General features: G+C 43.0%; 61 protein-coding genes (1 of these 61 running past the window's edge). 49 read left to right on the top strand and 12 right to left on the bottom strand.

Annotation, left to right across the window (positions count from 1 at the left end; all coding sequences use genetic code 11):
- From rpsM to H0Z23_RS02880, 17 genes are all read left to right on the top strand, one after another.
- A protein-coding gene (rpsM, locus tag H0Z23_RS02960; protein WP_296867469.1) for a 30S ribosomal protein S13 crosses the window boundary here: on the top strand, positions 1-277 show its 3' portion. The gene continues 107 nt to the left of window position 1, outside the view; the window shows 277 of its 384 coding nt (coding positions 108-384); its start codon lies beyond the left edge, outside the window; its stop codon occupies positions 275-277.
- Positions 278-331: 54 nt separating this feature from the next.
- Positions 332-724 carry a 30S ribosomal protein S11 gene (gene rpsK, locus H0Z23_RS02955; RefSeq protein WP_014162827.1) on the top strand — a complete coding sequence of 131 codons (393 nt, stop codon included), beginning with the start codon at positions 332-334 and terminating at the stop codon, positions 722-724.
- Positions 725-753: 29 nt separating this feature from the next.
- A complete protein-coding gene (gene rpsD, locus H0Z23_RS02950) occupies positions 754-1,380 on the top strand; it encodes a 30S ribosomal protein S4 (protein ID WP_296867468.1) in 627 nt (208 codons plus the stop codon).
- A 22-nt stretch (positions 1,381-1,402) separates the two neighbouring features.
- A complete protein-coding gene (locus H0Z23_RS02945; RefSeq protein ID WP_296867467.1) occupies positions 1,403-2,422 on the top strand; it encodes a DNA-directed RNA polymerase subunit alpha in 1,020 nt (339 codons plus the stop codon).
- Between the two features lie 5 nt (positions 2,423-2,427).
- Positions 2,428-2,787, top strand: coding sequence for a 50S ribosomal protein L17 (rplQ, locus tag H0Z23_RS02940; protein ID WP_296867466.1), 360 nt, complete (start codon positions 2,428-2,430; stop codon positions 2,785-2,787).
- Positions 2,784-3,617, top strand: coding sequence for an energy-coupling factor transporter ATPase (locus H0Z23_RS02935; protein ID WP_296867465.1), 834 nt, complete (start codon positions 2,784-2,786; stop codon positions 3,615-3,617). Before rplQ ends, H0Z23_RS02935 begins: the two co-directional genes overlap by 4 nt.
- Positions 3,608-4,450 (top strand): ATP-binding cassette domain-containing protein, encoded by an 843-nt coding sequence (locus H0Z23_RS02930; RefSeq protein WP_296867464.1) that lies wholly within the window; start codon positions 3,608-3,610, stop codon positions 4,448-4,450. Before H0Z23_RS02935 ends, H0Z23_RS02930 begins: the two co-directional genes overlap by 10 nt.
- Positions 4,447-5,259 (top strand): energy-coupling factor transporter transmembrane protein EcfT, encoded by an 813-nt coding sequence (locus H0Z23_RS02925; RefSeq protein WP_296867463.1) that lies wholly within the window; start codon positions 4,447-4,449, stop codon positions 5,257-5,259. The genes H0Z23_RS02930 and H0Z23_RS02925 overlap by 4 nt, the downstream gene beginning before the upstream one ends.
- Positions 5,250-6,011 (top strand): tRNA pseudouridine(38-40) synthase TruA, encoded by a 762-nt coding sequence (gene truA / locus H0Z23_RS02920; protein ID WP_296867462.1) that lies wholly within the window; start codon positions 5,250-5,252, stop codon positions 6,009-6,011. Before H0Z23_RS02925 ends, truA begins: the two co-directional genes overlap by 10 nt.
- A gap of 96 nt (positions 6,012-6,107) precedes the next feature.
- Positions 6,108-7,151 carry a rod shape-determining protein gene (locus H0Z23_RS02915; protein ID WP_296867461.1) on the top strand — a complete coding sequence of 348 codons (1,044 nt, stop codon included), beginning with the start codon at positions 6,108-6,110 and terminating at the stop codon, positions 7,149-7,151.
- Between the two features lie 14 nt (positions 7,152-7,165).
- Positions 7,166-7,603 carry a YkgJ family cysteine cluster protein gene (locus H0Z23_RS02910; protein WP_296867460.1) on the top strand — a complete coding sequence of 146 codons (438 nt, stop codon included), beginning with the start codon at positions 7,166-7,168 and terminating at the stop codon, positions 7,601-7,603.
- Between the two features lie 240 nt (positions 7,604-7,843).
- A complete protein-coding gene (gene lat / locus H0Z23_RS02905) occupies positions 7,844-9,214 on the top strand; it encodes an L-lysine 6-transaminase (protein ID WP_296867459.1) in 1,371 nt (456 codons plus the stop codon).
- Between the two features lie 158 nt (positions 9,215-9,372).
- Positions 9,373-10,551, top strand: a complete 1,179-nt coding sequence (locus H0Z23_RS02900) for a DUF3084 domain-containing protein (protein ID WP_296867458.1) — start codon at positions 9,373-9,375, stop codon at positions 10,549-10,551.
- Between the two features lie 20 nt (positions 10,552-10,571).
- Positions 10,572-10,766 carry an alcohol dehydrogenase gene (locus H0Z23_RS02895; protein WP_296867457.1) on the top strand — a complete coding sequence of 65 codons (195 nt, stop codon included), beginning with the start codon at positions 10,572-10,574 and terminating at the stop codon, positions 10,764-10,766.
- Between the two features lie 26 nt (positions 10,767-10,792).
- The gene (locus H0Z23_RS02890) at positions 10,793-11,221 is read left to right on the top strand and encodes a GNAT family N-acetyltransferase (RefSeq protein WP_296867456.1); all 429 of its coding nucleotides are present in this window, start codon (positions 10,793-10,795) and stop codon (positions 11,219-11,221) included.
- A gap of 69 nt (positions 11,222-11,290) precedes the next feature.
- Entirely contained in the window at positions 11,291-12,493 is a 1,203-nt protein-coding gene (gene metK, locus H0Z23_RS02885) for a methionine adenosyltransferase (RefSeq protein ID WP_296867455.1), read from the top strand.
- A 28-nt stretch (positions 12,494-12,521) separates the two neighbouring features.
- On the top strand, positions 12,522-13,202 hold the full coding sequence (locus tag H0Z23_RS02880) for a ComF family protein (RefSeq protein ID WP_296867454.1): 681 nt from the start codon (positions 12,522-12,524) through the stop codon (positions 13,200-13,202).
- Positions 13,203-13,207: 5 nt separating this feature from the next.
- Here the strand turns inward: H0Z23_RS02880 and H0Z23_RS02875 are convergent, their stop codons facing one another.
- Entirely contained in the window at positions 13,208-13,426 is a 219-nt protein-coding gene (locus H0Z23_RS02875; RefSeq protein WP_296867499.1) for a DUF3343 domain-containing protein, read from the bottom strand.
- A 117-nt stretch (positions 13,427-13,543) separates the two neighbouring features.
- Between H0Z23_RS02875 and H0Z23_RS02870 the strand changes: the two genes are divergently transcribed.
- On the top strand, positions 13,544-13,990 hold the full coding sequence (locus H0Z23_RS02870; RefSeq protein ID WP_296867453.1) for an OmpH family outer membrane protein: 447 nt from the start codon (positions 13,544-13,546) through the stop codon (positions 13,988-13,990).
- Between the two features lie 77 nt (positions 13,991-14,067).
- Here H0Z23_RS02870 and H0Z23_RS02865 read toward each other — a convergent pair whose 3' ends face one another.
- The 5 genes from H0Z23_RS02865 to H0Z23_RS02845 all read right to left on the bottom strand — a co-directional run bounded on the left by H0Z23_RS02865 (position 14,068) and on the right by H0Z23_RS02845 (position 18,603).
- A complete protein-coding gene (locus tag H0Z23_RS02865; RefSeq protein WP_296867452.1) occupies positions 14,068-14,796 on the bottom strand; it encodes an ABC transporter ATP-binding protein in 729 nt (242 codons plus the stop codon).
- Positions 14,797-14,798: 2 nt separating this feature from the next.
- Positions 14,799-15,572, bottom strand: coding sequence for an ABC transporter ATP-binding protein (locus tag H0Z23_RS02860; protein WP_296867451.1), 774 nt, complete (start codon positions 15,570-15,572; stop codon positions 14,799-14,801).
- Positions 15,572-16,456 carry a branched-chain amino acid ABC transporter permease gene (locus H0Z23_RS02855; protein WP_296867450.1) on the bottom strand — a complete coding sequence of 295 codons (885 nt, stop codon included), beginning with the start codon at positions 16,454-16,456 and terminating at the stop codon, positions 15,572-15,574. The genes H0Z23_RS02860 and H0Z23_RS02855 overlap by 1 nt, the downstream gene beginning before the upstream one ends.
- A gap of 15 nt (positions 16,457-16,471) precedes the next feature.
- Positions 16,472-17,353: a branched-chain amino acid ABC transporter permease gene (locus H0Z23_RS02850; RefSeq protein WP_296867449.1), complete on the bottom strand. Its 882-nt coding sequence runs from the start codon at positions 17,351-17,353 to the stop codon at positions 16,472-16,474.
- Positions 17,354-17,448: 95 nt separating this feature from the next.
- On the bottom strand, positions 17,449-18,603 hold the full coding sequence (locus H0Z23_RS02845) for an ABC transporter substrate-binding protein (protein WP_296867498.1): 1,155 nt from the start codon (positions 18,601-18,603) through the stop codon (positions 17,449-17,451).
- 176 nt (positions 18,604-18,779) lie between these two features.
- On the opposite strand from H0Z23_RS02845, the gene H0Z23_RS02840 reads away from it, so the two are divergent.
- Positions 18,780-19,634, top strand: coding sequence for an HAD hydrolase family protein (locus H0Z23_RS02840; protein ID WP_296867448.1), 855 nt, complete (start codon positions 18,780-18,782; stop codon positions 19,632-19,634).
- Between the two features lie 21 nt (positions 19,635-19,655).
- Positions 19,656-20,153, top strand: coding sequence for an adenosine-specific kinase (locus tag H0Z23_RS02835; RefSeq protein WP_296867447.1), 498 nt, complete (start codon positions 19,656-19,658; stop codon positions 20,151-20,153).
- A 28-nt stretch (positions 20,154-20,181) separates the two neighbouring features.
- On the opposite strand, the gene H0Z23_RS02830 is transcribed toward H0Z23_RS02835, so the two are convergent.
- Complete coding sequence (locus tag H0Z23_RS02830; protein WP_296867497.1) at positions 20,182-21,516, bottom strand: sodium:solute symporter; 1,335 nt, start codon at positions 21,514-21,516, stop codon at positions 20,182-20,184.
- A gap of 210 nt (positions 21,517-21,726) precedes the next feature.
- Between H0Z23_RS02830 and radA the strand changes: the two genes are divergently transcribed.
- From radA to holA, 5 genes are all read left to right on the top strand, one after another.
- A complete protein-coding gene (gene radA / locus H0Z23_RS02825) occupies positions 21,727-23,064 on the top strand; it encodes a DNA repair protein RadA (protein ID WP_296867446.1) in 1,338 nt (445 codons plus the stop codon).
- A complete protein-coding gene (locus H0Z23_RS02820; RefSeq protein ID WP_296867445.1) occupies positions 23,061-24,413 on the top strand; it encodes a nodulation protein NfeD in 1,353 nt (450 codons plus the stop codon). Before radA ends, H0Z23_RS02820 begins: the two co-directional genes overlap by 4 nt.
- Positions 24,403-25,200 carry a slipin family protein gene (locus H0Z23_RS02815; protein WP_296867444.1) on the top strand — a complete coding sequence of 266 codons (798 nt, stop codon included), beginning with the start codon at positions 24,403-24,405 and terminating at the stop codon, positions 25,198-25,200. Before H0Z23_RS02820 ends, H0Z23_RS02815 begins: the two co-directional genes overlap by 11 nt.
- 85 nt (positions 25,201-25,285) lie before the next feature.
- On the top strand, positions 25,286-27,766 hold the full coding sequence (leuS, locus tag H0Z23_RS02810; RefSeq protein ID WP_296867443.1) for a leucine--tRNA ligase: 2,481 nt from the start codon (positions 25,286-25,288) through the stop codon (positions 27,764-27,766).
- Position 27,767: 1 nt separating this feature from the next.
- Positions 27,768-28,721, top strand: coding sequence for a DNA polymerase III subunit delta (gene holA, locus H0Z23_RS02805; RefSeq protein WP_296867442.1), 954 nt, complete (start codon positions 27,768-27,770; stop codon positions 28,719-28,721).
- Positions 28,722-28,755: 34 nt separating this feature from the next.
- Here the strand turns inward: holA and rpsT are convergent, their stop codons facing one another.
- Positions 28,756-29,037: a 30S ribosomal protein S20 gene (rpsT, locus tag H0Z23_RS02800; protein WP_296867441.1), complete on the bottom strand. Its 282-nt coding sequence runs from the start codon at positions 29,035-29,037 to the stop codon at positions 28,756-28,758.
- A gap of 123 nt (positions 29,038-29,160) precedes the next feature.
- Here rpsT and H0Z23_RS02795 point away from each other — a divergent pair, with 123 nt between their 5' ends.
- From H0Z23_RS02795 to jag, 7 genes are all read left to right on the top strand, one after another.
- Positions 29,161-29,817, top strand: a complete 657-nt coding sequence (locus H0Z23_RS02795) for a PrsW family glutamic-type intramembrane protease (protein ID WP_296867440.1) — start codon at positions 29,161-29,163, stop codon at positions 29,815-29,817.
- Complete coding sequence (locus tag H0Z23_RS02790) at positions 29,817-31,727, top strand: ATP-dependent DNA helicase (protein ID WP_296867496.1); 1,911 nt, start codon at positions 29,817-29,819, stop codon at positions 31,725-31,727. The genes H0Z23_RS02795 and H0Z23_RS02790 overlap by 1 nt, the downstream gene beginning before the upstream one ends.
- 105 nt (positions 31,728-31,832) lie before the next feature.
- The gene (rpmH, locus tag H0Z23_RS02785) at positions 31,833-31,967 is read left to right on the top strand and encodes a 50S ribosomal protein L34 (RefSeq protein WP_296867439.1); all 135 of its coding nucleotides are present in this window, start codon (positions 31,833-31,835) and stop codon (positions 31,965-31,967) included.
- A gap of 4 nt (positions 31,968-31,971) precedes the next feature.
- Positions 31,972-32,358 (top strand): ribonuclease P protein component, encoded by a 387-nt coding sequence (rnpA, locus tag H0Z23_RS02780; RefSeq protein ID WP_296867438.1) that lies wholly within the window; start codon positions 31,972-31,974, stop codon positions 32,356-32,358.
- 19 nt (positions 32,359-32,377) lie between these two features.
- Complete coding sequence (yidD, locus tag H0Z23_RS02775) at positions 32,378-32,650, top strand: membrane protein insertion efficiency factor YidD (RefSeq protein ID WP_296867495.1); 273 nt, start codon at positions 32,378-32,380, stop codon at positions 32,648-32,650.
- 1 nt (position 32,651) lies between these two features.
- Entirely contained in the window at positions 32,652-33,434 is a 783-nt protein-coding gene (locus H0Z23_RS02770) for a YidC/Oxa1 family membrane protein insertase (RefSeq protein ID WP_296867437.1), read from the top strand.
- 29 nt (positions 33,435-33,463) lie between these two features.
- Positions 33,464-34,105: an RNA-binding cell elongation regulator Jag/EloR gene (gene jag / locus H0Z23_RS02765; protein ID WP_296867436.1), complete on the top strand. Its 642-nt coding sequence runs from the start codon at positions 33,464-33,466 to the stop codon at positions 34,103-34,105.
- Here jag and H0Z23_RS02760 read toward each other — a convergent pair.
- Positions 34,102-34,761: a hypothetical protein gene (locus H0Z23_RS02760; protein ID WP_296867435.1), complete on the bottom strand. Its 660-nt coding sequence runs from the start codon at positions 34,759-34,761 to the stop codon at positions 34,102-34,104. The genes jag and H0Z23_RS02760 overlap by 4 nt on opposite strands.
- Positions 34,762-34,876: 115 nt before the next feature.
- Here H0Z23_RS02760 and H0Z23_RS02755 point away from each other — a divergent pair, with 115 nt between their 5' ends.
- A complete protein-coding gene (locus H0Z23_RS02755; protein WP_296867434.1) occupies positions 34,877-35,680 on the top strand; it encodes an SAM-dependent chlorinase/fluorinase in 804 nt (267 codons plus the stop codon).
- Positions 35,681-35,740: 60 nt separating this feature from the next.
- On the top strand, positions 35,741-37,150 hold the full coding sequence (locus H0Z23_RS02750) for a DegQ family serine endoprotease (protein ID WP_296867433.1): 1,410 nt from the start codon (positions 35,741-35,743) through the stop codon (positions 37,148-37,150).
- Between the two features lie 75 nt (positions 37,151-37,225).
- Here the strand turns inward: H0Z23_RS02750 and H0Z23_RS02745 are convergent, their stop codons facing one another.
- Positions 37,226-38,023 carry a HAMP domain-containing sensor histidine kinase gene (locus tag H0Z23_RS02745; RefSeq protein ID WP_296867432.1) on the bottom strand — a complete coding sequence of 266 codons (798 nt, stop codon included), beginning with the start codon at positions 38,021-38,023 and terminating at the stop codon, positions 37,226-37,228.
- Between the two features lie 723 nt (positions 38,024-38,746).
- Positions 38,747-39,427 carry a response regulator transcription factor gene (locus H0Z23_RS02740; protein WP_296867431.1) on the bottom strand — a complete coding sequence of 227 codons (681 nt, stop codon included), beginning with the start codon at positions 39,425-39,427 and terminating at the stop codon, positions 38,747-38,749.
- A gap of 243 nt (positions 39,428-39,670) precedes the next feature.
- On the opposite strand from H0Z23_RS02740, the gene rpsO reads away from it, so the two are divergent.
- The 3 genes from rpsO (at position 39,671) to dut (ending at position 42,752) form a co-directional block, all read left to right on the top strand.
- Positions 39,671-39,937 (top strand): 30S ribosomal protein S15, encoded by a 267-nt coding sequence (rpsO, locus tag H0Z23_RS02735; RefSeq protein WP_296867430.1) that lies wholly within the window; start codon positions 39,671-39,673, stop codon positions 39,935-39,937.
- Positions 39,938-40,062: 125 nt separating this feature from the next.
- Positions 40,063-42,300: a polyribonucleotide nucleotidyltransferase gene (gene pnp / locus H0Z23_RS02730; protein WP_296867429.1), complete on the top strand. Its 2,238-nt coding sequence runs from the start codon at positions 40,063-40,065 to the stop codon at positions 42,298-42,300.
- A gap of 2 nt (positions 42,301-42,302) precedes the next feature.
- Positions 42,303-42,752 (top strand): dUTP diphosphatase, encoded by a 450-nt coding sequence (gene dut / locus H0Z23_RS02725; protein ID WP_296867428.1) that lies wholly within the window; start codon positions 42,303-42,305, stop codon positions 42,750-42,752.
- 218 nt (positions 42,753-42,970) lie between these two features.
- Here the strand turns inward: dut and H0Z23_RS02720 are convergent, their stop codons facing one another.
- Positions 42,971-44,443 carry a sodium-dependent transporter gene (locus H0Z23_RS02720; RefSeq protein ID WP_296867427.1) on the bottom strand — a complete coding sequence of 491 codons (1,473 nt, stop codon included), beginning with the start codon at positions 44,441-44,443 and terminating at the stop codon, positions 42,971-42,973.
- 372 nt (positions 44,444-44,815) lie between these two features.
- Here H0Z23_RS02720 and thrS point away from each other — a divergent pair, with 372 nt between their 5' ends.
- The 12 genes from thrS (at position 44,816) to H0Z23_RS02660 (ending at position 57,299) form a co-directional block, all read left to right on the top strand.
- Positions 44,816-46,714, top strand: coding sequence for a threonine--tRNA ligase (gene thrS / locus H0Z23_RS02715; protein WP_296867426.1), 1,899 nt, complete (start codon positions 44,816-44,818; stop codon positions 46,712-46,714).
- Positions 46,715-46,969: 255 nt separating this feature from the next.
- Positions 46,970-47,584, top strand: coding sequence for a translation initiation factor IF-3 (infC, locus tag H0Z23_RS02710; protein WP_296867494.1), 615 nt, complete (start codon positions 46,970-46,972; stop codon positions 47,582-47,584).
- 51 nt (positions 47,585-47,635) lie between these two features.
- On the top strand, positions 47,636-47,833 hold the full coding sequence (gene rpmI, locus H0Z23_RS02705; RefSeq protein WP_296867425.1) for a 50S ribosomal protein L35: 198 nt from the start codon (positions 47,636-47,638) through the stop codon (positions 47,831-47,833).
- Between the two features lie 62 nt (positions 47,834-47,895).
- Positions 47,896-48,255, top strand: coding sequence for a 50S ribosomal protein L20 (gene rplT, locus H0Z23_RS02700; protein WP_296867424.1), 360 nt, complete (start codon positions 47,896-47,898; stop codon positions 48,253-48,255).
- Positions 48,256-48,314: 59 nt separating this feature from the next.
- Complete coding sequence (locus tag H0Z23_RS02695; protein ID WP_296867423.1) at positions 48,315-49,577, top strand: TrkH family potassium uptake protein; 1,263 nt, start codon at positions 48,315-48,317, stop codon at positions 49,575-49,577.
- Between the two features lie 12 nt (positions 49,578-49,589).
- Complete coding sequence (locus H0Z23_RS02690) at positions 49,590-50,255, top strand: TrkA family potassium uptake protein (protein WP_296867422.1); 666 nt, start codon at positions 49,590-49,592, stop codon at positions 50,253-50,255.
- Between the two features lie 4 nt (positions 50,256-50,259).
- The gene (gene pheS, locus H0Z23_RS02685; protein ID WP_296867421.1) at positions 50,260-51,345 is read left to right on the top strand and encodes a phenylalanine--tRNA ligase subunit alpha; all 1,086 of its coding nucleotides are present in this window, start codon (positions 50,260-50,262) and stop codon (positions 51,343-51,345) included.
- Positions 51,342-53,753, top strand: a complete 2,412-nt coding sequence (pheT, locus tag H0Z23_RS02680; RefSeq protein WP_296867420.1) for a phenylalanine--tRNA ligase subunit beta — start codon at positions 51,342-51,344, stop codon at positions 53,751-53,753. Before pheS ends, pheT begins: the two co-directional genes overlap by 4 nt.
- An 18-nt stretch (positions 53,754-53,771) precedes the next feature.
- The gene (locus tag H0Z23_RS02675; RefSeq protein WP_296867419.1) at positions 53,772-54,047 is read left to right on the top strand and encodes a hypothetical protein; all 276 of its coding nucleotides are present in this window, start codon (positions 53,772-53,774) and stop codon (positions 54,045-54,047) included.
- Between the two features lie 62 nt (positions 54,048-54,109).
- A complete protein-coding gene (locus tag H0Z23_RS02670) occupies positions 54,110-54,346 on the top strand; it encodes a hypothetical protein (protein ID WP_296867418.1) in 237 nt (78 codons plus the stop codon).
- Positions 54,347-54,354: 8 nt separating this feature from the next.
- The gene (locus H0Z23_RS02665; protein WP_296867417.1) at positions 54,355-54,960 is read left to right on the top strand and encodes a CvpA family protein; all 606 of its coding nucleotides are present in this window, start codon (positions 54,355-54,357) and stop codon (positions 54,958-54,960) included.
- Positions 54,957-57,299: an endonuclease MutS2 gene (locus tag H0Z23_RS02660; protein WP_296867416.1), complete on the top strand. Its 2,343-nt coding sequence runs from the start codon at positions 54,957-54,959 to the stop codon at positions 57,297-57,299. Before H0Z23_RS02665 ends, H0Z23_RS02660 begins: the two co-directional genes overlap by 4 nt.
- Positions 57,300-57,671: the final 372 nt, after the last annotated feature.

Raw genomic sequence — 57,671 nt, 5'->3', positions numbered from 1 at the left:
TACAGGAATAAACCCAGATACCAGGGTGAAGGACCTCACGGAGGATGAGGAGCAGAAGTTGCGTGCGGAGATCGAAAATAACTATAAAGTTGAGGGTGATCTGCGCAGGGAAATCACTATGAACATAAAACGCCTTATGGAGATTGGGTGTTACAGAGGGCTGAGGCATAAGTTTGGGCTTCCAGTGAGAGGCCAGAAAACGAAGACCAACGCTCGCACCCGTAAAGGCCCAAGGCGTGCGGTTGCTGGAAAGAAAAAGCCAACAGGTAAAAAATAGCATTTAGGGCCTTAGTTTTACTGGTTCTGAAGTAAAAAAGGAGGGAAACCAGACGTGGCAAAGAGAACGCAGCGTCGAGGCAAAAGAAAAGAGAGGAAAAATATAAGTTATGGTGTTGCCCATATATACTCTACATTCAACAATACCATCATTAGTGTGACTGACAAAGAGGGGAATTTGCTCTCTTGGTCTTCTGGCGGGACAGTGGGTTTCAAGGGTACAAGAAAATCCACCCCTTATGCAGCTCAGATGGCTGCACAGCAGGTTGCCAAGCAAGCACAGGACCATGGAGTACAGGAAATTGACGTAGTAGTTAAAGGGCCAGGTCCAGGTAGAGAATCGGCTATCAGGTCTCTACAGGCTGCTGGACTGCAGGTTAATGTTATAAGGGATGAAACTCCTATACCACACAATGGCTGCCGTCCTCCAAAGAGGCGCCGAGTGTAAACAACAATTGAGGGGAGAGTAATGGAAATATGAGTAGATATACAGGACCCGTATGTCGCTTATGTAGGGCTGAGGGCACAAAACTTTTTCTGAAGGGTGATCGTTGCTACACTGAGAAGTGTGCAATTGGCAGAAGGAATCATAAGCCTGGACAGCACGGAGCCAGGCGCAGGAAAGAAAGTGAGTATGGCTTGCGTTTGAGGGAGAAGCAGAAACTTCGTAGGTTTTATGGCATGAATGAGTCTCAGTTTAGAAGATTCTACACCATGGCCACAAAAATGCCTGGGCAAACTGGCCATAATTTCCTGCAGCTTTTAGAGCGTAGGCTGGACAACGTTATTTACAGGATGGGGCTAGGGGTGAGCCGGCGTCAGGCAAGGCAGATAGTGAGACACGGCCACATTTGGGTAAATGGTAGAAAAGTAGATATACCTAGCTACATGGTTAAGGCGGGGGATAAGATTTCTGTAAGTGAGAAAAGTAGGGATCTCATGGTAATAAAAGAGAACGCCGAAGCGGCTGGAGTGAGAACCCTGCCAGCATGGCTTGAGTTTGACGCTGAACGTATGGAAGGGAAAGTGATATCGCTTCCGACAAGAGACCAGATAGAAGTTCCGGTCAAAGAACAGCTGGTAGTCGAGTTCTATGCCAGATAATGAAAAAGAGGGGGGATTAAAATTGGAACATATTAGACCTGAGATAAGAGTGGAAGAAAGTACCCCCCAGTATGGCAAAATCGTTGTAGAACCCTTGGAGAGGGGATATGGGGTCACGTTGGGGAACGCCTTGAGGAGAGTTCTTTTGTCTTCGATAAAGGGAGCTTCTATCACGGCCGTTAGAATTGAAGGTGTTGTTCATGAGTTTAGCACCATTGAAGGTGTACGGGAAGATGTCATAGAGTTAATTCTTAATTTGAAACATATTCCTGTTAAGTCTCATGCTTCAGAAGTAAAAATTTTAAGGTTGGAGGCAGTAGGGCCAAAAGTCGTAACTGTAAAGGATATACAGCCAGATAGCCAGGTGGAGTTCGTGGACCCTGATGCAGTTATATGCCATCTTGCTGATGGTGCTAAAGTTGAAATGGATATATATGTTGAAAATGGCACTGGATACGCCTCTCCAGCTAGGCCTAGGCCTACTTATCTGCCAGTTGATGCTTTAATGGTAGATGGTATATTCTCCCCGGTTAAGAGGGTTAAATATGAAGTCCAAGATGCCAGAGTGGGACAGAGAACTGACTATGAGAGGCTAATATTGGATGTTTGGACTAATGGGGTTGTCCAACCTGATGAGGCAGTAGCCGAGGCAGCGGGGATACTAGAGGGCTATTTTGCGAGGGTGAAAACAGCTCTTGGTAGGGCAGATTTAGTGATTCCTCAAGAGCCTGAAGAACCGGAAGAAAGCGAAGATCTTGATGAGAGTAGTGCTATGAGCGAAGAAGAAAAAATGCTTTTAGCCAAGCCCATAAAGGAACTTGAACTTTCTATAAGAAGTGAGAATTGCCTTTTAAGGGGAGGAGTTCACACAGTAGGTGATCTTATCTCCAAAGGCAGAAATGAACTGCTTAAAATAAGAAATCTTGGGAAAATATCTCTCAGAGAAATAGAGGAAAAACTCAAGAAATATGGTCTTGAACTTCAAGATGGAGCTTCAGAAGATAAGAGTGAAGCTACCTCTATAGAGACGAAGGAGGATTGAGTCCAATGAGGCATCGAGTAGACAGAAGAACTCTTGGACGCTTTGGCAGTCATAGAAGAGCTATGCTTTCCAACATGGCAGCAGAGCTCTTCTTGAAGGAAAAAATAGAGACTACTCTTCCAAGGGCTAAAGAGCTTAGGAGGGTAGCCGAGAGGCTGATAACCAAAGCGAAGCTTGGAGGATTGCATAACAGAAGGTTAGTGATATCAAGAATGCCCAACAAGAAGGCAGTGCAAAAACTTTTTGATGATATCGCCAAAAGGTATGCTAATAGGAATGGTGGATATACGAGGATAGTCAGAACCACGTACAGATTTGGGGACGGTGCCCAGAAAGCGATAATTGAGCTAGTTGAGGAGTCATGAATTTTCAGAAAGAACTCATAATAGAGTTAAAGAACCTTAGCTTCTTCTATCCCGGGACGAAAAGACCTGTGTTAAGGGATCTGGATTTTAAACTGCGTAGTGGAGAGTGGATAGCAGTACTAGGGGCTAATGGTTCTGGAAAATCTACGTTGGCTAAACATTTTAACGCCCTGCTAGTACCTACGCAGGGCGCTTGTTTTGTTTATGGTCACGATACAAAAACCAACGAGGGGCAGTTTTTGGCTAGAAAAAACGTTACCCTTGTTTTCCAGAATCCGGATAACCAGATAGTTGCAGCAATAGTTGAGGAAGATGTGGCCTTTGGGCCAGAGAACTTGGGTATTCCTTCTGTAGAAATAGAGGAAAGAGTGAAGAAGGCTTTAAAGGTTACGGGATTATACGATGTTAGGAAAAGGCCAACGTATACTTTATCAGGTGGGCAGAAACAGCGTCTGGCAGTTGCTGGGGCTATTGCAATGGAACCAGCTTGTATGGTTCTTGATGAGGCAACGTCCATGCTTGATCCTAAAGGAAGAAAAGAAATTAACGATGTCCTCTGCAAGCTGCATAAGGGTGGCATGACTTTGATTTCCATAACCCACCGCTTGGAGGAAATTGTATATTGTGATAGATGTGTGGTCCTCTCTAGAGGCGCTAAAGTTTGGGAAGGCACGCCTAGGGATTTATTAATTATGGGTGATGGCCTTCTAGAGTGGGGGCTTCGAGTTCCGCCGTTGGTTGAAGTTTGGGGCCGTTTAAGGGATGCTGGCTTGCTATCAGATGAAGTGTTACCAAAAATCGACGAGATGGTGGATGCTTTATGCCTATAGTTGTAGAAAATTTGGTCCATATTTATCATGAAGGGACCCCCCTTGAGATAGAGGCGCTGAAAGGAGTGAGCATGAATGCGACTCCAGGCGAATGGGTTTCTATTGTGGGACATACTGGTAGTGGCAAATCCACCTTAGCACAGCACTTGAATGCCCTGTTGGTGCCGACTAGAGGGAAAGTGATAATTGATGGTATTGAAGTAGGAACTGACAGCAAAGAACATAGGAAAATAAGACAGTTGGTGGGGCTTATATTTCAATATCCTGAGCAACAATTATTTGAAGAGACGGTTTTCGCAGAAATTGCTTTTGGACCTAGAAATTGGGGAGTGCCAGAAGGGGAGATTCCTTCAAGAGTTAGTGAGGCTTTATATCTGGTTGGTCTTGATGAATCCTTCTCTAAACGTAGCCCTTTTCAGCTCTCAGGAGGCGAGAAGAGAAGGGTTGCTATTGCTTCAGTGCTTTCTGTGAGGCCAAGATATTTGGTTTTGGATGAACCTACAGCAGGGTTAGATTCCAAGGGGAAAGATGAACTCTGTGCTCTTCTTGAAAAACTTAAGACAAGTGGAACAGGAATTATACATGTAACCCATGATTTGGAATTAGCTTTGGATTTTAGTGATAAGATACTTGTGTTGGAAGGTGGCAAAGCCTTACTCTGGGGCAGCCCTGAAATAATTGTGGAAGAACTTATAGAAAGAGGAATAGAGGGACTTGTAATGCCTCCAGTAGTTGAGTTAGCTAGACGACTTAGGGATGTAGGATTTGATGTTCCCGTTACGTGGAAAGCTCAAGTCTTAGCTTCAGCTATAGAGGAGAATTTGCAAAAATGAAATTTTTAAATCACCTGACCCTTGGACAGTATGTGCCAGCTTCATCAATAGTTCATAGCATTGATCCTAGAGCTAAGATTATATCGGTTGTCGTTGTTTTATCTGGTATTTTCGCGGTTAATAGGATAGATAGCTTTTTGCTGTGGGCTGTAGTGCTCTTTGTGGTTGTGAAGTTATCAAAATTGCCATTGTCCATGGTTTTGAGATCTGCAAGGCCGGTTATTATTCTTGTTCTTTTTACGTCTTTGATCCATCTGTTTTTCACCAAGGGGGAAATAATCTTTCAATATGGCTTTTTAACCATCACTTTGGAAGGTGTAATGATGGCTGTAAAAATAGGGTTAAGGCTAGTTCTCCTTGTTATGTATGCTGGCATTTTAACCCTTACTACCAGCCCAACGGAGTTGGCAGATGGTTTGGAAAGTATATTTAGCCCCCTAAAGCGATTTGGCTTCCCTGCTCACGAGATGGCTATGATGATGACTATAGCCATAAGGTTTATCCCTACCCTACTTGATGAGACGGACAGAATAGTTAAGGCGCAGATAGCTAGAGGAGCAGAGTTGGATCAGGGAGGAATAATAAAGAGAATTCGATCGTTTATCCCTATTTTGGTTCCCCTATTTGTGATTGTGTTTCAAAGGGCCGATGAACTCGCTGTGGCCATGGAATCCCGCAACTACAAGGGTGGAGAAGGAAGGACTCGGATGTATCCTTTGGTCTGGAGTTTTAAGGAATCGATCTTTATGCTTTTTACTATTTTAACGACACTTTTGATAATCTTATTGGATAAAAGGATATGGCTGTAATGAAGAGGTATGCCATAAAGATTTCTTATAATGGGAAAAATTTCTCAGGATGGCAGAAACAGCCAGGGGGTAGGACAGTTCAAGGTACGTTAGAGAATGTCCTACAGTTGCTGGCAGGTCATCCTGTTACAGTTTGTGCTGCAGGACGAACAGATAAAGGAGTTCATGCGGTAGGGCAGATTGTCTCCTTTGATCTTGAAAGGTCATGGGATCCTCAAAAGCTTCTTTTGGCTGTCAACGCAAACTTGCCGGAGGATGTTAGCGCCATTAAGGCTTTTGATGTGGAAGAATCTTTTCACGCTCGTTATAGTGCTTTGTGGAGGGAGTATGTGTATTTCATATGGACCGCAAAAACATGCTACCCTCATTTTCGAGATTACGTGTGGCACAGAAAGCAAGAATGGGACCTGAAGAAAGTAAAACAAGCGTGCCGGTGTTTTCTAGGAGAAAAAAATTACAGGGCTTTTTGCAGAAAGAGCGAGTGTCCCCCTAATGCTTCACGAACAATCTACAAGGCTGAAATTTTTACTAGAGGAGACCTTGTGTGGTTCAGGGTGAGGGGAAATTCCTTTTTGACAAATATGGTGAGGATTATGGTGGGCACTTTAGATTGCATAGGCACAGGCAAACAGGATATAGATTATCTTGAAAGCCTTTTTGAAGACAAAGCTGAAAGACCTAACGCAGGGCCCACAGCCCCAGCAAAGGGGTTATTCTTTTGGAAAGTTGGTTATCCTTCCTCTTTGTTGTAAAAGGGATGTTGAGCGAGAAGGCATATATAGGATATAGTTTCTATATATCTGTGTGACATTATTAGTAACGTTTGTGTTTTAAGGAGGTATACAATAGTGTGGGGTGTAGATATAGGAATAGATTTAGGTACAGCGAACGTGCTTATTTACATGAAGGGAAAGGGCGTTGTCTTAAGGGAACCTTCCGTAGTAGCGGTGGATTTGAACACAGATAGAATTTTAGCTGTAGGAGATGAAGCTAAGAAAATGTTGGGGCGTACGCCGGGCAATGTAGTTGCAGTAAGGCCCTTGAGAGACGGTGTTATAGCTGATTACACTATGACAGAAGCGATGCTTCGTTATTTCTTAAAGAAAGTTACCCCTGGAATAAGTCGTTTTTTTAGGCGCCGGGTGATGGTGTGTGTGCCTTCCGGTGCCACTGATGTAGAGCGAAGAGCGGTACTTGAAGCAGCGGTAGAAATAGGCGCAAAGGAAGCATATTTGATAGAAGAGCCTATGTCTGCAGCTATAGGAGCGAACCTTGATATTGCGGAGCCAAGGGGTAATATGGTGGTAGATATTGGGGGAGGAACTACTGATATAGCTGTAATATCTTATGGGGGTATAGTAGTAACTCAGTCTTTGAGAATTGGAGGAGACAAACTTGACGATAGCATTACTAAATATATTAGGAAAGAATACAACCTTGCAATTGGGGAGCAGACGGCGGAGGATATAAAAATAGCTATAGGGACTTGCATGCCAGGTCTTAGTGAGGAAGCAGCAATGACAATTAAGGGAAGGGATTTGGTTCATGGTCTTCCTAAAGAGATAAAGATAACCTCAAGTTTCGTCGCAGCAGCAATAGAAGAAGTTGTAAACTTGATAATAGAGGGCATAAAACAGGTTTTGGAACAGACTCCTCCGGAACTATCTGCAGATATTATAGATAGAGGCATTACTCTCACAGGAGGAGGGGCCCTCTTGAGAGGGTTACCTGAGAGAGTTAGAGAAAACACAGGGATTCCTACGTACGTAGCTGACTCTCCCTTAGAGTGTGTTGCGATAGGGACAGGCAAAGCTCTGGATGAGTTGGATGTGCTGAAAGCCAACGGTTCACTTATAGGTGCATCCAGAAAACGAAGCCGTAGAGGACGTTAGGAGAATTAATTGAGGTGAATAGTACTTTGTGTAATGAACATTGGTGGTCGGAGGGTTTATATTTTTCATGCTTGGGTTGTGGGAGATGTTGTAGGGGAGAGCCGGGCTGTGTGTGGATTACAGAAGATGAGATAAAAAAGATTGCAGAGTTTTTCTCCCTCAAGGAAAGGGAGTTTTTAAGTAAATATACATACAGAATTGATGAGAGGGTAACTCTTAGGGAAAAGAGAAATGGTGAATGTGTCTTTTATGACAGCGAGAGTAATAGATGTACAATTTATAAAGTAAGACCCCTCCAGTGCAGGCTTTTCCCCTTTTGGCCGTCATTGATGGCGTGCAAGGAAAATTGGGAAAGAGAAAAGCTTAGATGCCCTGGCATTGGCGAAGGTGAATATCATAGTGCCCAGAAAATAGAAAAACTTTTGGCTCATGCCCCGTATGAGGATTTGTGAAGATTTCCATATAGAGAACAAACATATAAATATAAAGAATAAGTATTGATGTATTTGCTATAAGGAGTATAATAATTGAGTTGCATAACCAAGGTACGTCACGATATATAAAAATTTTTATTCTCACTTGACTGAAAATTATTGTTATAACAAGTAAACTAAATGTTGCGAGTAGTAAAATAAAAGGAGTACAATAAAAAGGTATAAAGCATATCTAAAAACATAGGAGGGGGCAGGATAATGGCAAAGGTTAACAGAGATGTATTGCCGCAGGATGCTTTCAAGGAGATTGAGAAGCTTTTGTTGCGGGATGGCTTCGACATAGTCATCGACATGGAGAAGTCTCAAGGGTCGCATATGGTCAATAGGTTAAACGGGGAAGTGTGGCTGGATTTCTATACTTTCTTTGCTTCGTCACCTTTCGGAATGAACCATCCAAAGCTTGCAAACGATGAGTTTAAGGAGACTATCTTCAGGGCGGCCATAAACAAAGTTGCTAATTCGGATATTTATACTACCGAGCTTGCTAAATTTATAAAGACCTTTGGTGAAGTGGCTGTGCCTGAGGGCTTCAACCATATTTTCTTGATCGACTATGGCACATTGGCGGTAGAAAACACCTTCAAGGTAGCCATGGACTGGAAGGTTCAAAAACTTCTTCAAAAAGGCAAGATAAGCAAGGGAGACGCAATAAGCGGAAGAAAAGGCACGAAGGTTATCCACTTCAATGAAGCTTTCCACGGACGTAGCGGGTATACCCTAACTACAACTAATACGCATGACCCCAATAAATATCAGTATTTTGCCAAGTTCGATTGGCCAAGGGTAATAAACCCAAAGATCTTCTGGCCTTTGGAAGAAAACCTTGGAGTAGTAGAATGGTTAGAAAGGGTAGCTATAAAGCAGATTAAACAGGCTATTTGGGATAACCCAGATGATATTTGTGCCATCATCATAGAGACTATACAGGGAGAAGGCGGAGATAACCACTTCAGGACTGAGTTTTTCAAGCAGCTCAGGGAAATATGCGACGAGAACGAAATCCTTTTGATCTTTGACGAAGTACAGTGCGGCATGGGTATTACAGGTAAGATGTGGGCTTGGGAGCATCATTCACCAGTGAAACCAGATATGTTTGCCTTTGGTAAAAAGGCTCAAATTTGTGGACTTGTGGCAGGGCCTAGAGTAGACGAAGTAGAGCACAATTGCTTCAAGGTCTCAAGCCGTATCAACTCCACCTGGGGAGGGAACTTGGTGGACATGGTAAGGGCAACCCGCTATCTCGAAATCTATGAGGAAGATAATATCCTTGACTACGTTGCTAACACTGCGGGACCGGCATTACTTGATGGGTTGAAAACTCTTCAAAAGGAGTTCCCCAAGTTGATGAGCAACGTGCGTGGTAAAGGCCTCATGTGTGCTTATGATTTGCCATCTGAAGAGTTGAGGTCAAAAGCCATAAAGAAATTCTGGGCTAAAAAGATGCTCGTCTTACCTTGTGGCGATGTTTCCATCAGGTTCCGTCCTGCCTTGAATGTGCCGGTTGAAGACCTGCAAAAAGCGCTAGATTTGACTAGGGAGGTATTTACTGAGCTTAGCAAGGAAATGTAAGCTACAGGTTATATCTAGAGCTTAAACATAGCTAAAAGGCTTTTCAGGGGGAAATAAGACTTTCCCCCTGATTTTTTTTAGGAAATACCTTTTAGTATTTGTACTAGGGAAAAATTGAGGCAATTCTGTTATTATTAGCACGCAGGAGGTATTTATGATTGTTTAGTGGCGTCTCTGACCTGAACTGGAAACTGATAATAATATTGTTAGCGGTAAGCTGCATCGTGGCCTTCATAGGCGATGTTGTAGGTATGCGTGTTGGCAAGAAAAGGATATCTATATTTGGTTTGCGACCAAAGTACACATCCTCTATCATCACTGTGTTATCTGGCTTGCTGATTATGTTGTTTACTTTGGGTGTTTTGCTTACCACCTCACAGACAGTGCGAACGGCTATATTAAGCATGAAGATAGTTCAAAGACAGATAACGGATCTTACCGCGCAGCTTCAAGATAATAGATTGGAATTGGAGAGCCTGCAAGAACAGCTTGAAGCTAGTAAAGAAGAACTTTTGGGCAAACAGGCACAGCTGTCTGAGATCGAAAGCAAGCTCAAAGAGAGCGAAGCAAAACTAAAGAAGACAGAGAAAGAACTTAAAGAGGCACGCAAAGCCCAGCAAAAGGCAGAGAGGGATTTGGAGTCCTTAGAAGGAGTAAGAAAAGGTCTTCAAAATGAGATTAAGGAGTTGCAAGAAGAAACTGCTGCCTTGAAACGAGGGCTTGAGGAACTAAAAGAGGGTAGGATAATAGTCTTTTCAGGTGAAGTTGTGGCGCAAAAGATCCTCACAGTTAATCCAGAAGGATGGGATCCTATTATAGTTGAACAAGGGCTTATAGAACTAGCTCGAAGGAGCATGGCTTTTAGGGCAGGAACCAGGCCAGAGGATATAAAAATACAGTTGGATGAGCATGTAGAAGATGCTATCAAAAAATATTGTAAAGGAAACAAAAGATATATACTAAGGCTTGTGGCTCTTGAGAATACTGTTAGGGGTAAGCCTATTCCTGTCGAGCTTGTTGGACTTGAGAGTCAACTGATTTATAAGAAGGGGGATCTTCTCGCTGTTGAAATCTTACCTGCAGGCTTGGATAGGGATAGTGCTGAAAGATATTTGTATGGTATTCTTAGGAAAATAAACACAAAAGCAAAAGAAGACGGAGTTTTGCCCGATCCTATAAGAGGGACAGTAGGAAATTTGGACGCGTTGGAGTTCTTTAATAGTTTGGAAAAAATAGAAAATGCTGAAAAAACCTTAAAAATTAAGGTGGAGGCTGCAGAGGATATCTATACGGAAGGGCCTGTTCGTGTTAAAATTCGGATTTTGCCATTAGAATAAAGTTTTTGGAGGGTACAGTCATGTTAATAGTGGCGTGTCAAGCGTGTGGAGAGACGGCAATTTTGCCAGGTGCTCCTGATGTTGATGGGGTTGCCAGGATTGTTTTCAGTTGCCCTTACTGTGGAACTAGTCAGGTACTTCAATTGCAGGTTGCAGGAGATGGAAGGGGAAATCTGAGGGAAATTGTTGGAGGTATGTCATTTAGCGTAAAATAGAAGGTGGGGGAGAAGATATTTTAACAATGGAAAATTTACCTATGCCTTACTTTTTCTATGACAGCAAAGAAGCGATTACACCGGATGAACTTTTAATACTCTATCGTTTTACCAAATGGGGAAAGAGCAGGTCGTTGGAACAGATAGAAAAAATGCTGGAAGGAACGTCCATGTGCTTTTCTGTACGGTATGAGGGAAAACTTGTGGCCTTTTGTCGTATATTGACGGATTTCGTTTTTAGGGGCTCCTTATGGGATATAATGGTGCATCCTGATCATCAGGGGAAAGGGCTTGGTTCGTTGCTTTTGAAATACGTCATGGAGCATCCTAGGATAAAGGACATCCCTTTAATTATAACGTATACGAGCGAGTTGTCTGTATTTCTGCAGAAGCTTGGTTTCGAACATAAAGATGGAGCAATGCTCTTGCTAAAAAGGCCGATAGAATACACCTAGAAAGCAGGGAAATACAGATATAAACTTGGAAGATAAATAATTATTTCTAAATTTTGGAGGTGGAAAAGATTGACGAGCAAGTTTCTTTTGACGTCAGAATCAGTTACGGAAGGACATCCAGACAAGCTGGCAGACCAGATTTCCGATGGAGTGTTGGATGCCATATTGGCTGAAGACCCATACGGTAGAGTTGCATGCGAGACTTTGGTTACGACGGGCTTAGTGGTAATTGCTGGAGAAATTACTACAACTTGTTATGTAGATATTCCTAGATTAACCAGAAAGATCATAAAAGATATCGGATACACGAGAGCTAAATATGGATTTGATGGTGACACTTGTGCAGTTATTACTGCAATTGATGAGCAATCTCCAGATATAAAGGGTGGAGTGGATGAAGCTATAGAGGTCAGGGAGAAAGGCGAAATATCGGATGAGCTCAATAAGGTGGGAGCAGGGGACCAGGGTATTATGGTAGGATATGCCTGTGACGAGACCGAAGAGTTTCTTCCTCTTCCGATAGCTCTTGCGCACCGTCTGGCCAGAAGATTGAGTTTCGTAAGGAAAGAAAAGATTTTGCCTTACCTTAGGCCAGACGGTAAGACTCAGGTCACAGTAGAGTATGAAAATGGAAAGGCTGTACAAATTGATACGGTTGTAGTATCCACGCAACACCACCCTGCGGTGGAAAATGACCAAATAGAAAAAGATATCATAGAAGAAGTGATAAATCCCATAATTCCAGAACATCTAGTGCCCCAAAAACCTAGAATATTGGTCAATCCCAGTGGTCGCTTTGTCATGGGAGGCCCAATGGCTGATACTGGGCTGACAGGTAGGAAAATAATGGTTGACACTTACGGTGGTGTAGTGCCTCATGGAGGTGGATGTTTTTCTGGAAAAGATCCAACTAAGGTAGATAGGTCTGCTGCGTACATGGCAAGATATGCTGCTAAAAATGTAGTGGCTGCCGGTTTGGCAAAGGAGTGCAAGATACAGGTTGCCTACGCTATAGGTATGGCTCACCCAGTCTCTATAATGGTGGACACCAATGGAACTGGTGTTTTGCCAGATCCCAAGATAACCCAGTTAGTGAGGGAGCATTTTGATTTCCGTCCCGCGGCTATAATAAGAGATCTACAGATGCGCAAACCCCAGTATCTCCGGTTAGCAGCGTATGGTCACATTGGAAGAGTGGATCTTGATCCTATGCCAGCGTGGGAGAGAACTGACAGGACGGAAAAACTCAGAGAAGCTGCCGAAAAACTATAAGCTACTGTGAGAGTGTTAAATGTAAAGCATGGAGCTTGGATTCAAGACGATAGTTGAGGGGCTTTTCCACTTGTTCTGGCCGGTGGAATGCCCCTTTTGCAAAAAATTAGGAGTTTCTATTTGTGATGAGTGCCTGGACTCAATCTTAGAAAACGCTGGTGTCTTGTGCTTACATTGTATGGCTAATTATCCTTGTGCTAGGCATTCATTCAGGTCGGTTCCTTTGTACTGGGGATCTATTCACAAAGGCAAGGCCAGAGAAGTGGTCCACTTGTTGAAATATGGTCATTTCAAAAGTTTGGGTTCTAAAATGGGAGAGGCTCTGGCTAGAAATTTGGTAATAGATGGCATAGTTGAGGGATTAGTGCCTGTGCCTTTGCATATAGGTTCCTGTAGACATTTCAATCAGGCATTAGAGATAGCCAAAGGTGTGGGAAAGATTTTAGATGTTCCAGTTTTGGACGTGCTTTCTTGGAAAAAAGAAATGCCAACCCAGGTAGGAAGAACATATCAAGAAAGAAGGGCATTGCCCAAGGGAGCGGTAGTTGTCATTGATAAGGCTAAGACCTATAAGAGGAAGAGAGTCATGATCGTAGATGATGTGTGCACTACAGGTATGACCCTCAGGAGGTGCAGGGAAGCTTTGGAGGACGAAGCGTGGGATGTTGTTGGGGCTATTGTATGGTCTTTAGGAGGATATGGTGCATAACTAAACTAGTCTATTTCATGTATGTCTTGTATTTCTATGTCCTTTTCCTCGCAATAGGTCAAGATGAAATCTTTTTGGTCACATGGGAAGCGGCATGCTAAACCGCAGCTAGAAGAAAGAGATCTGGGGATGGGGACTATTTTTACGTTTAGCCCTGCTTTCCTGAAGGTTTTTTCGAACAGAATAGCCATATGAGTAGTTTCGAATGTGGCAAGGCAGTGCACCTTAATCACCTCGACTTAATTAGGAATTTTTGTGTGTGCTATAGGTAATTATAACTAGACCAGGAACTTTGTGAAGGTTAAAATAAGCAGGTAAAGATTTTAGAAGGAGGTTTTTCTATGACAAAAGGTGTAAGAAGCATTGTGACTGTAGGTGTTCTATCTCTTTTTCTGGTAGCCTTTGTATGTGGGACCGCATTGGCCCAGGAAAAGATAGGAGTTTTGGATCCACAGAAGGTTTTATTCCAGCATCCTAAATTTGCTCAAGTTCAAAAAGAAATAAAGGCTATGATGCAGAAGAAGCAAGCTGAAGCCAAAGCTGCTATTGAGAAAGCCACAGATGATAAAGAGAAACAGAAAATATTTAGTACAAAAAGACAAGAAGCAGCAATGCAAGAGCAAAAACTTATGCAGCCCCTTTTCAAGGATATAGACCTGGCAATAAGGACGGTTGCTAAAACAAAAGGCATAACCATAGTGTTGGATAAAGCCCAGGTTTTCTTCGGCGGGATAGACATAACGGAAGATGTTATTCAAAACTTGAAGAAGAAATATGCAACTCAATAATAAAACAACTAAATCAATATTAATTTGGGAAGAGAAGGAAAAATAATTAATTTAAAAGGGGAGGAATTACCTCCCCTTTAATGTTTCGTGGTTCCAAGGTATGCTGCCTCTACTTCTGGATTTTTCAATAGTTCCGCCGATGGTCCTTCCATTAGGATTTCGCCAGTCTGTAAGACGTAACCTCTATGGGACAACATTAGGGCCTGTTTTGCATTTTGTTCGACTAGGAGGATGGTAACCCCTTCGGAGTTTATGCGTTTTAGCTCTTTGAAAATGTCTTTTATTATTATAGGTGCCAACCCAAGAGATGGTTCATCCAACAGGAGCAACTTGGGCCTTGACATTAGTGCTCTTCCAATTGCTAGCATTTGCTGTTCCCCTCCAGATAGGGTGCCAGCATGTTGATTCCTTCTTTCTTTAAGCCTGGGGAATAATGAATAGACCCACTCTAGATCTCGCTCTATGTTTTCTCTGTCTTTTCGGGGGAAAGCGCCCATCATTAGGTTTTCGTAGACAGTTAGAGGAGCAAAAACCTTACGTCCCTCAGGGGAAAGAGATACTCCCTGAGCAACTACCTGGTAGCTCTTTTCAGCCAGAGGCTTGTCCTCTAAGAGTATGGTTCCACTTTCTCTTTTAACCATGCCCATTATGGCGTTCATCAACGTGCTTTTCCCAGCTCCATTTGCGCCTATGACACAAACTATCTCTCCCTCGTTTATGTGGAGGCTCAAGTTTCTTACGGCTTTTATCGCTCCATAGCTTACGTTCAGATTCTCTATAACCAAAAGGGGCTTTTGGGAGTTCAACTTTATTTCACCTCCTCTCCAAGATATGCCCGAAGAACCTCTGGGTGATTTTGGACTTCATGAGGTGTGCCCTCGGCTATCTTGGCTCCGAAATTGATGCATATCACATGGGGGCATATCTCCATAACAAGCTCCATGTGGTGTTCTATAACCAGAATGGTGAGGTCAAAAGTTTTGTGTATATCTTTTATAAGTATGTTGAGTTCCTGAACTTCTTCAGGGTTCATACCTGCGGCAGGCTCATCAAGCAATAAAAGGTCAGGTCTCAAGGCTAAGGCTCTAGCTATTTCCAGTCTTCTTTGATGCCCATAAGGCAAAGTTCCTGCAGCTTGATAGGCTCTATCGGCCAGTCCCACTTTTTCCAAAAGTTCTAAACTTTCCATCATGATATCTCTTTCGGTAGATTTCCACCTTCCGAGGTGAGTTATAGCTTCCAGGAAGCTGTAATTGTAGTGTTGTTGACAGGCTGTCATTACGTTTTCAAGAGCACTAGATCTGGGGAAGAGTCTGAGGTTTTGGAATGTTCTGGCTATACCTTTTTTAATTACTTCATAGGTTTTAAGGCCTGTTATGTCTTCACCTCTGAAAGTTATATGTCCACTATCGCAGGGATATACACCAGTTATGAGATTAAAAATGGTGGTTTTACCGGCGCCATTAGGCCCTATGAGACCCGCCAGCTCTCCCTTTTTAAGGGAGAATGTTATATCGTTAACAGCATGAACTCCGCCGAAGAATTTGTTTACGTTTTCGAGCTCCAGAATATAGGACGACATCACATTTTCCCTCCTTCGGCCGGTTTCGACTTATCTTTTTTGAATAGGTTTAAAATGAGCCGAGGATGAAGCTCATGTTGGCCCATTATGCCTTCAGGGCGGAAAATCATAATCAAGACGATTACTGCGCCGTAAATGAGCATTCTATATTGGGATATAGGCCTGAAAAGCTCAGTCACAAGGGTTATTATAGTTGTCCCTATAAGTGTTCCACTTAATGAGCCCAATCCCCCAAAAACCACAACTGCCGTCAACTCTGTGGATTTCAACATGTCGAACATTATGGGCTGTATGAACGATAAGAATCCCGCTAGCAAGGCGCCACTTATCCCACAGTAGAAAGCAGAAATTGCAAGGCTCAAAACCCTGTAGTGTGCTGTATTGAATCCAAGCAATGATGCGGCTATGTAGTCATCCCTGCTTGCCTTGAATGCTCTTCCATATTTACCATTTATTAGGAAAAACATAAAAGTCGCCATAACAAGGAAAAATATCACTGCGACGGGAAGGGACGTATAAATAGGTATTCCTGGAATGCCTCGAGAACCTCTTGTTAAGGATTGCCAGTTCTCAAGCACAAGCCTAATAGCTTCTCCCAAGCCTATAGATGCTATGGCGTAATAGTCTCCCATGAGCTTAAGGGTTGGTATTCCTACCAGCCAGGCTATCACCATGGCTCCAGCTCCTCCCAACAAGACCGCAACCAACCAATGAAACCCTGCCTTTATTATCAAAATAGAGGATATATAGGCCCCCAACGCCATATAGCCTGCATGGCCCAAAGTGAATATGCCGGTGAATCCTGTGAGAAGGGAGACTCCCATTGCTGCGATAGAGTTTATGCAGAGCAATATTATTATACCGTCAACGTAGCCACCAAACACAAAAATACCTCCCCTCTATACCTTTTCTTTGACTTCTTTGCCGAAGAGCCCACTGGGCCTGATGAGCAAAGTTATTATCAAAAGCAAGAAAACCACAAGGTCACGCATTTGGCTAGATATGAATCCTGCTGTAAGCATCTCTGCTAGGCCCAAAATGAGGCTCCCTACTACCGCTCCGGGCAAAGAGCCTAATCCACCTATAACCGCTGCGATGAAGGCTTTTATAGTTATCAATCCCAATTGAGGATACAAGGTGTATCTTGCCGACAGGAAGATGCCACCTACTGCTGCCAATACTCCTGCAACGAAGAAGACAATCGATACAAGCCTGTTTACATTGACACCCATAAGCCCTGCCACTCTTAGGTCATAAGCAGCTGCCCGAATGGCAAGCCCCCATTTGGTCCTTGTCAAGAAAAGCTGCAGGCAGCTGAGAAATATAACGGCAGTAACAAGGGAGAGTATGTCAAACATGCTTGTTGTTGCCACGCCAAAAACATTAACAGGGCTTGTCGGTATGACAGGAGGCAAAGCTCTAAACCTGCCTCCAGCTAAAATAACGAAGACATTCTCAATTACTATACTCATGCCCATCGAAGCTATTAACAGATATAGGGTGATATTTGTCTTTTCTCTTATGGGCTTATAGGCTACCCTTTCAGTAAGGATGGCAGATACGCCTGCACCCACCATGGCGGCTGCGCCTGCAAGCCAGATATTGGCTCCCACAGATCTAAGCATGAAATAGCAGATATATCCCCCAATGACCAAAAAGCCTCCATGTGCAAAGTTAGAGAAGAGAAGTATTGAGTAGACTAGGGAATATCCGACTGCTATTAGCGCATAAACTGATCCCAGAGAGAGCCCGTTTATGATTTGTTGTAAAAGGGTCTGCAATATTTACCACCTCTTTCTTGCTTGGTGTATTTAAAAAAGGCGGGCCCTTAAGGCCCGCCATGTCTAAGCGGTTAGGGCTGTATCATATCTGGATATTATTCTGGTCTGACCTTCTTGTAGAATCTGCCTTTGCCATCTTTGGCTATGAGAACGACGCCGTCTTTATCTTTGGGGTTGTGGAACTCGTCCATCGTTATTACGGCGTGGTGCAGCTGAAGATTCTTGGTCTCTGCAAGAGCTTTTGTGATGGCCTCAGAATCAGCTTTACCTGCTCTCTTTACTGCATCTGCCAAGAAGTATACTGCATCGTAGGCAAGGATTCCATTCACGAACTCCTTGCATTCATCGTTGTATTTCTTTTTGTAGGCCTCGAAGAAAGGCTGCATTGCAGGGTCTTCAGGGGAGACGTGGTTGATCCAGTAAGAGTTCTCCATGGCATCTCCAGCTATTTCCCACATAAATTCCCCGTAACCATCGCCACCTACGAAGACTATGTCGCTCATGCCGAGCTCCCTGGCTTGCTTCATAATAAGGGCCATTTCCTTACCCATATTGGGCAGGACAAGTACGTCGGCGCCGCTGTTGCGGATTTCCGTTAGCTGAGCTCTGAAGTCAACGTCCTGGCCGCCTCTGAAGCCTAAGTCAGCTACAACTTTTCCCCCGTAACCTTCGTAACTCTTGATGAAGAACTCACGGAGCCCTTGAGAGTAGTCGCTGCTCACGTCGTAAAGAATTGCAGCTTTAAGTTTACCAAGGTCTTTTGCGGCGAAATAAGCTATTAATTTGCCCTGGTAAGGGTCAGTAAAGCAGACTCTGAAGGAGTAGGGCCGGACTTTACCGCTTTCGTCCATTGTTACATAGGGGTTAGTTGAAACTGTTCCTATCTGTGGCACTCCTGCCTGATTAACTACCGGGGCGGTAGCAATGTTAACGCCGCTGGCGTTAGCGCCAACTATAGCAACTACCTTGTCCTGGTTGATCATCCTTCTGACGGCGTTTACTGCATCTTCCGGCCTTGAACGGAAATCATAAGGCACTAGCTCCAATTTCAAATTCCCCAGGGCACCAGAAGCATTGATTTCTTCGACAGCTAACTGGGCGGATTTCAGCTCTGTTTGCCCGTAGGCGGCCCAGTCGCCTGTCAGTGCTGCAAGGTAGCCTACTTTGACCACCTCTTCAGCTAAAGCTCCCCCCACAAAGAGGGTCAATGAAAATGCCGCAAGAAGTAACACTGCAAAACCTTTCCTCACTATCTCCACCTCCACATTAAGTTGAATAATACCTATATAAGGAATTTTAGCATATAAAGGCAAATTGTACTGCAAGAAAGTGTGAGTTTATTTTATTGATTTTTTATTCAGTATTGATAGGTTAAATCTGACAATAGCTTATAATATAACTTCAAAGGACGGTGGTGGCTTTGATAGTGAAATGCGAGAAACTTTTAATATCAGACATAGACGGGACCCTTGCGTATAGGGATGTTATATCGAAGAGAGTCGAATCCGCTTGTTTGAAGCTAAAAGGCGGTGGCTGGACTTTGATGGTTGCTACAGGGAGGATTTTAGCTTCTGCATTGCAGCATATCCGTAAAATAAAGGCCTCTGGCCCTGCCATAGTGTATGATGGGGCCAGAATAATGGATTTTGAGAGAGGGATGCTCTTTTGGGAGAAAAAGATTGACGGCGGCCTAGTTAGGGATGTGCTATTAGCTGGTTGGGATTTTGGAGTAGGAATTCAAGTTATGGGAGACGAGAAGGTGTTTTGCAGACCTCATGATGAAGTTGTGATAGATTATTTCAAGAGTATTGGAGTAGAAGTAGAGCCTAACCTTACCCAGCCCAAGGAACTTAATTCGGTTTACAGAGTTATTTTTCACGGGGATGAAGGGCTAATTAAAGAGCTTTATGATCATATTTCTGGCAAATTCAAAGACAGAACATCAATAACTATGGCGGGGGAGAAGTTTCTGGATGTGCTACCACCTGGGGTTTCCAAAGGGCATGCTTTATCTAAAATTTTAAAGATGAAAGGCAGTAGTAATAAGATAGTTGTAGCTGTAGGGGATCATATGAATGATGAAACTCTTCTTTTGAAAGCGCATATAGCCTTTGCCATGGAAGATGCGCCAGATGCCCTTAAAAAGCAGGCAGATGTAGTTCTGCCTTCCGCTGAAAATGGTGGGTTTGCGGAAATTGTCAAATATTTAGAGGACGAAGAATTTTTATTTTTTGTTCTATCAAAAAAAGGATTAAATATAGGGGAGTGTAAAGATATTTAAATTTCAAGGAGGTGCAGGATTTTGAGTGCAAAAATTAAACTTGATGTGGTGGATATGTTTATTCCTGATGGGTGTAACATTATTTTAGGCCAGAGCCATTTTATTAAGACAGTGGAAGACCTTTACGAGGTATTAGTTACCACCTCTCCATACTTGGAATTTGGGATTGCCTTTAACGAGGCTTCTGGCCCATGCCTGATCAGGAAGGATGGAAATGCAGAAGATTTGATAGAAGCGGCAGTGGAGAATGCTAAAAAGATTTCGGCAGGTCATGTTTTTGTCATATTGTTGAGAAAAGGTTACCCTATAAACGTTCTTAATAAGATAAAATCCTGTCAGGAAGTATGTAGGATATATGCAGCCACAGCCAATTCACTTCAGGTCGTAGTGGCTGAGACGGAGCAGGGCAGAGGAGTGATAGGTGTTGTCGACGGAGCTCCCCCAAAAGGTGTAGAAGGTCCTGGGGAAATTGCAGAAAGAAAGAAATTACTGAGAGATATAATAGGTTACAAGCGTTAGGAAAAGAAGAAGGGTGGAGGGCTAAGCCCTACCACCTCTTTTTCTTGACAACATTGCTTATTGAGCCTACCAAAGTTATCAAGGCTGAGGCCCCGAGCCCTGCAAAGAGAGGCTTTAGGGGGAGGTTCGTTAAGGGCCAGAGTAGAGTGGTTGACAACCCGAGAATGCTGGAGGCAAAAGCCCAGCTAGAGGGCAACATGCCAGGTTTTAGGATCCCTATTACGAGGGGAAAGAATGTTCCGGCTCCTCTTAATCCCATGCTTAGATAGCTCCACTCCAGTATCATGGAGCTTTTGCCTACAACGGCAATAAGAGCAGCACCTAAGATGACTACTAATACAGTTATCCTGTTAAGGCTTAAGGTGTTGTATGTTTTTGATGACTGCAAAGGGATAATGAAATCCGAGACGATATTTGTTGCCATACCCAGTGCTAAGCCTGCAGCAGTTCCAACGACCGTTATGAGTATGCCGGCCCAGATTGCTCCAGCCAAAGCGGGGTGGAAATAGTTGTGTATAAAATAAGGAAGGGCTTCTGATGGCTGTATGTTTATGCCAGAGCTTCGCAGATAAAGGCCTATCCATATTCCCAAAAGCCCTAGTGGGGGCATTAGTAAGGCAGCAATCAGTGCGCCCTTTTTCGCAGTTTTGGGGGAGGAAGAGGAATAAATAGCTTGAATATATATTTGTGTGCATAAAACCCCAACCACAAGAGAGACCCCTGCATTCAGGCCTTTTCCGACGCCATTGCCGAACAGTGAGAAGAAAGGCCTGCGTGGCAATGTACGCCAAATCTGGCCAAAATCACCCAGGGCCTTCAAGGACACCAAAAAGCATAGCAATAGTATTCCGTAAAGTAGGGCTATTTTATATACTCCTATTTTGCTATAGCTTTTGAGGCCTCCCAAGAATATGAAGGCCAGGATAATCAAAGAAAATAAGAACATTATTATCCAGTCGTTTGCTGGAATAATGCTTCGGAGCATTGCTGCTCCGGCCAGAAATTGTGCTACAACTGAGATAAAAGTTCCCATGACCGAAGCCCACATGGAAACTTTAGCCGTTGGGTGCCCATATTTTTCTGCCAGAAATTGAGTAATGGTTTCTAAGCCAGAACTTCTTAAAGGTACAGCAAAGAATAAACCGAGGACCAAACACCCAATACCTCCTCCTAAAGTGAACCACCAGGCAGAAAGGCCATATGCATAGGCCATTTGTACCGTACCTACAGTTGAGGCTCCACCTACGAGGGCTCCCAATAGAATTCCAGACACCAATGTGGCAGAGGACTTTCTGCCAGCTAGAGAATAATCTTCATGCTTGGTATGGCTGCTGGATTTAGCCCCAAGATGCACAAAGAACATAACGACCACAAAAGCAGAAAGGAGAAAAATAAGGCACCACTCCTTGCTTATTAGGATGAAAAATGCATAAGGTCAGATTATTATAACAAAATGGCAGCTGTTACTGTGATAGGCAGGTAAGACACTTTAAATATATTGCTTTTATAAATTATATAGCTGCGGTAATATAGTAAAGAAGTATATCGTTTGCGGAAAGGTTGATTTTTAGAAATGGCTAAAAAAGGAAATAAGCGATATGAGTGTCTTGAGTGTGGATATATAGGTTTTACCTGGTCCGGCAGGTGTCCCAAATGCGGGGCCTGGGGGAGTATCGAAGAAGTAGTGGAAATTCCCTCAGAAGATGTGGGAGTTAAAACAACTTTATTGCCCTTGTCTTTGCATGAAATAAAGAGCCCTAAAAGATTGTCTTCTGAGGATGAAGAGTTAGATAGGGTCTTGGGTGGGGGATGGGTTCCAGGGGCTTCGATTCTTTTGGCAGGAGAGCCAGGTATAGGCAAATCTACCCTCTTGCTGCAAGTTTGTCTTAGGATGGCGCAAAAAGGAAGAAACGTAGTATATCTTTCCGGAGAAGAATCTCCTTCCCAGGTTGCTTTGAGGGCAAAACGATTGGGGATGATGCCACATAGCTTAAAAATAGGTTGTGGAGATAATATTGATGAGTTGCTACAGAGCATAACAGAAGCAGATCTGACTGTTGTAGACAGCGTACAGTCGTTCATGTCTGGCGAGTTGTCAGGCCTGCCGGGCACACCTTCACAGGTTAGGGCAGTGGCACAAAGAGCTATTGTTTTAGGAAAACGAAGTGGATGCCCTGTGGTTATGGTTGGCCATATAAACAAGGAAGGTATGATTGCAGGGCCTAAACTTCTGGAACATATGGTTGATACAGTTTTGCTTTTCTCTGGAGACAGACTTTCGCCCTACAGGATCCTTAGAGCTGTAAAGAATCGCTTTGGAGCAACTGATGAGATGGGAGTTTATGAGATGTTGGATAAGGGACTTTTTGCTGTAAACGATCCAAGTATGCTCTATTGGAGGGGTAAACAGGAAAAAACCCCGGGTGTTACGGTTGCTCCTATTGTGGAGGGCTCAAGGGCTTTCTTGGTGGAGGTTCAGACACTTGTCGCAAATTCACCCTTCCCATACCCCAAAAGGACTGCTATTGGGGTAGATGTTAGCAGGTTGCAACTTTTGCTGGCAGTCCTTGAACGGCGATGCGGAATTTTGACGACCTCACATGACGTGTATGTAAACGTAGTTGGAGGCATTTCAGTAAAAGGCCCCCAGATAGACCTGGCTTTATGTGTAGCTTTGGCTTCCGCCCACTACAACCGGCCAGTGGACCCCTCGTTTTGTTTCATAGGTGAAGTAGGGCTTGCCGGCGAAGTGAGACCCCTGCCCAGGCTTACAAGCAGAATAAAGGAGGCTAAGCGCTTGGGCTATAAGCGTTTCATCGTAAGCAGGGGGCAGGATTTAGATATGTTTGAGGGAATAAGTTTGTGCAAGGTTGGAAACGTTAAGGAGGCGCTGAAAGAGGTGGGCTTATGAGAAAACATAAATTGTGTAAGGTATCCTTGTTGGCGTTGGCTTTTGTGTTTGGAGCAATCTCTCTCCTTGCTTCACCTGTCGCTGCGAAGGAGGTAAGAAATATTTTAAGTGCTTCCTTTGACGGCATAGTGGGTGTGGTCATGGAGGAGCACCTTGATGATATCATTAAGGAAGCGCGAAAAGTAGATGCCGAATTGATAGTTATTGATATGGACACGCCTGGAGGGCTAGTGAGCTCCATGAGGGCGATTACTCAGAAAATCCTAAAGTCAGATATACCTATAGTTGTGTGGGTTAGTCCTCCAGGAGCCAGGGCGGCGTCTGCTGGGGCCTTTATCCTGGAGGCTGCGCACGTTGCTGCCATGTCTTTTGGAACTAACGTAGGAGCAGCTCATCCCGTAACCGCAGGAGGTGAGAATGTCCCGGAAGAGATGGATAAAAAAATAACGAGTGACCTGGCTGCCCAGATGAGGTCTCTCGCGGAAGAGCGAGGTAGAGACCCGAACTCCTGCGAAAAAATGGTTTTAGAGAGCGTATCTTATACGGCCAGAGAAGCCCTGCAAGAGGGAGTAATAGATATTGTAGCTTCTGACCTTCCTACATTGCTGGAGGCTATCGGTGGAAGGGAGATTAAACTGGGTAATAGTTCAGTTAGGCTGGATTTCAGGGATTATAAAATACATAGGCATGAGATGCCTCCAAGATTGAAGGCGCTCCACTTTATATCTCGTCCTGATGTGGCGTACCTGCTCTTGATAGCGGGGATTTATGCCATTATTTTCGAGATAATGTCTCCTGGAGGTTTCGTCCTTGGGACTTCGGGGCTTATTTTAGTTCTGCTGGCCTCTTTGGGACTCAGGATGCTTCCTTTGAATTGGGCGGGTATAGTGTTATTGATCGCTGGTATTGTAGTAATGATTTTGGATCTAGTTATCGGAGGAATAGGTATATTAAGCGCGTTCGGTGCTGCTGCCCTTATTGTAGGGGGGTTAGTTATATACCGAGCTCCGGGGGGTGAGCTTCTTAATATGTCATATAGTTTTTTGATCGGTGCTGTAATAGCTATCACGGCGTTTTTTATGTTGGCGACTTGGGCGGTTTGGAGGTCCTTGTCAAGAAAGGCTGTTTCTGGCAGCGAGGGTCTAATTGGCTCAGAGGGATCTACATTTAGTGATTTGGATCCTTCTGGGATGGTGAAGTGCCATGGAGAGATATGGGAGGCTAGGAGCTTAACAGATGAGAGAATAGAGAAGGATGTACCTGTGCGAGTAGTAAGGGCCGAGGGGCTAGTCCTTTATGTAGAACCATTGAGAAGTGAAGAGAAAGGAGATGAGAACGATGATAAGTGACATCGTATATGCCATCTTTAATTTGGGAAGTTACGTAGGGACCATAGTAATACTGGCAATTCTTCTGGTCGCTGCTGTACGAATTGTTCCAGAATATCAGAGAGGTGTGGTTTTCAGGTTAGGACGATTTGTGGGTGTTAAAGGACCTGGGTTGGTTTTGATAGTACCTTTCATTGATAGGTTGCGTAGGGTTGATTTGCGAGTGGTGACCCTTGATGTCCCTTATCAGGAAGTCATAACAAAAGATAATGTCCCCGTTAAGGTGAACGCGGTAGTGTATTTCAGGGTTATGGATCCTGCTAAATCCATAATTGAGGTAGAAAATCACGTACTTGCCACTAGTCAGCTTTCACAGACTACCCTGAGGTCTGTTGTGGGGAGGTCTGAATTAGATGAGGTTTTGTCCGCTAGGGACAAGATAAACGTGGAGTTGCAGCATATCATAGATGAGCGAACGGATCCTTGGGGGATAAAGGTAAGTGCTGTAGAGGTAAAGGAATTAGAGCTTCCTGAAGGGATGAAACGGGCTATGGCCCGCCAGGCTGAAGCCGAGCGGGAGAGAAGAGCCAAGGTCATAGCAGCGGAAGGGGAGCTTCAGGCAGCAGAAAAGCTCACAGAAGCTGCTAAATGGATGGAGGAATCTCCTATAACAATACAGCTGAGGTACCTTCAGACCTTGCGGGAAATAGCGTCGGAGAACAATTCAACTACCATTTTCCCGGTTCCCATTGACCTTTTAGGCGCTTTGATGGAAAAAGATAAGAGCAAAACAAAAGAAATTAGCTAAATGGTTTTGCGTCATGAGGCTAACATATATATAATGGTGTGCAACCTAACTTGAACAATAAGTGCTGGATGGGGGAGGAAGAGCAGTGGGATATGATTTTAACACTATAGAGAAAAAATGGCAGCGTTATTGGGAGGAGAACGGGACCTTCAACGTTGATACTGACAATGAAAAGGAAAAATTTTACTGTCTAGAGATGTTTCCGTATCCTAGCGGTGCTCTTCATATGGGGCATTTGAGAAACTATTCCATAGGTGATATGTTGGCCCGATTTCTCAGGATGAAGGGATATAATGTGCTGCATCCAATGGGTTTTGACGCTTTTGGATTGCCAGCAGAAAATGCTGCAATTAAATATGGTACGCACCCAAACAAGTGGACATGGGAAAACATAGAACACATGACGAAGCAACTTAAAAGCATGGGGTGCAGTTATGATTGGCGAAGAAGAGTTGAGACATGCAATCCAGATTACTATAGGTGGACTCAATGGTTATTCCTTCAATTTTATAAGAAAGGCCTTGCCTACAAGAAAAAGGCTCCGGTGAACTGGTGTGAAAGCTGCAGTACGGTGCTTGCCAATGAACAGGTAATAAATGACGGGCATTGTTGGCGTTGTGGAACTCCTGTAATAAAGAAAAATTTAGAGCAGTGGTTCTTGAAGATAACCGATTATGCACAAGAGCTTTTAGATTCTCTGGATGAGCTGGATGGTTGGCCTGAAAGGGTAAAGATAATGCAGCGCAATTGGATAGGAAGGTCAGAGGGAGTAAGGTTATCTTTTAAAGTGAGTGGAAAAGATATAGATATAGAAACCTTCACAACCCGAATAGACACTATTTTTGGAGTGACATTTGTGGCCTTGGCCGTTGATCATCCCTTGGTGGAGAAAATAGTTAAGGTGTCGCCCAAAGCAGCAGAAGTGAAAGAATTTGTGAGTAAGCACAAAGGATCGGGGGAAAACACGAGAGGAGATAACGCTGAAAAATTAGGCGTGGACACGGGACTTAAGGCAATAAACCCGGTTAACGGTGAGGAAGTCCCCATATGGATAGCAAACTATATACTGATGGAATACGGAACTGGAGCCATAATGGGTGTACCTGCCCATGACCAAAGGGATTTCGAGTTTGCAAGGGCCTATGGTATTCCCGTGAGGGTTGTGATTAATCCCAAATCGGGTGAAGTGCTAAATGGCGAGACTATGGAGAAGGCCTTTGAGGAAGATGGAGTTCAGGTTAATTCAGGCCCATTTGATGGTATGCCCACTGAGGAAGCCAAAGTGAAGATGGCTGAATGGTTCGAAGAAAATGGATGGGGAAAGCGGGAAGTTAATTACAGGCTAAGGGATTGGCTTATTTCCAGGCAGAGGTATTGGGGAGCTCCGATCCCTGTCGTATATTGCGAAAAATGTGGCGTGGTACCTGTCCCTGAAGAACAACTGCCGGTAGAGCTTCCCTTAGACGTGAAGATGAAGGTAGGAGGCAATCCCCTTGAAGACCAACATGACTGGGTTAACACTAAATGCCCATCATGCGGAGGCCCTGCTAAAAGGGAAACGGATACCATGGATACTTTTATATGTTCTTCATGGTATTTCTTGCGCTTTGCTTCCCCATGGACGCAAGAAGGCCCATTCCGTAAGGATGATGTGAATTACTGGATGCCTGTTGATCAATACATAGGGGGCATAGAACATGCTTGCCTACATCTTATCTATGCTAGGTTTTTCACCAAGTTTCTGGCGGATTTAGGAATGGTTAACGTTAGGGAACCATTTGCCAATTTGTTGACTCAAGGCATGGTAATAAAAGATGGAGCCAAGATGTCCAAATCGAAGGGAAACGTTGTAGATCCAGACGAAATAATCCGCAAATATGGTGCTGATACGGCTAGATTATTTATACTGTTTGCAGCCCCTCCAGAGAAGGATTTGGATTGGTCTGATAGGGGAGTTGAAGGAGCTCATAGATTTTTGAACAGAGTGTGGCGCCTGGTGGATGAAAACCTTGATGAACTTAAGAAGGTCTCAGGTAAGCGGGTAAAGATGGCAGAGATAAAAGAGAAACCTTCAAGAGACCTCAAACGCAAGATCCATAAAACTATAGATGCTGTTACTAGAGATATTGAAATAGAAAAGCAGTTCAATACGGCAGTAGCTAGATTGATGGAGTTGTCTAATGCTTTAGGTGCTTTCACTCCCAAAAGCCAGGACGATTGGGCTATATTCCGGGAAGGAGTAGACATATTACTACTATGTCTCTCTCCTGTAGCGCCTCACATATCTGAAGAGTTGTGGTCTTGCTTGGGCAATGAAAGTTTGGTATGTGAATCACCTTGGCCAAAAGCAGAACCAGAAGCTCTAGTTGAAGATGAGATTACAGTAGTATTGCAGATAAATGGGAAAGTGAGAGCACAATTGGTTGTTCCTGCAGGTCTTGATAGAGACTCCATGAAAAAGATGGTCCTGGAAGATCCTTTGGTTGCTAAGCGCCTTGAAGGTAAAGAGATAGTAAAAGTGATAGTTGTGCCCAATAAGTTGGTGAATGTGGTGGTGAAGGGGTAAAGTGCCTTCCCTTTTGGCTATTTGTTCTAAAGAGCCCGCCAAAAGCAGGCTTTTACAAGAAACGCTAGAAGAGCTTTCTCGAATGGGGTTCAGTATAGCTGGCCGCACAGAGGGCTACAATTGGTGGGATTTGTTTTCCACAGCTACGAATGGAGGCCTCTTTGACGAGAAGACTGTTTATGTAGTTGATTCTCCAGAGGCGATGGGGAAATTCCCATCGCCTCTTTCGGCTCAGATAGAACCAAAGGAGTTGGCTTCTACGATTATCTTGCTGCTGTATGAAAGCGAGGTGGAAAAGCATCTACCTCGGGAAGTAATTAAAATGTCCACGATTAAGAGGCCTGAAAAGGTTCCTCACTGGACAACTGGGAGAATAGAATGGATAAAGCGCATCATAAAAGGAACAAGGGTGAAATGGGCCAAGGAGGCGGTATCCCTTCTAGAAGAATGGATAGAGGACCCAGAGGAGATAAGAAGCGAAATCTATAAGCTTGAAACTGCGGCATTGGATGGAGTAGTTACAGAGAAACTTGTCAAGGATCTTTGTATAGATGAAGGGGGTAAAGCCTTCTTAACTCTCTTGGATGGTCTTTGTGAAGGGAATGTGTCCGCGGTAATTAAATCTTTTAAGAGGATAAAGATGGAAATGGATGTATTACCAGTCGTAAGTGGGCTTCATAGAAGGATGCGCTTGGCTATGTATTTGGCAGATTATAAAGAGAAGGAAAAGGAAGAATTGTTTCGCATCTTTGGTGCGAAACCTTACCAGGCTCAGAAGGCCCTAAAGGCTTCACGCATTTATGGAGCAAAATCATTGAGAAAATTTGTTTTGGAGATGGTAAAGGCAAGTTGCATAAATAAGAGCCTGCCATCAGGTGCTTGGGAAGTGTTGGAAATGGCTATTTTGGATTTGTTGAATAGCAAAAACCGGGCACTTACCATTGAGAAAAGATAAATGCCCGGTTCAAATGTACAGAAAAAACAAGGGGTTAGGCATCTGTTGTATGAGGAAAAAGGCTCTTTACTGCCTTGGTTAACCTAGATTTTTTGCGAGCAGCCTTGTTCTTATGTATGACGCCCTTAACAGCAGCCTTATCTAGGACAGATTGGGCTTCATCCAATCTCTTTAACGCTAGCTCCTTATCTCCGCTAGCTACTGCTTCAAGCACTTTCTTCGCAGTTGTTTTGCAGCGAGTATTCCAATATTTGTTGTACAACCTGTTTCTCTCTGCAACGCGCAACTTCTTAGCAGCAGATTTCTTGTTTGGCAAATCCTTCACCTCCTTCTACAGCAGCCCCCATTCTAACACGGGTTTTATGTGTTCTGCAACAATAGGAAAGTATAATATAAATGTTCTGTAAATGGAAATATTAAAATCCAAGGATGTGATTTTTTGAAAATTGGTTTTGAATGGTTAGTTATCTTGGCAGTGGCACCCGGATTGGCATTAGCATGGTGGTTTTATCATAAAGATAAACTTGATCCAGAACCCTTGGCGTTGGTAGTGAGATCTTTTTTGACGGGAGCTTTGTTTGTCTTTCCTGCGGCCTTATTGGAGATTTTTACTAGTTATTTGGCTCTATTGGGACCTTTAATATATCAAATTGTAGGTGTAGCACTTATAGAAGAGTACATGAAATGGTTGGCATTAAAGAGGTTTATAAACCACCAGGCATGTGACGAATGTTATGACGGGATAGTGTATGGGACCTCAGTGGCTTTGGGTTTCGCCACGTTGGAGAACCTGTTTTATGTTTTAGGATCTGTGAATCCTTTCTTAGTGGCGGGGTGGAGAGCCTTTCTTTCCGTTCCTCTGCATGGTCTCTGCGGGCTCTTTATGGGCTATGAAGCAGCCAGGCAAAAACTTAGCGGTGGAGTTAAGTACAATATGATTAGGATTTTATCGTTACCTGTGATAGCTCATGGCCTTTTCAATTATTTTCTTTTTTTGAGGTCTAGTTCTGGAGTTTTGCTGGCGATATTATTAGTTGTCTTGTTTTGGCTACGATCAATTTCTCTAATAAAAAAATCATGGAGTTGTAATGTTTGATGGTATTAGAAGATAATTGCCTACAAGAAAGCATAACGAAATTATTTGATGTCGGAAGCCTAATTTCCTCTGTTTTCCCTCAGTATAGCTACAGAGAGGGGCAGGTGCGTCTTGCCGAAGAGGTTTGGGAAAGTATGAAAAAAGGAGAAGTTTTGCTCGCAGAAGCTCCCACTGGCATAGGCAAAACTTTAGCCTTGTTAGTTCCGTCCATTCTTGCTGCAAAAGAGGGCAAAAAAATTGTATATGTTACTTCGACGCGGAATTTACAGGACCAGGTAATGGCTTATCACCTTCCAAAGCTTGAACAAATCTTTGATGGAAAAGTGGCATATGGCACTATAAAAGGGAGAAATAATTATGTTTGCTACAGAAAAGCTGAACATGAGCTTAGAAACGCTGGCACTACAACTTCTTTTAAACTTGATTCTTGGCTTAAGAGCACATTTTGCGGAGAAGTTGACGAAATAGCGGCTCTAATTCCTGGGGAAGTAGCTTCAGCTTTGGCTATTTCTCAGGAGGATTGTTTGGGGTCGAGGTGCCCCTTTCGTGGTGAGTGTTTTTTTCTGAAACTCGTAAAAAGGGCCCAAAATTGGGATTTAGTTGTAACCAACTATCATTTTTTTCTATCTCACCTTATTGGCGCTGGTGGCAAGTTCGTAGTTCCAGTGGATATTTTGATTTTTGACGAGGCTCACAAAATGCCTGAAGTGGCAAGGAGTGTGGCTTCAGTGAAAGTAGGCTACCATAACTTCCAAAAACCGATTAATAGCATATTGAGCAAGGTAGTACCCTTTTTAGCGGGGAAAGGATATGTAAATGTCGATAGATTTGTAAAAAGTGGCAAAAAATTTTTAGAATTAGGGAAAGAATTGTTCATGTTGTTGGAAAAAAGTTACAAGCCCGGCCAAGCGCTTGAAGGTCCCTTGAACTCCGAGTCGCTTTTGAGGTTAAAGGGAGAATATAGTGTTATTTCAAACGAGCTACGAAAGATCACAGACGAGGATAACTTTAATCCGGAGGAATTTCCTTATTGTTTGGAGGTTCTAGAGTCATTCGAAGGATTTAAAAAAGCATTTGATAACCTTTCGTGGTGTGCAGGGTTTGCTAATTTCCCCAGCTGGGCGTATTGGTGGGATGGGTCTCATTTAGTGAGTGCTCCGGCTTCCGTGGCGGAGGTGCTGCAGGAAAGCTTTGAAAATCTTGCTCCTCATAGCATTATCGCTGTTTCAGCTACCTTAGCCCTAAATGGAGACTTTTCCTACTGGCAAAGGGAGACAAATGTTGTAGCCGACCGGACTGTAGTAATTGATTCTCCTTTCGAGTTGGAAAAACAAATGCAGATATGGGTAGTTGAGACAAACAAGAAAGTCACAGATTTGGGGTATGAAGAAACGATAGCTAAAATTGTCGAACATTTGTGTGACGAAAATGGTGGTAGATCTTTAGTTTTGCTGAGCTCTTTGAGCCTCCTCAGGTTTGTGGGTGAATACATGAAGAGCGGGGCAAAAAAATATAATATTTACGTGCAAAAAGAAGCGCCACTAAGCAGGTTGGTAGCTTCTTTCAAGGAGGATTTGACTTCAGTCCTTATAGGTAGTGTGACTTTTAGGGAAGGTTTTGATGTCCCAGGTGAAGGACTCACGCAGGTTATAATAGATAGGATCCCCTTTGATCATCCAGAAGACCCAATGATGAAAACTTTAAAGGTCTTGTTTGGAAGGGCATATTTTAGATCCTTTGTGTTGCCTAGGGCAAAATTGACATTGAAGCAGGCAGTAGGAAGATTGATTAGGACTGAAAGGGACCGAGGAAGGGTAGTCATTTTAGATGGTAGAGTTTTATCAAGAAAAGATTGGAAAATTTATGATAGCCTTCCAAAGGTGCCGTACAAAAAAGTTAAGCTTGCCTAGAAAGGATGTTGCTCACTTTAGTCGGCTATGCTATAGTAACCAAGCTGTCCAAAAAACAGCGTGTTTTTTTCGGTATTTCAAAGCAATTTTCGGGAGGTGTTTTTCATGAAGCAGACCTTTCAGCCCCATAATAGACGCAGAAAGAGAACCATTGGCTTTTTAAGCCGTTCTAGAAGCCATAGCGGCCGCAAAATCCTTAAAAACAGGAGAGCTAAAGGTAGGAAAAGACTAGCTGCCTAATAAGATGGGCACTACTAGGTTTGGTTACCCAGCAGGAATAAGGCTTAAAAAGGCATGGCAGTACGACTTAATTTTCCGCACTGGCCGCCGAAGGAATGGCGCGTTGGTGCGGCTGCTGTTTCTTGAAGTTCCTGGTAAGAAAACTTTAATTGGCATGGCTGTAGGCAAAAGACAGGGCAACGCAGTTACAAGAAACAGGGGTAAACGAATATTAAGAGAAGCTGTACGAAAGACTTATCCCCAGATGAAAGAGGGATATTGGATTGTTTTCTCACTGCGAAAAAGGGGATTGAACGCGAAAACACAGGAAATTCAAAGGGATTTGATCAAATTGTTGAGCCAAGAAGGTATGTTAAAGGGCCAGAAGCCGAGTTCTACCGAGAAGGAATAGGGAGAATAAAGAGTTGACCATATCAGTAAAGTTAGCTAGATTTTTAATAAGGGGCTATCAATATTTTATATCTCCCCTTTTGGGGAAAAACTGTAGGTTTTACCCCACATGTTCCCAGTATGTTTTGGGGTGTATAGAGGCTCATGGATTGGTAAAAGGAAGTTTGCTGGGAGTTATAAGAATACTAAAGTGTGCTCCATGGCATCCAGGAGGATATGATCCTGTGCCAGAGCGTTTTGTGTTGTTTAAGAAGATAGTTGTCACAAAAACATCATTCAGGGAAGGTGAATAAATTGGGCACTATTTGGAAAGCGGCGGGCGACTTTCTTATATTAATAATTAATGGACTATATTCGTTAACTCACTCATATGGGCTTGCCATAATAATTCTCACGTTGGTGGTTAGAGTTCTTTTGTACCCGTTGTCCCATAAGCAAATGACTAGTATGCAAAAAATGCAAAGGCTTCAACCAAGGCTGAAGGTCCTGCAAGAAAAATACAAAGATGACAAAGAGACCTTGAATAAAGAGATCATGCGTCTTTATAAGGAAAACAACGTTAATCCTGCTGCGGGGTGTTTGCCGCTTCTTGTTCAATTGCCCATATTAATACTGCTTTTCAGGGTTTTGATGAACTTGGACCTGCAAGGAGCCACTTTCCTTGGCATAAGCCTTGAAGGTTCGGTCATATCTACTTTGGCTGCTGCCGTAGGGGCTCCTGCCGGGAAAATAGGCATAGGTGCTTTGTTGTCTGCAATTATGGCTAATCCTGCTGGGCTGGCCAACGTGAATATGTACTTGGGGAACTTGGTCCTTCTAGTGGTTATAGCTTTCCTTACTTGGTATCAACAGCAGCTAAGTGGGGCATCAAATCCACAAATGCAGTTTATGAATTGGTTCATGCCGGCATTTTTGGCGTTTATATGCTTAAGCTTGCCTGGAGGGGTTCTTCTTTATTGGGGCGTGTCTTCTTTGGTGGGAGTGGCCCAACAATGGTATGTTAAACACAGGACAGAGGTCGAAATGCAGGAGAAGCCAGTCCTATATAAAGAGAAACCCGGGAGCAAAAAAGATTAAAAACGAGGAAGAGAGAGGATATGCTGTCTATGGAAAACAGTTTTATCGTTGAGGTTCAATCAGTAGAAGAAGCTCAGCTACTTGGTAGCGAGAGGTGGTCTGTTGATCCTGAGGATGTTATTGTAGAAGTGTTAGAAGAGAGTAAGGGTATTTGGGGGTTGTTCAGCAAGAAGAGAAAAATGCAAGTTACCTTAAACGGGGAGCTGCACCTTGTTAAAGCCAGGAAGTTCTTGAAGGAGTTATTTTCCCGTATGGACCTGGACGTTATTCCTGAAGTGGCTGAAAATGGAAGTTTGAATCTAGTAGGTGACGATGCTGGGATCGTCATTGGCCGCTACGGTGAGACCCTAAAAGCCATAGAATTTATAACCAATCTTGTTTTTAGGGATAGCCTAAAAAGAATTACCATTGACAGTGATGGTTATAGGGAGAGGAGATTAAAGAGCTTAGAGAAGCTAGCTTTAGCTGCTGCGAGGGAAGCTGTAAGAAAAGGTAGGCCAGTTAAATTAGAGCCTATGAGCAGCTGGGAGAGAAGAATAATACATATAACATTGAAGGATCGCTCGGATGTTACGACAAGTTCTTATGGAATAGAGCCTCAGAGGTACGTGGTAGTAACTCCACAAATAGGTAAGGCGAGGAAGTATGGTAAAAGCCTGAGAAGAAATTAATATATATTTTGTTTCCCCGCGTTGCAGCAATCTTTCATAAAACAGCTGTTGCAACGCGGTCTTTTGCGGCATATTTCTTTTGAATGCTTCACGATGAGTGCATGAAACTCCCCTAAGACCTGGGGATCTTTAGGGAGCTCTCTTTGAAGAATTTCTTGTACATTTTCGTATGATTTTGTTTTTGAATTAAGCCACCCCATTCTTTTGCCAAGCCTTAGTGTATAGGCATCTATAACCAAAAATGGCAAATTGCCCCCATAGCACAGGATGCTGTCTGCAGTCTCAGGACCTATACCCTTGAGTCCCAATAACCATTTTCTGGCCTTATTAGGCTCCATCAAGAACAGCTTTTCTATTTTTCCTAATTGAGAGACAATTTTTTGAGAGAAGTTTATAAGGTATTGGGTTTTTCTTCTGTAAGTTCCTGCAGGCTTTAAGCACTCCTCTATAGTCTCTTCAGGAGCTAAGGCGATGGATGAAATGGAAAGTAAATGCTTGCTTTTTAGGTTTTGTAGTGCTCTTTCTACGTTATTCCATGTTGTGTTTTGGGTTAGGATAGCGCCTATGCATATCTCGTCTATAGTTTCTCCTGGCCACCAGTTTTGAGGGCCCCAATAGTTTAATAACATATTGTAAATGTTCAGCAAGGAAGACATGGAATCCCTCCAGATAAAGCTATAAGTATTTTCAAATAGATATGTACAGGCGGATAGTGGTATATTAAAACATGAAAGATCAGAAAAGGCAACTTTCAGATAAGGAGGGAGTTGGATGAATTCCCAATTAGCGTGCGTGACTATGCTAACTGATTTTGGGCTATCCGATGAGACAGTAGCCTGCTGCAAGGGAGTTCTTCTGAGCAAAGGGCTGAATCTACCCATTATTGATATAAGCCATGAAGTTCCTCCTTTCGACATTATTTCAGGGGGATGGATATTGGCTGGGGCTCTGCCATTTATGCCTTTGGGCGCACACCTTGCCGTAGTAGATCCTGGTGTGGGGACAGAAAGGAAGATAGTGATACTTCACGTTCAAAGGGGAGATTTTCTTGTGGGCCCGGATAATGGTTTGTTGATGGAAGCGGCAAGACGTTTGGGAGGGATAAAAAGAGCCTGGTCCGTTTGTATGGAGCGTTCTGGCTTCAAGAAAATTTCTTCTACATTTCATGCCAGAGATATTATGGCACCTGTCGTTGGCGATTTAGGTTTGGGTATTCCTCCCTCTACTTTGGGGGAAGAGATAGAGGAAAAAGCATTGATCGATTATCCTCTAGCTGAACCTAAGCAGGAAAACGGGAAAATAACGGGTTCCGTTGCCTATATTGATGCTTATGGAACGGTTAGGACCAACATATTGTGGAGATCCTTGAAAGGGAATGTTAAAAACTTAAAAATTTCCAGTAGTTGGTTATTTAGCATTCCTGTGGGGAGAACTTTTGCTGATGTAGCCAAAGGAGACCTGGTGATCCTAGAGGATAGCTGGGGTTACGTGTCAATAGCAATTAATCAAGGGAGAGCTTCTGACCTTTTGGGCTCTAAACCGGGAGACCCTATATCAGTAGAATTTACGATGTGAAAGATGAGCAAATAAAGCAGAATATTCATCAGGAAATTATTGATGGAGGTGGTGAGCAAGATGAGAAAGCTCCCCTATGCAAGGTTTAAAAAAATGCCACTTGTGGTTGTTAGTTTGATTCTAAGTATTGTGTGGTTTTCAACCATAGTTTGGGCTTCTCCTTCTGTGGAAGATCCTTTTACAGGAAACCCCATAGCCCAAATAGTGGAGAAAACTTCTCCTGCTGTTGTCAATATAGATACTAAAGCTATGGTTCGACAACCCTTGAGCCCTTTTGCAAATGACCCTTTTTTGAGGGAGTTTTTGGGAGACCAGTTAGAGCAATTTACTAGGTTAGTGCCTATGAAGGGGAAGGGTTCAGGGTTTATAGTTTCAAAGGATGGCTATATATTGACCAATAATCATGTTGTTGCAGGTGCAGATGAGATAACAGTAAGTATGTCCGATGGGAAAGCATATCCTGCAAAAGTCATTGGGACTGATCCGAGTTACGACCTGGCGGTAATAAAAATAGATGGAAAAAATTTGCCCACCTTGAAATTGGGAGATTCTGATAAGGTAAGAGTAGGAGAGTGGGCTATTGCAATAGGTAACCCCTTTGGTTTTGAAAGCAGTGTGACAGTTGGAGTTATTTCAGCGAAGAACCGCTCCATAAGGGCAAGGGATTTTAGCTTTGATGGTTTTCTGCAGACCGATGCAGCAATAAATCCAGGAAACAGTGGTGGCCCCCTGTTAAATTTGAAAGGAGAGGTTATAGGGATAAACACGGCAATAATACCCTACGCGCAGGGAATAGGTTTTGCTATTCCGATAAACATGGCCAAGCAAGTCTTGCAAGATTTAGTCAAATATGGAAGCGTCAAAAGAGGTTGGCTTGGCGTTTATATCCAACCATTAACAAGGGAGTTTGCTGATGTCTACGGAATCAAATCAGAAGAGGGCGCAATAATAGCTGACATAGTGCCTGGTTCCCCAGCTGATAAAGCAGGCCTAAAAAGAGGCGACGTAATAGTAGAGGTGGATGGAAAGAAGGTTAAGGATGATCTTGATTTGACTATGAAGATCAGGAGCCATCTGGCTGGCGATAAGGTCATCATTAAAATCTTAAGAGATGGCGCTGAAAGGAAAATAAGCGTTGTTTTGGGCAATATTCCAGGTAGTGAAGGTGGTTTTTCAAGCTTGAACGAAAATCTCAAGAAGATTGGCATAAAGGTCCAATCTATTACAGATGCCCAAAGAAAGCAAAAAGGGCTACCTTCGGGTACTAAGGGCGTTATGATCTCTGAGGTGTCTCCTGGGTCATTAGCAGATATGGTGGGACTTAAAAATGGAGACGTGATATTGGAGGTAAATGGCAAAGATGTAGAAAATCCGGATTCATTAGCTAAAAGCCTGCAAAAATCCAATAGAACGATAGTCTTTTTAGTGTGGCGCGATGGAAGGACTTTTTATATCTCTTTTAGGTTATAACCATTGAGGTAGAGTTAAACTTATTGGTAAAAGTCTATGGGCGGGGCATTTGTGCTCCGCCCATTTAGTATAGTTTCAGGATAAGCCGTAAGCTTCGAAAGAAGTCAAATCAAGGGGAAAAAGTATTTTAATCTTAGTTCCTTTGTTTGGTTCTGATTCTATTTCTATTTGGCCTTTGTGAATTTTTATTATGCGCAATCCTAAAGAAAGTCCTATGCCGTAGCCCGGTGCAGTTCGGGATTTTTCGGCTCTCCACAGTCGATTGAAGCACTTGTTTATAGTTTCCTTATCCATTCCTATTCCTGTATCCCATACCTCAAGCACAGCTTTATTGTTCCTTATGTCATGGTCCGTTATTAGTTTTATGTGCCCTCCGTGCTGTGTGTATTTGCTAGCATTATCTAGAAGGTTGGTTACCAATTGGTTTATAAGAGCTTCGTTTCCCTTTATAGGTGCAGGATTGAGCCTAAGTTCTAGGGTTTGCTTTTTGCTTTCCCAAATGGGCTTTAGTGATGATGCCACTTCCTCACCTATGACCATTAGTTCTAAGGGTTCCATCTTCATCTGTTCTCCTGAAGTTTCCAATCTTGCCATTTCGAGTAGCGCCGTCAAAAGGGACTGCATTTTATCGGCGTGAGCTGCAAGTTCTCTAAGTTTGCGCTCATAATATGCCACGTCCCTGGTTTTAAGGAGGGTGACATCTACAATGCCTTTTATGATCGCCAAAGGGGTTCGTAATTCGTGGCTTGCATCTGCAGTAAACGTCAGCAATCCATTCACTGCTTCCTCGATCCTTGAAAAAAGCGAATTCAGTTCAGTTGCTATTCCCTCAATATGAGGGTTTTTAACCTGTTTTGAGATAAATATACGCATATTTCCCTTTAAGTCGATGGATTTTATGGCTTTCTTGAGGGTTAGCAGCTCTTTATTTGTTGATGTTATGAGAAAAATGTGCCAACACATAAAAATTATAAAAGCTCCCATTATCAAGGAGAAAACTGCATAAAGGCTAAATTTCAATTGAAAGAAACTCTTCATCGGGGAAGTTAGTACTACATAATAGTTTTTTTTTCTTTGCCCTTCGCTATTTTTGATCTTTTGTATTCTCACCCTATAAATGTAAGAAGCCTCTAAGTCCTTGTATAGAGGCATACAAAGCAGTGCATCTCGCTCTATTTGCATATTTTTAGTATTAATTGACAACGATTCGGTAGAAGCACCTTTGCGGATATATCTTTCTATAATTTGGGGGAGCTTTACTAGATCCCCATAAGGATTTGAGCTTTTCATCAGTGTAAAATCGTCATCGTATAACTGTATTTCAACTGTAGGATGAAGCAATTGAGGGACATTTGGCTTCTTTTGATCATTGTTAAAGCTTATTAGGGTATAAATGTTAGAGAGGGTGTTATCCATTTCCGCTAACCTTGAGTGCATAAAAAAGGAAAACGCACCCCATAAAATGAGAGTGAAAAAGATCAAAATTACAAATATATAACTTACCTTAAAAGAGCGGAGAAAGGCTTTTCCCCGCTCTTTTTGCATCTTTTTATGAAGCAACTCTGTTCACGCCTTATTGTTACTGTTTCTTATAGTTTATTGTCTATAGGGGCAAGAAATCTTATACCCAACACCTCTTACTGTTGCCACTATACCTTCCAGATTGTAAGGGCGCAATTTGTCTCTAAGGTATTTTATGTGAACATCCACGACGTTGCTGGTTCCGTCGTACTCTTTCTTCCAAACGTGGGCGATAATTCTTTCCCTGGAGAAAACTTGATTTTCGTATCGCATTAGAAGCTCGAGGATATCAAATTCTCGCTTTCTCAAAGGAATTATTTCATCGTCTACTTTGCACTCTCTGGCAATTGGATCCAAAACAAGGGGGCCACATTGTAAAATAGGTCTTTTGTGTTCAGTATGTCTTCTAATAAGAGCGTTTATACGTGCCAAAAGTTCCCTGAAATCGAAGGGTTTGACCAGATAATCGTCGGCTCCAGCTTCTAATCCCTTAACTCTGTCTTCTATGGAGTCTTTTGCGGTCAAAACAAGAATTGGCGTGTCCTTCCCTGCCTCTCTTATTTTTTCAATTAACTCGTAACCATCCATCTTGGGCAACATTATGTCAAGGATTATGCATTCGTACTCGTTTTTGACGACTTTATCCAGGCCTTCCTCGCCATCATATGCGCTGTCCACAATAAAACCGCTTTCGCTTAAGCCTTCTGCTAGAACTTGTACTAAGTCTCGGTTGTCTTCTATTATTATTATCTTCATTACCTATGCCTCCCATTCTAGTCTCTTTATTAATAGTATAACCACAAATTTAATAAAATGTCGAGTGCAGAATGAGTTTAAACTTATTTCAACATTTTAGTTAGTTGTTTTTGTATTTCAATTAATCGTAACATTCATGTTTGCAAAAGTGCTGCCAAATGGTATAATACCGTCGCCTAATACTAGGTGTGGCGGTGACGGCGCTTTACTTGGTTTTAGGATTTTACAAGAGAGGTGGTCGACATGTTGGAAAAGGATAAGAAGCAGGCGATAATCGAAGAGTTCAAATTGCACGATGCAGATACTGGTTCCCCTGAGGTTCAGATAGCTCTGCTCACTACGAGAATAAGGGAGCTGACTGAGCACCTCAAGGTGCATAAGAAAGATTATCATTCTCAGCGCGGACTTATGAAGATGGTCGGTAAGAGGCGCAGATTGTTAAAGTATTTGAGACTTAAGGACTTTAACCGTTACAGGACTCTTATTGAGCGCCTTGGTTTGCGCCACTAGTTTTTGGCTAAAAGTTGTAACAAAATGACGAGGGCCATGAGGAGCCCTCGTCATTTTTTATCGGATTGTGGTATTCTTTTTGTAAATAGAGAGAAAATAAAGAGAAATAATGAGGAGGAGTAATAATGGCAAATGTTTTTACCGTCGAAACCGGCGGAGGAGTGATAACTTTTGAGACAGGAGCTCTAGCAAAGCAGGCTAATGGCTCGGTGAAGGTGTCTATTGGAGAGACTGTTCTGCTTGTCACTGCATGTTTTTCCGAGACCCCAAGGGAAGGGATAGATTTTTTCCCCCTTCTGGTGGATTACGAAGAAAGGTTTTATTCTGCAGGGAAAATTCCTGGCGGTTTCATAAAAAGGGAAGGGAGGCCATCGGAGACTGCTATATTGACTGCGCGGCTGATAGATAGGTCCATAAGGTCCCTTTTCCCGGAACACATGCGTAACGACGTTCATGTGGTGGCAACTACCCTTTCGGTGGATCAGGAGAATTCTCCAAGCGTTTTGGCTATAAATGGAGCATCTGCAGCACTTACTATTTCTGATATTCCTTGGGAAGGACCTGTAGGTGCTGTAAGAATTGGTTGCGTAGATGGCCAACTGGTAGTAAACCCAACAGAAAGCCTCATGAGGGACAGTTCCTTGGATCTAGTTGTGAGTGGCCATAGAGATGGCATAACCATGGTTGAAGCCGGCGCTTCAGAAGTTTCAGAGGACCTTTTGGTTGAGGCGTTGGAGCTGGCCCAGCAGGAAATAAAAAAAATTGTAGATATTCAGTTAGAGATGAGGGAGAAGTTGGGTAAGGGAAAGATAGAATTGCCTTTACCTGAAGAATATCCACAGATAGATAATTGGATAATGGAAAACCTTTATGATGATATAAAGGCTGCTGTAATGATTCACGAGAAGAAGCCGCGTGCGAAGGCTTTAGATGAGATAGAGAGCAAGGCCATTGAGGCCTTGCTAGAGGAATATCCGGATAAAGAAGGTTATATAAAAGGATATATAAGTAAGCTTGTCAAGAAGGCTGTTAGGGAGTCTATAGTGTTTGAAGGCAAAAGGGCAGATGGGAGGAAAAACGATGAAATAAGGCCCATCACTTGTGAGGTAGGGGTTCTACCTAGGACACACGGTTCTGCTGTATTTACTAGAGGTGAAACCCAGGCTCTTGTAACTACTACGTTGGGAATGGTTGGAGAGGATGATCAGCTGGTTGATGGTTTGCAGCATGATGAAACGTCCAAACGCTTCATGTTACACTACAATTTCCCTCCTTACTCTGTTGGAGAAGTTCGCCCAATGAGGGGGCCAGGCAGGCGAGAAATAGGCCATGGGGCCCTCGCTGAGCGGGCAGTTAGGCCTCTTTTGCCTGATGAAGCGGAGTTTCCCTACGCTATTCGAGTAGTATCAGATATTTTAGAATCTAACGGCTCTAGTTCCATGGCTTCGGTTTGTGGGGCCAGCTTATCTCTTATGGATGCAGGTGTGCCGATAAGAAAGGCCGTTGCAGGAGTAGCTATGGGGCTTATAAAGGAGCAAGAGAAAGTGGTTATCCTAACTGATATTCAGGGATTAGAAGATCATTTTGGAGATATGGATTTCAAAGTGGCGGGGACAAGAGACGGCGTAACGGCCCTTCAAATGGATAATAAGGCTGGCGGCATTACTAGAGAAATCCTTACCCAGGCTCTTGAGCAGGCGAAGCGTGGTAGATTGTTCATTTTGGACAAAATGGATGAAGCAATAAGCGAACCAAGAGGAGAGTTGTCCTCTCTTGCTCCTAGGATATATACCTTGAAGATAGACCAAGAAAAAATCAGGGATATCATTGGCCCAGGCGGAAAGACCATAAGGAGCATAGTGGCTGAGACAGGTGTAAAGATAGATGTGGAAGATAATGGCACTGTACTTATCGCTTCAAGCAGCGATGAAGCGGCACAAAAAGCCATAAACATAATCGAAGAGCTGGTCAAAGAAGTGGAAGCAGGGGACGTTTATCTTGGGAAGGTCACAAGGTTGATGCCCTTTGGAGCATTTGTGGAGGTTCTTCCAGGCAAAGAAGGGCTGCTTCATGTAAGCGAAGTGAGCACCCATCATGTAGCTAAGGTGGATGACATTTTGAAGCCAGGAGATATGGTTCTGGTGGTGGTCAAGGAGATAGACGACATGGGGCGCATTAATCTTTCCAGAAAGAGAATATTTGACAGGAAAGAAGAGATGGAAAGCATGTATCAGGAAGCTTTCTCGGAAGAGATGACAAGGGAAGAGAAAATAGAAAGTGCTTCCAGTAAAAGAGAAAAACCTGCCACACGAGAAAGGAAACCGGGTGGAAGGCCTAATGCTCATCCCAGGAGGAGAGGCTAATCATGGAAGAGGTTAAACTGCCTGTTCACATCACTCGGAGTAAGGAAAGCGAAGATTTGCCTTTGCCAAGTTATGCCACTGAAGGCTCTTCGGGGATGGATGTAGTGGCTGCAGAAAGCTGTGTTATTCAGCCAGGAGAGTGGAAGGCGGTAAGTACTGGTTTGTTTATGGAGATACCAAAGGGATATGAATGCCAGGTAAGGCCTAGGAGTGGTTTGGCCCTTAGGGAAGGAGTAACGGTTCTTAATGCGCCTGGGACGATAGATAGTGACTATCGAGGCGAGGTTAAGGTCTTGCTGATAAATCATGGTAAGACTTCATTTAAGATTGCTAGAGGAGATAGGATAGCTCAACTGGTGTTTGCCAAGGTGGAAAGGGCGGAGCTCCATCTAAAAGAAAAGCTAACCGCCACGGCTAGAGGTAGCGGTGGTTTTGGTAGTACTGGGAAGTAAAGTAGTATAGGGTAAATAATAAATAGAGGAGGGGAGGCCTTAAAAGCCACCCCTCCTCTATTTGTATGTATTCTATTGTTTTTCAGCCTTAATGGTTTTGCTAATACACCATAAAGTACCGCCCCACACTATCAGAAGAACTATTGCCATGTAAACTTGCCAGCCCATACACAATCCCTCCTTTGGCTAGGCTAAAAAGCATTGAAGCCCTCTTTATTCTATTCTGTTGCCTCGAACTTGTGGGTCATCTTATCGGCAAGCCAGTTATTGAGCAACAAGAATACTACGACCATTATAGCCCATTGATAGAACATTGTTCCAACGGTGTAGGTGTATTTAGAGATAGGCAGCCATTTCCACCAGCTGTCAGGATACCAGCTCATAGCCTGTTTGATCCACCAGGTAAAGATGATGACAAACCACAAAGGGAACAGATAAATAAGCTTCCACATCCAGGATGCCTTAAGATCAGAGTATGGCTCAATATATTCTTCCCATATTTTGTTGACGCCTATCTTTATGGCTCCAATAGAGAAAAATACGCCACTTACCAGCAATCCTACGCCCCAGACCCAGTCCTGGTTGTTCAGGAAGTCTATGCTCATTGAGGAAGGTAAGCCTAGAATTGTTATTGCTATCCCTGCTGTCAAGGCTGCCTTAGGACGTTCCCATCCGGCATCCATTAAGAGCCTGACACCCAGCTCTACCATTGAGAGCAAGGAGCTCAAAGCTGCAAAGATCAATGCCAAGAAGAAAAAGCCTGCAAATAATGTGCCTCCTGGCATTACCGTGAATAGTTTGGTAAGGTGAATGAACGCAAGCCCTGTATTTCCAGAGGCCACAGCTGCCTGAGGATCTGGAGAAAGGGCGAAAATAGTGGGAATTATGGCGATTGCTGCGATTAATGCCGCTGAAGTATCAGCAAAACAAATGGTGGTGGCGTTAAGAGAAATATCTTCTGCTTTTTTGGAATACACAAAGTATGTTAAAAGAAGCCCCCAACCGGCTCCTGTGGACCAGGCAACCTGCGTAAATGCCTCAAGCCACAACCGACCAGAAGTGAATAGTTCAAACTTGGGTTCAAATAGGTACTGAAGTCCCTTTGTAGCGCCTGGGAGAGTTACGGCTCTTATTGCTAAAACAACTAGGAGAACAAAAAGGCTAGGTATAAGTATCTTGTTGATTTTCTCAAGTCCCTGAGATACGCCCTTAAAAATTACTATGGTGGCTAACACCATTGAGATAATATGCCAGGGCACCATTGCTCCTGGGGTTGTTGAGAAGGCCGTCCAAAGTGCTTCTGTGTCCAATCCTGGTTTGATTACACCGGTTAAAACATAGACAAAGTACCTGATACACCAACCCATAACTACTGCATAGTAAAAAGCTATACCTAGTGAGATCCATGCCACACATCCACCGGCCCATGCCCATTTTCGGCCAAGCATTTCCTTAAAGGATCCTATTACTCCCATACGGGTTACTTTACCCCAAACAGATTCGGCCATTAAAAGAGGAATAGCCCATAAAAATAAAGCAATAACACAAGCTATAACAAAAGCTCCTCCACCTTGGGCTGCAGCTACGCGAGGAAACCGCCAAATATTACCTGTACCTACAGCCATTCCTATAGCAGATAGGATCAATCCCCATCTACTGCCCCACTGATCAGCTTTCTTAATCTCGGCCATTCTTTAAATCCCTCCTAGCTGAACCAAAAATAAGTCACACCAATACTCCATTTCTTCTGAAAACAAAGAACTAAAAATGCGAGGAAACTTGTGTGGGTCTTGTCGCCTCTATCACCTCCTTTGCTTATGGTTGTGGCGTATGCGGCGATTGAACAACGTAGGGTAGCGGATTGTAAGATACTGTAAGATTTAGATAGAAAAGCAGAAATAAAAACAATATCAGAAAGATCATACATAATATACCACTTTTTATTATCTGCACAAAGCACATACAGTATACTTTTTTCAAGTTTAACGACGACTAACAGTACCGGCTGTGGTACAATTCAATAAAATGCGGTTTTGCGGAAATTGTTCTTGGGAGGGATTAATTTGATAAATGGGCCAGAAGACAGAAAGTATATAGGAACTCTTCCGGTAAGTGTGGCGGAAGTTTTCAAGGAGTGGGGCTGTTCGAAGGGGACAGTCGCGGGTCGGTTTAATGGTGAATTGGTAGATCTGAATTATAAAATAGAGATGGATGGCTTTCTGGAGCCAATATCTGTTGATACAGAAGAAGGCTTGGAAATTCTAAGGCACTCTACGTCACATCTTTTGGCGCAGGCGGTAAAAAGGCTTTACCCAGGAACCAAATTGGGTATAGGGCCAGCGATAAAAGATGCTTTTTATTACGATTTAGATGTGCCACAACAGATATCTGAGGATGACTTACCTAAAATAGAGAAGGAAATGAAAAGGATTGCCAAGGAAAAATTGAAAATAGAAAGAAGTGTTTTGTCGAAGGAAAAGGCTTTGGTGCTTTTTAAGGGGCAAGGTGAAGATTATAAATTGGAATTGATTGAAGATTTAGATGGCGAAGAGATATCTGTTTACAAACAAGGAGAGTTTGTTGACCTGTGTAGAGGTCCCCATGTACCCGACACTTCCTACATTAAACACTTTAAGCTTCTTTCTTTGGCCGGAGCCTATTGGCGCGGTGACGAAAAGAATAAAATGCTTACCAGAATATATGGAACAGCTTTTGCGACAAAGGAAGATCTTGATGCATATATAACGAGAATGGAGGAAGCCAAACGTAGAGACCATAGAAAGTTGGGGAAAGAGTTAGATTTGTTTAGTATTCAGCCTGAAGGGCCAGGTTTCCCCTTCTTTCATCCTAAAGGTATGGTTATCATAAACAAGCTTGTTGATTTTTGGCGTGAGGAGCACGAGAAGAGGGGGTATTGTGAGATACGTACTCCTCTTATCTTAGATAGGGAGCTTTGGATTCGTTCAGGACATTGGGATCATTACAGGGAGAACATGTATTTTACCGAGATAGATGATAGGCCTTTTGCCATAAAGCCCATGAATTGCCCTGGCGGGATACTTGTTTACAAGAGTCGGATAAGAAGCTACAGAGATTTGCCTCTTAGGATGGCCGAGCTCGGGACGGTTCATAGACACGAAAGGTCTGGAGTGCTCCATGGCCTTATGAGGGTAAGATGCTTTACGCAGGATGATGCCCACCTGTATGTCATGCCGGACCAAATAAAAGAAGAAATATTGGGGATTATGGATCTGGTGAAGTACATATATAAGGACGTATTTGGGTTCAATTACAGAGTAGAATTATCCACCAAACCGGAGAAGGCTATGGGGGATCCCTTAATGTGGGAAAAGGCAGAAAAAGCTCTTGAGGAAGCCCTTAAGGCAGCAGGTGTTGAGTATAAGATAAATCCAGGAGATGGTGCCTTTTATGGCCCCAAGATTGATTTTCACTTAGAAGACTGCATAGGTAGAACTTGGCAGTGTGGAACTATACAGCTTGATTTCCAAATGCCTGAGAAGTTCGATATAACTTATGTTGGCCCAGATGGTGAACATCATAGGCCGGTTATGCTACATAGGACAGTCTTTGGTAGCTTGGAAAGGTTTTTGGGTATTCTTATAGAACATTACGCGGGTGCCTTCCCCTTCTGGCTTGCTCCTGTTCAGGTGAAAGTTCTGCCTGTAAGGCATGAATATAATGGTTATGCAAAAGAAGTATTTGATAGATTAAAAAATGAAGGATTTAGGGTGGAAGTAGATAGTCGGGAAGAGAAATTAGGGAAGAAGATAAGGGATGCGCAAATGGAAAAGATCCCATACATGCTGGTAGTAGGTGCAAATGAGGTGCAGGAAAGAACAGTGGCAGTGAGAGAGAGGCAGGCAGGAGATGTTGGAAGCATGTCCTTGGAAGAATTAATTGCTATTATGACTGAACGCCTATCGCCTGTATCTCAGGTGTGATGTTGATATAAAAGGTAACCTATGGTATATTTAGTCACTAGCAGTTAGTGGGATAGGATAAAGTGCAATATATAAAATAATATATAAAATTAATATGAAAAGAGGAGGATCCATTCTCCCACCTGGGTCGACGCAAAACGCTGTTGCCGGGTCAAATGCAGGTAGCTTTAAGAGAGAGCTATCGTGTCTTTGATTATAGCCGGGCGTTCAGCGTCCGGCTATAATTTTTGAATAATATTTTGGAGGTGACCAGCTATAGCAAAAAAAGTTGATGAACCAAGGGTCAATAATGAGATAAGAGCAAAAGAGGTATTGTTAATTGATGACAAAGGTGTGAAGCTGGGCGTGGTCCCGCTGAGCGAGGCTCTTGATATTGCAGCAGAGAGAGAGCTTGATTTAGTGGAAGTGGCGCCGCAGGCTTCACCCCCGGTCTGTAGGATATTGGATTATGGTAAATATAAGTATCAGTTGCAGAAAAAGGAGAAAGACGCTAGGAAAAAGAGTAAATCACAAACTGTAAAAGAGATGAAAATGCGCCCGAAAATTGACCAGCACGATTACGAGTTTAAGACAAAAGCTATAAGGAATTTCTTGGCTGCTGGACATAGGGTTAAGGTTGCTGTTTTCTTCAGGGGTAGAGAGATGGCCTTCTTGGATAAAGGTAGGGAAGTATTGGAGAGGGTTATAAGAGATTGTGAGGATGTAGGAAAGGTAGAGATGGAGCCTAGAATGGAAGGACGTTACATGCGTGCAATGCTAGCGCCTTTGCCACAGAGTCAGAAAAACAAGAAGAAAGAGCCTTCTAAAGCCAGTAACAAAGAGCCTTCTAAAGCCAATAACGATGAGGGTAATGTAGAAAACAATAAATAGAGATCAAGATTTGCGATACAGATCAAAAAGCAGTTGGAGGAGGATGAAATTATGCCTAAGATGAAGACTCACTCAGGAGCTAAGAAACGCTTCAGAGTGACAGGTACTGGGAAATTAAGCTATAAGAAGAGTGGTAGAGGTCACCTTTTGCGAAAAAAGAACAGTAAGAGGTTGAGGAGATTGAAGCAGAAGGGGTATTTGAATCCGACAATGGAGAGAAATGTAAAGAAATTGCTCCCTTACGCATAAACGAAATTTTGTTTGAGTGTAAATTGAAAATTAAGATAATCTAATGAAAGAGGTGAACGCTCATGCCGCGAGTGAAGGGCGGATCTGCGAGCGACAAAAAGCGCAAAAAACTTTTTAAAATAACTAAGGGTTTTTGGGGTAGAAAGAAGAACACTTATAAAAGAGCAAAAGAAGCGTCCTTGCATGCTTTGGCTAGTGCCTACAAGGACAGAAGAGCAAGGAAAAGAGATTTTAGAAGGCTATGGGTTACGAGAATTAGCGCAGCGGCCCGCATGAATGATATTTCTTATAGTAATTTTATAAACGGCTTGAAAAGAGCGGGCATTCAAGTTAACAGAAAGATGCTTGCTGACTTGGCGGTGAATGATATGCAAGCATTCAAAGTGATGGTGGAGAAGGCCAAGGAGGCGCTTGAGCAATAAATCCCAAAAAGTTTTACGGTAAATTAAAACCAGAAAGGATTATTGTCGGAGGGTTTCTGATGTTGATTGTGTCAGGAACCCTCCTTCTTTGGATTTTGAACCACAGTTATAGACCATTGAATTTTATTGATTCTCTTTTTACTGTCACATCTGCGGTTTGTGTTACCGGATTGGTTGTTGTAAATACAGCCACTGATTTGAGTTTTTACTCTAAGTGCTTGATTGTTGTCTTAATGCAGCTTGGCGGTCTAGGTGTTATGACTGCCTTTACATCTTTATTTATATTGCGTGGTTCGCGGGTGAGTCTTCAACATAGGTACTGCCTTTCAAGTAGCCTAGGTCTTGATGGAGTTTCGGGGGTAATAAGGCTGTTAGGGCATATAGTGAAGATGACTTTTGCCATAGAGCTTTTTGGAGCATTGTTGCTTTTTGGGGAGCTGTTGGATTATTACGAGCCGTTAGATGCCCTTGGCCACGCCATTTTTCATAGCATAAGCGCTTTTTGTAACGCTGGTTTCTCAACCTTTCCGGATAACCTTGTGCCTTTTCGCGAAGACCCATCTATTACTTTGATTATAATGTTGCTTATAATATTGGGCGGGATAGGATTTGTTCCTCTAATGGAGTTAGTGGGCATAGAATACCACAATAAGCGAATGTCACCTTACTGTAAGCTAGTCTTTTCTGTCACGTTTTTGCTAATAGTAATAGGTTGCTTGGCCTTATTTTTGACAGAGCACATTGTGTGGAGACATGATGTCTCCGTATTTCAAAGTTTTTGGGATGCTTTATTCCAGTCTGTTTCAGCCCGTACTGCTGGATTCAACACAGTGGATATAGGGAAAATTTCTCCCGTGGGATCTTTTGTGTTGATTTTACTGATGATAATAGGAGCTTCTCCTGGCTCTACGGGAGGAGGCATAAAGACAACCACATTTGGGGTTTTGTTATTGTCCTTATACAGCGAAATTTTGCAAAGGGAAGACATAATTTTCTCCAGCAGAAGGATACCTTATAGCATCTTAAGAAAAGCCGTGTCTCTTGTTATAGTTTATATGGTGACCATATTTCTTTCTTCCTTTATATTAGGAATAATGGAACCTTATTCTTTTAGAGAGATTCTTTTTGAGGTGACTTCTGCTTTAGGTACAGTTGGCCTTTCGACCGGAATAACGCAAGGGCTTTCTGGCTTAGGTAAATTCTTACTGATTTTGTTGATGTTTTGGGGCAGGGTTGGTTTGATTGTTTTCTTCTATGGAGTTGCGAGAAAGGATGAGCAAAGACATATTTCATATATTGATACCAATGTGCCTATAGGTTAGGAGGGTGTTAGCTTGCCCAAAAAAATTGGAAAGAGGAAGACATTTTTAGTAGTGGGTTTGGGTAGGTTTGGAAAGGCTGTATGTGAGAGATTGGCAGAGCTTGGGGAGAACGTGATAGCTGTAGATAAAAACAGAGCCAGGATAGATGAACTTGCAGATAAAGTAGATGTTGCCGTTCAGATGGATGCAACCGACGAGGAGGCTTTAAAAAAGATAGGTGCCAAGGAAGTGGATGGAGCCATAGTTGCCATAGGGGAAAACATAGAAGCGAGCATTTTGGCGGTAACTTTGCTTGTTGGGATGGGAGTTCCTTATGTGGCGGCCAGAGCAAACAGCACTATTCACGCCCGGGTATTGGCAAGGATGGGGGCTCAAAGGGTGTTTTTCCCTGAAAGGGATTTTGGTGTTAAGATAGCAGAACAAATTTCTAAGCCTGCGCTGTCCAACTTCGTCGAGTTGCCAGGATCAGATTTTATGATCGGTGAAATTGGAACATACGAAGAGATGGTAGGCAAGACTTTGGCGGAGCTGGAATTCAGAAACCGATATAATGCTGTCGTCCTATTAGTCAAAAGAGGTTCTGAAAAGTTTCTTCCTAAAGCAGATACCCTTTTGGGAAAAGAGGACAAACTGATTGTAGCTGCCTATCGAGATGATTTAAATAAATTGTTAGAATAACTATATGAATGATAAAGTTATCAGTAGAGAGAAATGGGGTGTGGCTGTAGTGATCGATATAGAAAGAAAAACAGCGGAAATAAAAGATCTTTTTTTTACAGAACTTAAAAAGGCAAAAGGACCTGAAGATTTGGAGGAGATAAGGGTCAGATTTTTGGGTAAAAAGGGTAATATAACAAGCCTTCTAAAAAGTATAAAAAATATAGATCCTAGCGAACGTCCTAAAGCTGGCCAGTTATTGAATCAACTTAAAGAGGAGATAGAACTGGCAATTAGGCAAAAAAGAGAAGCACTCTTGGAGGCGTTTTATCAGAAGGAAGAGGAAGAGGATGCCATAGATGTAACACTTCCCCCTAGAGGCAGGAAGTGGGGTGGTTTCCATCCAGTAGCCCAAGTAATGGAGGAAGTAGTTGAAATTTTCGCTTCCATGGGATTTACAGTGGCTTATGGGCCTGAAATAGAGAATGATTTCTATAATTTTGAGGCTTTAAATATTCCTCCACATCACCCCGCAAGAGATATGCAAGATACCTTTTATACAACCAACGGGCTGCTCTTGAGGACTCATACTTCTCCTGTAGAGGTAAGGGCTATGCGTCAAATGGGTGCCCCCTTACGTATCGTGGTCCCTGGTAAAGTTTATAGAAGAGACAATGATCCTACCCATTCTCCGATGTTTCATCAACTGGAGGGATTGTTAATAGATGAAGATATTTCTGTGGCAGATTTGAAGGGCTGTATGGAGGCTTTTGCTAACATAATATTTGAACGTTCATTAAAAGTGAGATATAGGGCAAGCTATTTCCCCTTTACTGAGCCTTCCTTGGAGATGGATGTAGAGTGCGTTGCATGTTCTGGTAAAAATCCAGAGTGTCGGATATGCAAGGGGACAGGATGGCTCGAGATTGCCGGTATGGGCATGACACACCCGAATGTATTGAGGGCTGGCGGGATAGACCCGCAGAAATACAATGGTTTTGCTTGGGGAATGGGATTGGACCGCATAGCCATGTTGAAATATGGATTAGATGATTTGAGGGTGTTTTTCGAAGGAGATCTTGCATTTTTAATAGGGGGTCGCCAGGAATGAAGATATGTTGGAGTTGGTTAAAAGAAGAGGTAAATTTCAAGATAGATAACATGGAACATGTTGTTGAAAGGCTGACAGAAACGGGTTCCGAGGTGGAATCCATCGAAAAGCCTGTGCCTCTCCTAAAGGGCGTCGTTACTGCGAAAGTTAAGAGTATAAAGGGGCACCCTGATAATCCTAACCTGTTAGTTGTCAAACTGGACACAGGAAAGGGCGAGGCTACCTGCGTAACAGCAGCTAAAAATCTGAGAGCAGAAGATGTGGTGCCTTATGCACCTCCAGGTGCGACAGTTGCTGATGGAACTGTGATGGCAGCACGGGAGTTCGATGGCATTGTGAGTGAAGGTATGATGTTGTCGGCAGATGAAATAGGCTTGCCAGATATCGCTGACGAGTTTGGAATTTTGAGACTATCCGAAAGTGAAAAGCCTGGAAAAGATATAAGGCCCATTCTTGGGTTAGATGATTATGTGTTGGATATTTCTATAACTCCAAATAGAGGAGACCTTTTGAGCGTCCGAGGACTAGCTCAAGAAGTTGCTGCTATACTGGATGTTTCGATAAACGAACTTAGGCCAAATAAGGGTTTTAGTGATTCCGGGCCTTCGACCTCTGATATGGAGAAAGAATTTAAGGGAATAACTTTGCAGGATGAAGGATGTTCTCTTTATGCTTTGGGTTTTGCAGATAACGTAAAAATAGGTCCTTCTCCCGTGAAGGAACGCGTCAGGTTGTCCCTTTTAGGCATGAGGCCCATTAACAACATCGTTGATGCTACCAATCTTGTAATGTTGTATCTAGGCCAGCCCCTTCATGCTTTTGATTACGACCTTTTGCCAGAAAAGGAAATAACGGTAAGAAGTGCTCGTGAAGGAGAAAAAATAGTAACTCTTGATGGCAAAGAACGAAGCTTGATTCCTGATGACCTCGTGATAGCCAGCGGAGGAATTCCTGTTGCTCTTGCGGGAGTAATGGGAGGAGAAAACACGGAAATAAACGATAGCACGAAAAGGATAGCGCTAGAATCTGCGAATTTCGATTCTGTGAGAGTGAGCAAGACGTATAGAAGGCTGGGTCTTCCTAGTGAAGCTGCTTATAGGTTTGCCAGAAAGGTTGATCCTGCGAAGGTGACAATAGCTTTATCTAAGACCTTTGAGTATCTTGTTAAATGGAAAGCAGCGCGTCCCCTTGGTCAGGTAATGGAAAGATCGGGCGAGGAACAACCTCGTTATGTTGAGCTGACCAGAAAGAATCTGAAGAAAGTCCTGTTGCTCGAAGATATGGATTTAGCATCAACTATTTTACGTAGGTTAGGGTTTATTGAAACTACTAAGGAAGAGGATAGAAGAGTTTTTCAAGTCCCCAGTTTCCGTGCGGATGTATCAATAGAGGAAGACCTGATAGAAGAAGTTGGAAGAGTTTGGGGATACGACAAAATGGAATCCAGATTGCCGGCTGTTACGCGCAAACCTGGTGACATAACAAAAAGGATGAGGACAGAGCGCCAGTTGCGCAATATCGCCATGGGACGAGGTTACGCGGAAGCAATAACATACAGCTTTATATCTCCAGACTTACTAAAGACCTTAAGGATTCCGGAAGATAGCCCCTTGGCAAATTGTGTAACCTTATCTAACCCTTTGAGCAAGGAACAATCTATTATGAGGACTTCTTTGGCATTTGGCTTGCTGAAAGCAGCTGCTGCTAATATTAGAAATGGATGGAGAAGTCCCATAAGAATGTTCGAGATAGGGAAAGTGTTTTCTCTTGAAGATGGAACAGAATTGGGAGTCAAGGAAAATCTCCATATAGGAGGTATAGTTTGTCTTGGAAAGGATTCCCGGTTCGTGTGGAAAGAGCAAGTAGATGATTTCTTCTCGGTGAAGGCAGATATTATGGCCTTGACTGAGGCTAAAGGCGTTTTGTTAGAGTTTGTGAAGGGTGAATATCCTTTTGGCCATAAAGGACAATCGGCTCATATTTTGAATAACGGCAAAGTAATAGGATACTTATGTCGATTGAAGCCTAAAATAGCGGAGGAACTCTCGTTGCCTCAACCGGTGTTGTTGTTTGAACTAGACCTTGAGGTGTTAGAGAGGTCGAAAGGTGTTAGCTTTGGAAAAACAAATAAATATCCGGCAGTGTATAGAGATATATCTATTCTCATTGACAAGGGAATGCCTGTAGAGAAAGTTAAGGTGGATGTAAAGGATTTAGCGTCTCAGTATGTGAGAAGTGTAAGGCTGTTTGATGTGTATGAAGGGAAAGGGCTCCCTGAGGGCAAAAGGAGTGTAGCTTTTACTTTAGAGTATAGGTCTGAGGAAGTTACTCTTCGTGATGAAGAAGTAGATAAAGCACATATGGGGCTAAGAGAGGCCCTACAACAGAAGGGCTATGTTTTACGCTAAGTTAAGGAGGGGATTCCTGTGCAGGAATATCTTGCTAATCTTGAAGGTCTTGTAGAGAGGGTTACAAAGCGTCTTAATGAATTGCTCGATGAAAACAGGCAATTAAAAGAAGAAATCGAAATCCACAAGGAAGTCTTGGAGGAGAAAAACAGCGAAATTGAGGCCATAAAAGAAGACTATAAAAAAATTATAGAAGAAAAGGACAGAGAACTTTCCGATCTCAAATATGTGCAGAAAGAGGCTGAGGAAAGGATAAAGGCGCTGTTAGACAAGATAAGAGGGGTTGTGGAGTAATAAGGAGTTCCTTGTGTAGATAATTTGGGAAACATAGCGCGAGAAGAAGGGGGGCAACCCAATTGCAGGGAGAAGTTCGGCGAGTTAATGTGCTTGTGGGGAAAAAGACATATTCCATTTTAACTCGACTGGATGAAGATAAGTTCAACGCGGTTCTGAAAATCGTCAAAGAAGCAGTTGAAGGCATTGAAGGTTCTGTAGAGCAAGAACAGAGACTGCTTTTGGGTTGCCTAAAGATGGCCTATGAAATAGAAGAAGTTACTGAGAAATTAGAAAAGGCCCTGAAAGAGTGTAACTGATTATGGGATTGGCGTTTACAGTTGACTTAATAGTACTTTTTATGGCGATTTATTTTGTATCTAGAGGCTTATTGAGGGGCTTGTCGGGAGAGATAATTTCCATCCTTTCCGTGGTTGGAGGCTTTTTGCTTGCATGGTACTGGTCAGATAAGGCAGCTGAACTTTTAGTGAGTTGGTTTGCCTTGGAGGCAGGATATGCTAGGATTCTTTGCCTTTTTTTAATATATCTTCTATGCCTTATAGCAGGAGGATTTTTAAGAAGGGTAGTGAAAGCTTTCCTACGTTTTGTAAGCCTCTCGGTTGTGGACAGAGTCCTTGGAGGAATTGCCGGCCTGCTAAAGAGCTTAGTTTTTTTGTTATTGATATATATGGCAACATCCTTTTTGGTTCCTTTTATGGGAACAGACTGGGTGAAAAAGTCTGTATCCATGAATATAGCTGGCGTGGTATTGCCGTATGTGCAGGACCTGATGGGTAAAATAGATTCGAAAGAATTTAATTCCTTCCCTTTGTATAAAGAGCTTTGGCAACATGATGGCACATTACCATTGAAAGTCCCAGTAGGAGATATTAATAACCAAGTACATCAAGAGGGTGACGATATAAAACAGTGAGAACCGATGAAAAAACTCTTCAGCTTGTTGATATACCTAAAGTTTTAGAACTTATAGAAAATGAATGCAGAAGCCCTTTGGGAGTTGAATGCCTTAGGCAGCAAGGGCCTTTTTCTTCTCTCGAGCAGGTCGAGGAAAGGCAAGCGCTACTTAATTCTTTTGGGAAATATGAAGATGTTTGCGGAAGGCTGCCTTGGGAAAAGGATCTTAACCCCTTGGGTAAGCTTTTTGAAGAGGCGAAGGTGTCTGGCCTTCTAAGTGGCATGGAGTTGGTACAAATAAGGAACATGGTGGGGCTTGCCATGAGGTTGAGGGAAGCCTTGGTGGACAGAAAGGAATCTTTCCCAGAACTTTATTCCCTTATAAGAAAAATTCCTGATTTAAGCGCCTTGTTTGAAGACCTGCATATTTTGGCTGATGATGGAAGGCTTTATGACAGCGCATCTGATTTGCTTGGTAAGTTGAGAACTGAGCATAGGAACTATAGTTTTAAAGCAAGAAAGTTAGCTCAAAATCTTGTCTCAAATTCATCTTTTTCTCACATGCTTCAAGACAAAAATATTCATTATCGTAAAGAGCGCATAGTTCTTTTGGTGAGACAAGAGTATTTGAATAGATTCAAGGGTATAGTTATTGATCGTTCTACCACAGGTAACAGTCTTTACATGGAGCCGGAAGGCTTGATAGAGATAAATAACAAGGTGTCCATTTTAAAGAAGGAGATAGAGGAAGAAGAAAGAAGAATTTTACAAAGGCTGACCCGTGAAATTTTGGAAAAACAAAAGCCTTTGGAAAGAGTAGAGCATATATTGGGCCTTTTAGACCTGCTGTATGCTTTGAGAGAAGTAATGAAAAAGCATAGGTGGATTCTTCCTGTGATGAAAAATTCTCCTATGTTCAAGTTAAAAGGAGCTAGACATCCTTTGTTAGGGAACCTTTGTGTTCCCATAGATATATTTTGTGGAACTACTTTTAGACAGCTGGTAATAACAGGCCCTAATACTGGCGGCAAGACAGTAGCGCTTAAGACTGTAGCAGTATCTTTGTATCTTGGTTGGTGTGGATTCCCAATTCCTTGTAGTGAGGGAACAGAAATAGGTTTTGTTGACTGGATGTTGGCCGACATAGGAGACGAACAGAGCATAGAACAGAATCTTTCCACGTTTAGCGCCCACCTGACTAGATTGATTGAGATGCTCCAAAAAGCCAATAAAAAGAGTTTGCTTTTGTTAGATGAGTTGGGTGCTGGAACGGACCCTCAAGAAGGGGCGGCTTTGGGAATTGCCATTCTTGATAAACTTAGAGCTATAGGTTGCTTAACTCTTGCCACAACACATCACAATTTGATAAAGAGATACGCCTTGACAGCTAAAGGGGTAGAGACCGCAAGCATGGAATTTGACTCTAAATCGTTGAAACCCACGTTCCGTCTTCTTATGGGAATGCCAGGTAAAAGTAACGCTTTAACTATAGCAAAGCACTTAGGGATGCCGGAAGAGATAATATCCAAAGCGAAGGATGTGCTTTTGGAGTCCTACTATGGAGAAGAAAAGCTTGTGGAGGAGTTACATGACAAGCATATGGCAATAGATAGATTAAGGGAAGAATTGAAGCTTAAGGAAATGCAACTTAACAGGCTAAAAGAAGAGTTGAGTAAAGAGAGGACAAAGCTGGAATTGGAAAGAGAGCGAATTCTTTCTGAGGCGAAGGATGAAGCCCTGGAAATGATAGACGAAGCCCAGAAATTGTATCAGGAAATGGTGGGGAAAATAGGGGTTTTCAATGCTAAAGAATTACATAAATCCACGGAAAAGGGCAGGCAGCGCATGTTGAAGATGAAGAAGAACATTCATGCGCGTGAAGAAGTGTCCATAGAGAGAGCAAAGGCCGAGGAGATTTCTACTGGAGACCTTGTGGAAATAGTAGGCCAGTCCACAAAGGGGACTGTTGAAGCAATTGAAGAAGGGAAAGCTACGCTATTATGTGGTTCCATCAAGATAGAAGTGCAATTGAATAAACTTAAACTAGTAAAGAAAAGAGAAGAAGTTGAAGATCAAACGGTTCCGACTATAAGAGGCAACTTTAAGAAGGTTTCTGTCCCTCCCTCAATAATGATCAGAGGAATGACTGTGGATGAAGCTATGCCCGAGGTTGAACTGTATTTGGATAGGGCGTTTAGAGCGGGTTATGGTGAGGTTACTATCATCCATGGGCGAGGAGAGGGTATACTCAGAAGAGAGGTGCATGCCTTATGTAAAAGGCTTCCTTATGTTACAAGCTTCAGGTTAGGAGAGCCAGCAGAGGGTGGAATTGGTGTAACTGTAGTGAGCTTTAGGTGAGGTTAAGTTCTTCTCAGAATTATGATTGTTGTTCAATGTAAACGGACAGTGAAAATGTTACCTTTTTAGATGTTGTTTGCGTATACTGTCTAGCCCTGTCCAGGGGGTGATTTTAGGGTTCTGGGCAGGGCTAGTTTTTCCTTTTTCCATTAGGTTACATATGACCTCCATGGCGGCATTGGGATTTTTGGAATGTTTTAAGCGCTGGTATAATGATGCCATGGCGGGTTACCTCCTTTTCCCTTTGTTTTGGTTGTTTGGGCAGCACCAGTATAAAGGAGAGGTGCCCGCCTTTTCCATTACCTTCTTCACTTTAACTAAGTAGTCGGAACGAAACTTAGGCACATCTACAAGTGGGTAGAAAATATTGCT

This window comes from Thermovirga sp. (assembly GCF_017656375.1).
GTDB lineage: Bacteria > Synergistota > Synergistia > Synergistales > Thermovirgaceae > Thermovirga.
Note: the sequence above shows the minus strand (reverse complement) of the source record. Positions and strands in the feature narration are given on the sequence as shown.

Bases quoted from the DNA above. Each gene is read 5' to 3' on its own strand.
- rpsD (WP_296867468.1), top strand. From the start codon at position 754: ATGAGTAGATATACAGGACCCGTATGTCGCTTATGTAGGGCTGAGGGC.
- rplQ (WP_296867466.1), top strand. From the start codon at position 2,428: ATGAGGCATCGAGTAGACAGAAGAACTCTTGGACGCTTTGGCAGTCAT.
- H0Z23_RS02935 (WP_296867465.1), top strand. From the start codon at position 2,784: ATGAATTTTCAGAAAGAACTCATAATAGAGTTAAAGAACCTTAGCTTC.
- H0Z23_RS02930 (WP_296867464.1), top strand. From the start codon at position 3,608: ATGCCTATAGTTGTAGAAAATTTGGTCCATATTTATCATGAAGGGACC.
- H0Z23_RS02925 (WP_296867463.1), top strand. From the start codon at position 4,447: ATGAAATTTTTAAATCACCTGACCCTTGGACAGTATGTGCCAGCTTCA.
- truA (WP_296867462.1), top strand. From the start codon at position 5,250: ATGGCTGTAATGAAGAGGTATGCCATAAAGATTTCTTATAATGGGAAA.
- lat (WP_296867459.1), top strand. From the start codon at position 7,844: ATGGCAAAGGTTAACAGAGATGTATTGCCGCAGGATGCTTTCAAGGAG.
- H0Z23_RS02895 (WP_296867457.1), top strand. From the start codon at position 10,572: ATGTTAATAGTGGCGTGTCAAGCGTGTGGAGAGACGGCAATTTTGCCA.
- H0Z23_RS02890 (WP_296867456.1), top strand. From the start codon at position 10,793: ATGGAAAATTTACCTATGCCTTACTTTTTCTATGACAGCAAAGAAGCG.
- H0Z23_RS02880 (WP_296867454.1), top strand. From the start codon at position 12,522: ATGGAGCTTGGATTCAAGACGATAGTTGAGGGGCTTTTCCACTTGTTC.
- H0Z23_RS02870 (WP_296867453.1), top strand. From the start codon at position 13,544: ATGACAAAAGGTGTAAGAAGCATTGTGACTGTAGGTGTTCTATCTCTT.
- H0Z23_RS02860 (WP_296867451.1), bottom strand. From the start codon at position 15,572: ATGTCGTCCTATATTCTGGAGCTCGAAAACGTAAACAAATTCTTCGGC.
- H0Z23_RS02830 (WP_296867497.1), bottom strand. From the start codon at position 21,516: ATGTTCTTTGTGCATCTTGGGGCTAAATCCAGCAGCCATACCAAGCAT.
- radA (WP_296867446.1), top strand. From the start codon at position 21,727: ATGGCTAAAAAAGGAAATAAGCGATATGAGTGTCTTGAGTGTGGATAT.
- H0Z23_RS02820 (WP_296867445.1), top strand. From the start codon at position 23,061: ATGAGAAAACATAAATTGTGTAAGGTATCCTTGTTGGCGTTGGCTTTT.
- H0Z23_RS02815 (WP_296867444.1), top strand. From the start codon at position 24,403: ATGATAAGTGACATCGTATATGCCATCTTTAATTTGGGAAGTTACGTA.
- H0Z23_RS02790 (WP_296867496.1), top strand. From the start codon at position 29,817: ATGGTATTAGAAGATAATTGCCTACAAGAAAGCATAACGAAATTATTT.
- rpmH (WP_296867439.1), top strand. From the start codon at position 31,833: ATGAAGCAGACCTTTCAGCCCCATAATAGACGCAGAAAGAGAACCATT.
- rnpA (WP_296867438.1), top strand. From the start codon at position 31,972: ATGGGCACTACTAGGTTTGGTTACCCAGCAGGAATAAGGCTTAAAAAG.
- jag (WP_296867436.1), top strand. From the start codon at position 33,464: ATGGAAAACAGTTTTATCGTTGAGGTTCAATCAGTAGAAGAAGCTCAG.
- H0Z23_RS02760 (WP_296867435.1), bottom strand. From the start codon at position 34,761: ATGTCTTCCTTGCTGAACATTTACAATATGTTATTAAACTATTGGGGC.
- H0Z23_RS02755 (WP_296867434.1), top strand. From the start codon at position 34,877: ATGAATTCCCAATTAGCGTGCGTGACTATGCTAACTGATTTTGGGCTA.
- H0Z23_RS02750 (WP_296867433.1), top strand. From the start codon at position 35,741: ATGAGAAAGCTCCCCTATGCAAGGTTTAAAAAAATGCCACTTGTGGTT.
- H0Z23_RS02745 (WP_296867432.1), bottom strand. From the start codon at position 38,023: ATGCGTATATTTATCTCAAAACAGGTTAAAAACCCTCATATTGAGGGA.
- H0Z23_RS02740 (WP_296867431.1), bottom strand. From the start codon at position 39,427: ATGAAGATAATAATAATAGAAGACAACCGAGACTTAGTACAAGTTCTA.
- rpsO (WP_296867430.1), top strand. From the start codon at position 39,671: ATGTTGGAAAAGGATAAGAAGCAGGCGATAATCGAAGAGTTCAAATTG.
- pnp (WP_296867429.1), top strand. From the start codon at position 40,063: ATGGCAAATGTTTTTACCGTCGAAACCGGCGGAGGAGTGATAACTTTT.
- dut (WP_296867428.1), top strand. From the start codon at position 42,303: ATGGAAGAGGTTAAACTGCCTGTTCACATCACTCGGAGTAAGGAAAGC.
- H0Z23_RS02720 (WP_296867427.1), bottom strand. From the start codon at position 44,443: ATGGCCGAGATTAAGAAAGCTGATCAGTGGGGCAGTAGATGGGGATTG.
- rpmI (WP_296867425.1), top strand. From the start codon at position 47,636: ATGCCTAAGATGAAGACTCACTCAGGAGCTAAGAAACGCTTCAGAGTG.
- rplT (WP_296867424.1), top strand. From the start codon at position 47,896: ATGCCGCGAGTGAAGGGCGGATCTGCGAGCGACAAAAAGCGCAAAAAA.
- H0Z23_RS02695 (WP_296867423.1), top strand. From the start codon at position 48,315: ATGTTGATTGTGTCAGGAACCCTCCTTCTTTGGATTTTGAACCACAGT.
- pheS (WP_296867421.1), top strand. From the start codon at position 50,260: ATGAATGATAAAGTTATCAGTAGAGAGAAATGGGGTGTGGCTGTAGTG.
- pheT (WP_296867420.1), top strand. From the start codon at position 51,342: ATGAAGATATGTTGGAGTTGGTTAAAAGAAGAGGTAAATTTCAAGATA.